At 60.1% G+C, this 57,671-nt stretch carries 50 protein-coding genes and 1 pseudogene (1 of these 51 only partly in view); 26 read left to right on the forward strand and 25 right to left on the reverse strand.

Going from position 1 to position 57,671, the window contains the following annotated elements:
* The first annotated feature begins 315 nt into the window (after nt 1-315).
* The 3 genes from IPJ76_10235 (at nt 316) to IPJ76_10245 (ending at nt 4,698) form a co-directional block, all read left to right on the forward strand.
* Entirely contained in the window at nt 316-1,320 is a 1,005-nt protein-coding gene (locus tag IPJ76_10235; protein QQR84999.1) for an IS110 family transposase, read from the forward strand.
* A gap of 341 nt (nt 1,321-1,661) precedes the next feature.
* On the forward strand, nt 1,662-2,936 hold the full coding sequence (locus IPJ76_10240; GenBank protein QQR85000.1) for a WG repeat-containing protein: 1,275 nt from the start codon (nt 1,662-1,664) through the stop codon (nt 2,934-2,936).
* 112 nt (nt 2,937-3,048) lie between these two features.
* The gene (locus tag IPJ76_10245; protein ID QQR85001.1) at nt 3,049-4,698 is read left to right on the forward strand and encodes a T9SS type A sorting domain-containing protein; all 1,650 of its coding nucleotides are present in this window, start codon (nt 3,049-3,051) and stop codon (nt 4,696-4,698) included.
* A 339-nt stretch (nt 4,699-5,037) separates the two neighbouring features.
* Here the strand turns inward: IPJ76_10245 and IPJ76_10250 are convergent, their stop codons facing one another.
* The 6 genes from IPJ76_10250 to IPJ76_10275 form a co-directional block, all read right to left on the reverse strand.
* A complete protein-coding gene (locus tag IPJ76_10250) occupies nt 5,038-5,934 on the reverse strand; it encodes an IS3 family transposase (protein QQR85002.1) in 897 nt (298 codons plus the stop codon).
* Between the two features lie 23 nt (nt 5,935-5,957).
* The gene (locus IPJ76_10255; protein ID QQR85003.1) at nt 5,958-6,224 is read right to left on the reverse strand and encodes a transposase; all 267 of its coding nucleotides are present in this window, start codon (nt 6,222-6,224) and stop codon (nt 5,958-5,960) included.
* Between the two features lie 42 nt (nt 6,225-6,266).
* Entirely contained in the window at nt 6,267-6,374 is a 108-nt protein-coding gene (locus tag IPJ76_10260) for a type II toxin-antitoxin system HicA family toxin (GenBank protein ID QQR85004.1), read from the reverse strand.
* Nucleotides 6,371-6,577 (reverse strand): 2-oxoisovalerate dehydrogenase, encoded by a 207-nt coding sequence (locus IPJ76_10265; GenBank protein QQR85005.1) that lies wholly within the window; start codon nt 6,575-6,577, stop codon nt 6,371-6,373. Before IPJ76_10265 ends, IPJ76_10260 begins: the two co-directional genes overlap by 4 nt.
* Before the next feature lie 4 nt (nt 6,578-6,581).
* Nucleotides 6,582-6,785 carry a DUF433 domain-containing protein gene (locus tag IPJ76_10270; GenBank protein ID QQR85006.1) on the reverse strand — a complete coding sequence of 68 codons (204 nt, stop codon included), beginning with the start codon at nt 6,783-6,785 and terminating at the stop codon, nt 6,582-6,584.
* Nucleotides 6,786-7,365: 580 nt separating this feature from the next.
* A complete protein-coding gene (locus tag IPJ76_10275) occupies nt 7,366-8,211 on the reverse strand; it encodes an SUMF1/EgtB/PvdO family nonheme iron enzyme (protein QQR85007.1) in 846 nt (281 codons plus the stop codon).
* 206 nt (nt 8,212-8,417) lie between these two features.
* On the opposite strand from IPJ76_10275, the gene IPJ76_10280 reads away from it, so the two are divergent.
* The 3 genes from IPJ76_10280 to IPJ76_10290 all read left to right on the forward strand — a co-directional run bounded on the left by IPJ76_10280 (nt 8,418) and on the right by IPJ76_10290 (nt 9,858).
* Nucleotides 8,418-8,780, forward strand: a complete 363-nt coding sequence (locus tag IPJ76_10280) for a DUF2200 domain-containing protein (GenBank protein QQR85008.1) — start codon at nt 8,418-8,420, stop codon at nt 8,778-8,780.
* A complete protein-coding gene (locus IPJ76_10285) occupies nt 8,777-9,274 on the forward strand; it encodes a hypothetical protein (protein QQR85009.1) in 498 nt (165 codons plus the stop codon). Before IPJ76_10280 ends, IPJ76_10285 begins: the two co-directional genes overlap by 4 nt.
* Nucleotides 9,275-9,345: 71 nt before the next feature.
* Nucleotides 9,346-9,858, forward strand: a complete 513-nt coding sequence (locus tag IPJ76_10290; GenBank protein QQR85010.1) for a hypothetical protein — start codon at nt 9,346-9,348, stop codon at nt 9,856-9,858.
* A 2-nt stretch (nt 9,859-9,860) separates the two neighbouring features.
* Here IPJ76_10290 and IPJ76_10295 read toward each other — a convergent pair whose 3' ends face one another.
* The 4 genes from IPJ76_10295 to IPJ76_10310 all read right to left on the reverse strand — a co-directional run bounded on the left by IPJ76_10295 (nt 9,861) and on the right by IPJ76_10310 (nt 11,671).
* On the reverse strand, nt 9,861-10,418 hold the full coding sequence (locus tag IPJ76_10295; protein ID QQR85011.1) for a dihydrofolate reductase family protein: 558 nt from the start codon (nt 10,416-10,418) through the stop codon (nt 9,861-9,863).
* An 11-nt stretch (nt 10,419-10,429) separates the two neighbouring features.
* A complete protein-coding gene (locus IPJ76_10300) occupies nt 10,430-10,684 on the reverse strand; it encodes a hypothetical protein (protein QQR85012.1) in 255 nt (84 codons plus the stop codon).
* Between the two features lie 214 nt (nt 10,685-10,898).
* Nucleotides 10,899-11,306 (reverse strand): hypothetical protein, encoded by a 408-nt coding sequence (locus tag IPJ76_10305; GenBank protein QQR85013.1) that lies wholly within the window; start codon nt 11,304-11,306, stop codon nt 10,899-10,901.
* Nucleotides 11,307-11,314: 8 nt separating this feature from the next.
* The gene (locus IPJ76_10310; GenBank protein ID QQR85014.1) at nt 11,315-11,671 is read right to left on the reverse strand and encodes a VOC family protein; all 357 of its coding nucleotides are present in this window, start codon (nt 11,669-11,671) and stop codon (nt 11,315-11,317) included.
* A gap of 69 nt (nt 11,672-11,740) precedes the next feature.
* Here IPJ76_10310 and IPJ76_10315 point away from each other — a divergent pair.
* Nucleotides 11,741-12,166, forward strand: a pseudogene (locus IPJ76_10315) (VOC family protein).
* Nucleotides 12,167-12,178: 12 nt separating this feature from the next.
* On the opposite strand, the gene IPJ76_10320 reads toward IPJ76_10315, so the two are convergent.
* Nucleotides 12,179-14,329 (reverse strand): T9SS type A sorting domain-containing protein, encoded by a 2,151-nt coding sequence (locus IPJ76_10320; GenBank protein QQR85015.1) that lies wholly within the window; start codon nt 14,327-14,329, stop codon nt 12,179-12,181.
* Between the two features lie 154 nt (nt 14,330-14,483).
* Here IPJ76_10320 and IPJ76_10325 point away from each other — a divergent pair, with 154 nt between their 5' ends.
* From IPJ76_10325 to IPJ76_10345, 5 genes are all read left to right on the forward strand, one after another.
* Nucleotides 14,484-14,885: a ribonuclease P protein component gene (locus tag IPJ76_10325; GenBank protein ID QQR85016.1), complete on the forward strand. Its 402-nt coding sequence runs from the start codon at nt 14,484-14,486 to the stop codon at nt 14,883-14,885.
* Complete coding sequence (gene yidD, locus IPJ76_10330; GenBank protein ID QQR85017.1) at nt 14,878-15,129, forward strand: membrane protein insertion efficiency factor YidD; 252 nt, start codon at nt 14,878-14,880, stop codon at nt 15,127-15,129. The genes IPJ76_10325 and yidD overlap by 8 nt, the downstream gene beginning before the upstream one ends.
* Nucleotides 15,126-16,775, forward strand: coding sequence for a S41 family peptidase (locus tag IPJ76_10335; protein QQR85018.1), 1,650 nt, complete (start codon nt 15,126-15,128; stop codon nt 16,773-16,775). Before yidD ends, IPJ76_10335 begins: the two co-directional genes overlap by 4 nt.
* 6 nt (nt 16,776-16,781) lie before the next feature.
* Nucleotides 16,782-18,362 (forward strand): O-antigen ligase family protein, encoded by a 1,581-nt coding sequence (locus tag IPJ76_10340; GenBank protein ID QQR85019.1) that lies wholly within the window; start codon nt 16,782-16,784, stop codon nt 18,360-18,362.
* A gap of 96 nt (nt 18,363-18,458) precedes the next feature.
* Nucleotides 18,459-19,229 (forward strand): hypothetical protein, encoded by a 771-nt coding sequence (locus IPJ76_10345; GenBank protein ID QQR85020.1) that lies wholly within the window; start codon nt 18,459-18,461, stop codon nt 19,227-19,229.
* 65 nt (nt 19,230-19,294) lie between these two features.
* Here the strand turns inward: IPJ76_10345 and IPJ76_10350 are convergent, their stop codons facing one another.
* Together IPJ76_10350 and IPJ76_10355 are read right to left on the reverse strand one after the other, a co-directional pair.
* Nucleotides 19,295-20,062: a sulfite exporter TauE/SafE family protein gene (locus IPJ76_10350; protein ID QQR85021.1), complete on the reverse strand. Its 768-nt coding sequence runs from the start codon at nt 20,060-20,062 to the stop codon at nt 19,295-19,297.
* Nucleotides 20,063-20,080: 18 nt separating this feature from the next.
* Complete coding sequence (locus IPJ76_10355; GenBank protein ID QQR85022.1) at nt 20,081-20,599, reverse strand: hypothetical protein; 519 nt, start codon at nt 20,597-20,599, stop codon at nt 20,081-20,083.
* A gap of 34 nt (nt 20,600-20,633) precedes the next feature.
* On the opposite strand from IPJ76_10355, the gene IPJ76_10360 reads away from it, so the two are divergent.
* Nucleotides 20,634-21,635: an acyl transferase gene (locus IPJ76_10360; protein QQR85023.1), complete on the forward strand. Its 1,002-nt coding sequence runs from the start codon at nt 20,634-20,636 to the stop codon at nt 21,633-21,635.
* On the opposite strand, the gene IPJ76_10365 is transcribed toward IPJ76_10360, so the two are convergent.
* On the reverse strand, nt 21,632-22,966 hold the full coding sequence (locus IPJ76_10365) for a tyrosine--tRNA ligase (protein QQR85024.1): 1,335 nt from the start codon (nt 22,964-22,966) through the stop codon (nt 21,632-21,634). The two genes, IPJ76_10360 and IPJ76_10365, sit on opposite strands and share 4 nt — an antisense overlap.
* A 143-nt stretch (nt 22,967-23,109) precedes the next feature.
* Between IPJ76_10365 and IPJ76_10370 the strand changes: the two genes are divergently transcribed.
* A complete protein-coding gene (locus IPJ76_10370) occupies nt 23,110-24,114 on the forward strand; it encodes an NAD-dependent epimerase/dehydratase family protein (GenBank protein ID QQR85025.1) in 1,005 nt (334 codons plus the stop codon).
* A gap of 19 nt (nt 24,115-24,133) precedes the next feature.
* On the opposite strand, the gene IPJ76_10375 is transcribed toward IPJ76_10370, so the two are convergent.
* On the reverse strand, nt 24,134-25,810 hold the full coding sequence (locus IPJ76_10375; GenBank protein ID QQR85026.1) for a choice-of-anchor L domain-containing protein: 1,677 nt from the start codon (nt 25,808-25,810) through the stop codon (nt 24,134-24,136).
* A 9-nt stretch (nt 25,811-25,819) separates the two neighbouring features.
* On the reverse strand, nt 25,820-28,501 hold the full coding sequence (locus IPJ76_10380; GenBank protein ID QQR85027.1) for a choice-of-anchor L domain-containing protein: 2,682 nt from the start codon (nt 28,499-28,501) through the stop codon (nt 25,820-25,822).
* Nucleotides 28,502-28,648: 147 nt separating this feature from the next.
* Between IPJ76_10380 and IPJ76_10385 the strand changes: the two genes are divergently transcribed.
* Nucleotides 28,649-30,019, forward strand: a complete 1,371-nt coding sequence (locus IPJ76_10385; GenBank protein ID QQR85028.1) for a dipeptidase — start codon at nt 28,649-28,651, stop codon at nt 30,017-30,019.
* A gap of 210 nt (nt 30,020-30,229) precedes the next feature.
* Entirely contained in the window at nt 30,230-30,601 is a 372-nt protein-coding gene (locus IPJ76_10390) for an LEA type 2 family protein (protein QQR85029.1), read from the forward strand.
* Here IPJ76_10390 and IPJ76_10395 read toward each other — a convergent pair whose 3' ends face one another.
* Complete coding sequence (locus IPJ76_10395; GenBank protein QQR85030.1) at nt 30,602-31,162, reverse strand: hypothetical protein; 561 nt, start codon at nt 31,160-31,162, stop codon at nt 30,602-30,604. It lies immediately after the preceding gene.
* A 94-nt stretch (nt 31,163-31,256) separates the two neighbouring features.
* Between IPJ76_10395 and IPJ76_10400 the strand changes: the two genes are divergently transcribed.
* From IPJ76_10400 to IPJ76_10410, 3 genes are read left to right on the forward strand one after another with little or no spacing between them, the layout of a single operon-like run.
* Nucleotides 31,257-33,272: a thioredoxin domain-containing protein gene (locus IPJ76_10400; GenBank protein QQR88440.1), complete on the forward strand. Its 2,016-nt coding sequence runs from the start codon at nt 31,257-31,259 to the stop codon at nt 33,270-33,272.
* A 2-nt stretch (nt 33,273-33,274) separates the two neighbouring features.
* Nucleotides 33,275-34,177 carry a hypothetical protein gene (locus IPJ76_10405; GenBank protein QQR85031.1) on the forward strand — a complete coding sequence of 301 codons (903 nt, stop codon included), beginning with the start codon at nt 33,275-33,277 and terminating at the stop codon, nt 34,175-34,177.
* A 19-nt stretch (nt 34,178-34,196) separates the two neighbouring features.
* The gene (locus IPJ76_10410) at nt 34,197-34,703 is read left to right on the forward strand and encodes a hypothetical protein (GenBank protein QQR85032.1); all 507 of its coding nucleotides are present in this window, start codon (nt 34,197-34,199) and stop codon (nt 34,701-34,703) included.
* Here the strand turns inward: IPJ76_10410 and tsaB are convergent, their stop codons facing one another.
* From tsaB to IPJ76_10440, 6 genes are all read right to left on the reverse strand, one after another.
* Complete coding sequence (tsaB, locus tag IPJ76_10415) at nt 34,704-35,378, reverse strand: tRNA (adenosine(37)-N6)-threonylcarbamoyltransferase complex dimerization subunit type 1 TsaB (protein ID QQR85033.1); 675 nt, start codon at nt 35,376-35,378, stop codon at nt 34,704-34,706.
* A gap of 688 nt (nt 35,379-36,066) precedes the next feature.
* Nucleotides 36,067-37,482: a TolC family protein gene (locus IPJ76_10420; GenBank protein ID QQR85034.1), complete on the reverse strand. Its 1,416-nt coding sequence runs from the start codon at nt 37,480-37,482 to the stop codon at nt 36,067-36,069.
* A gap of 113 nt (nt 37,483-37,595) precedes the next feature.
* A complete protein-coding gene (locus tag IPJ76_10425; protein QQR85035.1) occupies nt 37,596-38,816 on the reverse strand; it encodes an OmpA family protein in 1,221 nt (406 codons plus the stop codon).
* Between the two features lie 22 nt (nt 38,817-38,838).
* Nucleotides 38,839-41,658: a methionine synthase gene (gene metH, locus IPJ76_10430; protein QQR85036.1), complete on the reverse strand. Its 2,820-nt coding sequence runs from the start codon at nt 41,656-41,658 to the stop codon at nt 38,839-38,841.
* A gap of 193 nt (nt 41,659-41,851) precedes the next feature.
* Complete coding sequence (locus tag IPJ76_10435; protein ID QQR85037.1) at nt 41,852-42,244, reverse strand: GxxExxY protein; 393 nt, start codon at nt 42,242-42,244, stop codon at nt 41,852-41,854.
* 43 nt (nt 42,245-42,287) lie between these two features.
* The gene (locus IPJ76_10440; protein QQR85038.1) at nt 42,288-43,289 is read right to left on the reverse strand and encodes a homocysteine S-methyltransferase family protein; all 1,002 of its coding nucleotides are present in this window, start codon (nt 43,287-43,289) and stop codon (nt 42,288-42,290) included.
* Nucleotides 43,290-43,616: 327 nt separating this feature from the next.
* Here IPJ76_10440 and IPJ76_10445 point away from each other — a divergent pair, with 327 nt between their 5' ends.
* From IPJ76_10445 to IPJ76_10455, 3 genes are all read left to right on the forward strand, one after another.
* Nucleotides 43,617-45,089 (forward strand): DUF559 domain-containing protein, encoded by a 1,473-nt coding sequence (locus IPJ76_10445; GenBank protein QQR85039.1) that lies wholly within the window; start codon nt 43,617-43,619, stop codon nt 45,087-45,089.
* 17 nt (nt 45,090-45,106) lie between these two features.
* The gene (gene gmd / locus IPJ76_10450) at nt 45,107-46,255 is read left to right on the forward strand and encodes a GDP-mannose 4,6-dehydratase (protein ID QQR85040.1); all 1,149 of its coding nucleotides are present in this window, start codon (nt 45,107-45,109) and stop codon (nt 46,253-46,255) included.
* A gap of 64 nt (nt 46,256-46,319) precedes the next feature.
* Complete coding sequence (locus IPJ76_10455; GenBank protein QQR85041.1) at nt 46,320-47,258, forward strand: GDP-L-fucose synthase; 939 nt, start codon at nt 46,320-46,322, stop codon at nt 47,256-47,258.
* A gap of 100 nt (nt 47,259-47,358) precedes the next feature.
* Here IPJ76_10455 and IPJ76_10460 read toward each other — a convergent pair whose 3' ends face one another.
* Complete coding sequence (locus IPJ76_10460) at nt 47,359-51,135, reverse strand: T9SS type A sorting domain-containing protein (protein ID QQR85042.1); 3,777 nt, start codon at nt 51,133-51,135, stop codon at nt 47,359-47,361.
* Nucleotides 51,136-51,394: 259 nt separating this feature from the next.
* Here IPJ76_10460 and IPJ76_10465 point away from each other — a divergent pair, with 259 nt between their 5' ends.
* From IPJ76_10465 to IPJ76_10480, 4 genes are all read left to right on the forward strand, one after another.
* Nucleotides 51,395-53,068: an aryl-sulfate sulfotransferase gene (locus IPJ76_10465; protein ID QQR85043.1), complete on the forward strand. Its 1,674-nt coding sequence runs from the start codon at nt 51,395-51,397 to the stop codon at nt 53,066-53,068.
* A 67-nt stretch (nt 53,069-53,135) separates the two neighbouring features.
* On the forward strand, nt 53,136-54,722 hold the full coding sequence (locus IPJ76_10470; GenBank protein QQR85044.1) for a hypothetical protein: 1,587 nt from the start codon (nt 53,136-53,138) through the stop codon (nt 54,720-54,722).
* Between the two features lie 2 nt (nt 54,723-54,724).
* Nucleotides 54,725-55,837 (forward strand): undecaprenyl/decaprenyl-phosphate alpha-N-acetylglucosaminyl 1-phosphate transferase, encoded by a 1,113-nt coding sequence (locus tag IPJ76_10475; protein ID QQR85045.1) that lies wholly within the window; start codon nt 54,725-54,727, stop codon nt 55,835-55,837.
* Between the two features lie 104 nt (nt 55,838-55,941).
* On the forward strand, nt 55,942-57,543 hold the full coding sequence (locus tag IPJ76_10480; GenBank protein QQR85046.1) for a hypothetical protein: 1,602 nt from the start codon (nt 55,942-55,944) through the stop codon (nt 57,541-57,543).
* Nucleotides 57,544-57,558: 15 nt separating this feature from the next.
* Here the strand turns inward: IPJ76_10480 and IPJ76_10485 are convergent, their stop codons facing one another.
* A protein-coding gene (locus IPJ76_10485; GenBank protein QQR85047.1) for a polyphosphate kinase 2 family protein crosses the window boundary here: on the reverse strand, nt 57,559-57,671 show its 3' portion. 772 nt of this gene lie beyond the right edge of the window; only the last 113 of its 885 coding nucleotides appear in the window; its start codon lies off the right edge, out of view; the stop codon is at nt 57,559-57,561.

A 57,671-nucleotide genomic window follows, 5' to 3' on the forward strand; every position in this document is an offset into this window, starting at 1 on the left:
TGCGATGAAGGTTTGGGCGTGCCCCGGCTCAAATGCAGCCGGGTCGCGCTTTCCGCTTCAACTCTAGACTTGCCCGCCTCGAAGATGGAGATCTTCGGGGAGCGAACGATCACTGAAGGAAACTGAGCAGGATCGCGGGTGAACCATTCCGCTGCATAGGCGCAAGGGCCTAAAGGACTTATTGGCACCCGTGATCCACTCGGGTCTGAGGCTCGGATAGAATTCCAGGCGTAGTGGCCTAGTAGAGTTGTCGAGCACAGGGCCCATTGCTCAGTCCCTCCAGCGATCACTTGTCTAACCCAAAGGTACACGGACATGAGACACTGGATCGGCATTGATGTGAGCAAGGCGACCTTGGATGTGGCCTTGCTGGACGAACAAGGCAAGGTCACCGCCGAAGAGAAGGTGGCCAACACGGAGAAGGGACTACGCAGCATGTGGAAGCGCTGGACCAAGATGTACGGGCTGAAGAAGGACCAATGCCTGGTGTGCCTGGAGCCCACCGGCCATTACTCGCATCTTCCGCTGGAGACACTCGTGCGGTTGGAGGTTCCCACCTGGCTTGCGCACCCCACGGACATCATCAAGAGCATCGGCACCACGCGTGGCAAGAACGACCGCATCGATGCACTTCGGATCGCGGATTACGCACGCCGCTTCCACGACAAGGCCAGGCTTGTAACCGCCGATCACCTGCGCACCAACAAGCTCAAGCAACTGCTCGCCCGGCGTGAGAATCTGGTGCGTCGCAAGACCATGCACCACACCCAGATCCGCAACCTGGACCATTGCGTGGACCAGTCGTTGCGCGCGGCCTTCACACGCATCGACAAGGCGCAGATCACCGCGCTCGACAAGTCGATCAAGCAGATCGAGACCATGATCAAAGAGGTGATCGCGGCTGAGCCAGAGCACCAGCGCATCTACGATCTGCTCTTGTCCATCGATGGCGTTGGCCCCGTGTTGGCAGCGCATCTGCTGGCACTCACCGAGGGCTTCCTGCGCTTCAAGACCGCGCGCGAGCTGGCCTGCCACGCCGGGGTGGCACCCTTCGAGTACAGCTCCGGCTCCAGCATCCGAGGCAAAACGCGCGTCTCCAAACAAGCGCAGCCCACTTTGAAGTACCTGCTGCACATGGCGGCTGTGGGATGCACGGCACGCAAAGGCGAATTGCAGGACTACTGGAAGCGCAAGGTGGCCGAAGGCAAGCACAAGATGAGCGTGCTCAACGCCATCCGCAACAAGCTCATCCACCGCATCTGCGCCGTGATCGAACGGGGTACGCCATTCGTGCGCAGAACGGAACCGGCCGCTGCGTAGACTTGTGCGTCGGGCCGAAACGGAAGCAGGCTCTGCTGAGGAGCAACCTGCCAGGGATAGGTCCGATGTACGACAGGCATAACATGGGTCGAGGGCATCAAAAGCTCTTGACCCATGCCTGGAGTTCCTCATGCCTGAAAAAAAACCTGCCCATTGGCTTGCTCAGGTCATAGAATAAGTCCGCACTCGTCGTCCCTCCTCGCTTGCGGGCTTTCCGCTGCAATCGCTCACGCGAAAGGCACGAAGACCATGTGCTGTATGAAGCACTTGGAGCCATTCAGAAAATGGAATGATTGTTGGCGGCGCCAAAGGGAAGCCCACCCACCAGATAACCACCAAGCATGAAAGCGAACGCCTACACCTATGCTCTGTTTATGTCTTGTTCAGCTCTCACACTAACTGCCCAAACCGCCCCAGGAACGGTTGCGGCCAATGCAGTGACGATCGCAATGGAACAAGGGGGGAGCCTTTTTCCCTTCAAGGACGGTGTGGCCGTCGTGGAGCGTGGTGACGCCGTGGGTTTGATCAACCCCAAAGGGGAATTCATCGTGCCATACAAGAAGTACAGGGAGATCATCCCCATCGGCGATGGCTATTCGGTGGTCCAGAACGATGCGGGTAAGCACGGCCTGATCGACGCTAAAGGTGTTGAACTGGTGCCTTGTGAGTTTAACCGTCCAGATGGTGAGACCGGAATCGGTCCATACCTGGGCTCGGGCCATGTGCTGCTTTCGCGAAAGACAAATAGTCCATGCGAGATCAAGGACCTGATCACTGGTAGATTTGCAGTCGGCCCGGCCAGAAAGCAGATTGTCTTTGCTGTCGGTGATGGCGCAGGGCCCGTGTACAATGTGAACTATCCGTCGGAGTTAACGGCCAATGGACTCGTGCCGGCAAGGGAGCGTATTGACTCTGACGTGCCATACACCTCGCCGATTGGATTCATTGACTTCTCGGGTGTGTGGGTGATAAAGCCCAAGTACCTCCGCGTGCATCCTTTCAGCGAAGGTCTGGCGGCTGTCATGATCGCTGATGAGTTCGGGGAGAAGAAGTGGGGCTACATTGACCGGACGGGCAATTGGATTGTCACCCCTCGTTTCACCAAAGAACCTGGTGACTTCCATCACGGCCTCGCTTATGTAGAACCCAAAGACATGAGCGACTTCCGTCTCGGATTCATCAACAGGAACGGTGACGTTGTTGTGAAGTGCTTTGCTACAGCTTCTGATGGATTCGCTAACGGTGTGTTGGTTGCTGAACTCCAGAACGGACAACCACATATGCTCGTAGATACTACGGGCACGGCACGTCCCTTCCCGAAGAATGGTACGGCTTATGGGCAGGATTACGCCCTTTTCATCGATAGGTCCGGATGCCCTGTTGGGTGGACCATAGACCGGCAGGGAGGGTTTGTAGTTCGGCACCAGAGGTGGGGCCTGGTTGATCTCCAAGGGACTTTGATAATTCCGCCTGTGTTCAATACAGATCTCAGCTTCGATCCTGTTAGCGGCTTATGCCTTACCTCGTTCACAGGAGGCGATGGCAAAAAGGTGGAGGGATACATAGATCGCACCGGAAGTTTCGTACTCGTTAAGGGCGCTGAATCGAAGTGGTGAGGTCTATGCGGTTGTGGTCATGCAACCTAGTCTCACCTATCAAAACGGTCGGTATGGAAAGTGCTAAACGCAATGCCGCACCCATGATGAACCATGTTCACGTTTCGTAGCCATGAGCAGAATTGCATTCTTGATTTTGTTGGGTTTCACGTCCTCGAGCTGCTTACCACAGATTGCGTTTGGCGGGCAGTGGGACGCTCGGTTTGGTGGGTACTGGATGGAGGTGTTGACCTGTGCTGAAGAGACGAATGACGGAGGGTATGTGCTTGGCGGGTATACTTATCTTTCCGACACCACTGGTGATATCACCGAACCAGACCGAGGGTTAGAGGACTACTGGGTTGTGAAAGTGGATTCGCTTGGGATCAAGCAATGGGATAAACGCTACGGAGGGATACATCACGACTATCTAACGGTCGTCAGACAAACCCGCGATGGAGGATACATCGTTGGCGGATTTTCCAATTCTGGTGCTACAGGCGACAAAAGCCAGCCAAGTTTCGGGAACTACGACTACTGGTTGTTGAAGACAGACTCACTCGGTAGCATTCAGTGGGATCGGGTGTATGGCGGAAGCATCGGGGACGAGCTATACGGCCTGCGCCAGACATCGGATGGGGGCTACATAATCGGGGGCTTCTCGGATTCTGGTGTAAGTGGCAGCAAAACAGCGGTATCGTATGGGGCCGCCGACTTCTGGGTGGTCAAGGTCGACGAGAGTGGCACTCAACAATGGGATAGGTCATATGGAGGGGACGATCGCGACAGGATTCAAGCGTTGGATCTGACGAAGGACGGCGGGTTTGTTTTCGGTGGGTACACGCGCTCAGACAGTGGCGGTACCAAGACTCAGGATACCTATGGAGCTTATGACTATTGGGTAGTGAAAACAGACTCGACTGGCAATCAGCAGTGGGATACCGATGTAGGTGGCACTGATGACGAGGAGTTGCATTCCTTGATAACGACCACTGACGATGGATTCATGTTGTTTGGTCTATCTGCCTCTGGCATCGGTGGCATCAAGACGGAAGCATCACAGGGTGAACTGGACTATTGGATGGTCAAACTCGATGCCCAAGGCCTGGTACAATGGGATAGAACTTTTGGTGGGTTGGATAACGATGGTGCCTTGGGTGATAACTGGCAGTTTGGGAGTATGGTGGGCCAAACAAATGATGGAGGCTACCTTTTGGTCAGTACCTCGGAGTCTCTAATTGGAGGGGACAAGTCAGAAGAAAACCTTGGGAGCAGGGACCCTTGGCTTGTCTGCACAGATTCACTGGGGAATCTCATTTGGGACAAGACGATTTTCACAATGGGGAACAGTCACGGAGCCTTTGCTTGGCAGAAAGCCTCCGGGTGTTACATGGTTGCCGCGCAACTGAACGGCGGAGTAGGTGGATACGTGACGCAACCTACGCGAGGGAAGACTGACTTCTGGCACACCCTTCTCTGCGATTCTGCGTTGGTCGCGGCATCGGGACCTTCTGCATTTGCCCGTGCCGAACCACTCTCAGTATTCCCGAACCCTACGGAATCACAAGTGGTGGTCTCAATCGCTGACCATGTGCTTGACGTGGTTGAAGTCTCGGCGAGGAATTCTCTGGGCCAAACATTGAGTCGGTTTTCAATCAGTAACAGACCGGTTCGTTCGGTGAGCATTGACCTGAGTCAATATCCAGACGGCTTGTACTTCATCGCTGTCGATTGCGGTGGAAGTCGGACATGGAATAAGGTCATCAAGCAGTCCGCCAACTGAATCCAGTATCTGGTTTGAGTACCATCACCACCATGCCCCGCCTCATCGTGCACGGTCGTGATCTCGCTCGCCGGCTACGGCGCCGGCCTGCCTGCCGCAGGCAGGTCCGCAACAATCATTGGAGGCTCCGCTCGGCATCGGCGGTGAGGCCTTGCACGAACGGATGCTACGCTCAGAACAACAAGGCAAGCAACTCCTCGCGCGTTATCTGGTGATGCGCCGCGACATCGCCGAGGATCCCTGCCAACGTGCCGACCTTGATCGGCCGATGGTCCGGAATGGTGATGTGATGGGTTCCATGCCTTGAGGAGGTCAGCCGGATGTGTAAGCACCCCCATTTTAGGCGCAGCGGTTTGTAAAGGTACTTTTGAGTGTGGTGGTGTTGTGGATGTCCTGTTGAACTGTGGGGAAGTCCGCGCGTGAGCCTGTGTAGTGGGCAGGGAGTTGTCCACATTTCAACAGGAACGCACGGGGCGATAAGCGCAGCAACGACCTGTGCGGGCGCTGGTTGTTATAGCGCCACATCCACTCTTGCGTGATGGTGCGTACTTGGTCCAGGCGTTCGAAGATCCACGCATTGAGCACTTCGGTCCGGTACGTTTTGTTGAAGCGCTCGACCAAGCCGTTCTGCATGGGCATGCCCGGCTGGATGTAGGTGAAGGCGATCCCATTGGATGCGGCCCATTCCTGCATGGCGTGTGCGATGAACTCCGGGCCATTGTCCATGCGAAGGCGTTCGGGCTTACCACGCCAGGCGATCAGCTGGTCCAGCTCACGGATCACGCGTGCAGCAGGCAGAGAGGTGTCGACCGCTATGCACAAGGCTTCCCGGTTGAAGTCATCGATCACGTTGAAAGTGCGGTACTTGCGACCGGTCACCAGCGCATCGCTCATGAAGTCCATGCTCCAAGTGATGTTCGGGCCGATGGGCAGAACGATCGGGTCCTTCACCCGCTCGGGCACCCGGCGCTTCGTACGCCTGCGCAAGTGCAGGTCCGCCTCCTTGTAGAGCCTGTGCACCCGCTTGTGGTTGGCCCCGGTCCCCTCAGTGACCATCTGGTCGAAGGTCAGACCGAACCCCCATGTGGGGTTCTGATCCACCACTCGCATCATGTGCTCGATCACTTCCGCATCGTTCTTCTCCTTGGGCGCATAGCGATACACGCTCGCACTCAAGTTCAACAGCTTGCAGGCCCGGCGTTCGCTGTACTGGCGCTGTTCGACCAGTCGGCGCACGACCTCTCGTTTGTCGTCCGGGCCTACAACTTTCCCTCGATGATCTCCTTGAGCACCTGGCGGTCCATCTGGGCCTCGGTGTACATCTTCTCAAGGCGCGCATACTTGGCCTTCAGCTCCTTGAACTCCTTGAGCTGGTTGGCGTCCAGGCCGCTGTACTTGGCCTTCCACTGATAGAACGTCGGCTGGCTCACGCCATGCTCCCGGCACACGTCCGAAACCTTCTTGCCTGCCTCATGCTCGCGCAGCATCGCAATGATCTGCGTCTCGGTGAATCTGCTCTTTCTCATCCTGATCAAGTTTAGGTGGTTCTACTTCCACCTGCACCTGTTTCAGGGGGTGCTTACAGATGGGCTGCCGCTCTGTCTCGTCACTTCGTATCCCAGCTTGCCCCGGGCCTTGATCAGTTCCTTGCCCGTGAGGTCGCGCGGGATCCTCATGCAGCGATCACGATCTCCTTCACCATGTGCAGGCGGATCACCTTGGGCATTTGATCGGCCTCGAAGTGGGTGGCCACGGCGTCCTTCACGTTGGCCTTCAACTGCTCCCGGTCATCGCCATCGGTGAAGATCGAATGGTCGAGAGCGCGAGCTTCGAAGCCACCTTCGGGCGACTCGTCAACGATGAAGATGATCTCCTTCATGGGTTCAACCGTTGTTCGTTCTGGTCCATTCACGCACGGCTTGAATGTGTTCAGCCTTCAAAGTCGGGAAGCTCTCAAGCAACATTTCATTGCTCCAGCCATCGGCCAAGCGGCCTTGGATGTGCTCCACAGCCAAGCGCGTACCCTTGATGACGAGCTTACCGCCAAGGATGGCCTTGTCACTGGTGATGTGCTGCTGCCAGTTCATGCCCCGAAGTTAGGATGATCGCTCCGTGATCGCTGATGGCCAACTTTGCAATACAACGACCCCTCCATGCCACGCCTCATCGTCAACGGTTTCACCATTTCGCTCGACGGCTACGGTGCCGGTCAGCAGTGATCACTGGAAGCCCCTTAGTCTAGGAACCTCAGGCGTGAGCCTACCGGCACATCTGGCTTGTGCAGGCTAGGGAGCAAGTACACCTCCTGCTCGACCGGTGTGCGTTGTCGCCGATGCAAGAACTGCTTGAAGGCTTCTGTCTTGAGCACAGTGCCATTCGGTGTGACGACTTCAGCGTTGTGAGTCACTCTTACATTCCGTTCCGTGGTCTCGGCTATGACTGCTACCACGCCACGACCTGTTATCTCGAACACCTCAATGATGTCGTACTCTGTTGCCATGGCGATGCAATCTAATCTTGATCCGTCCCAACTTTGATCCACAACAATCCACCATGCCCCGCCTCATCGTCCACGGTTCCACCATCTCGCTCGCCTAAGCGCTCCTCTATCCAGGTCACGCTTCGTCAGAATTTCTGTCGCTGTGCGAGGAACTCGGGGACGGTCGCTCACTTCTTCCGAACTCGCGCCACACAACGGAATCCCAGCCACGCTTCCGGTTTGTGGTAGTGCTGCACACTATTAGGTGAGGCCTCACTCGCTGGATGCGCGTAAGAGCCACCTTTGGCAATGCCAGGGGTCGAAGTCATCTCGGCGGCGTTACCCCGCATGTTGTACAGATTCATGGTGTCAGGCAGGTAACCTTGGACCGGCGTGAGTTCGGAGCCGGGTCGAAGGAACGCTCGTTTCCCGTTGAGCTGCTTGTGACATGGCTGGCAATTGTAGTTGAACACAGCACAGCGGCCATTCGTACTGTCACGGATGCCCAGAAGCCGTTCATACTCCTCCGGTGTAGGGAGCTGGAACTCCACTTCTCCCTCCACGCGCTGATATTCGCCATGGTTCTTTGTTCTCCATGCGCAATAGGCCATGGCTTGCTCATAAGTGATTCCGGCGATCGGATAGTCCATGAACCGCCTTGCGCGAATGCGTTGCGCCTTGGTCGTCACGCTATCGCTCGGTACGGTGGCAGAGATCGACCTGTACATTCTTGTCAAGCCTTTGACAGTGCTCATGCTTCCCGTCCGGTCCCCATAGAAGAGCAAGCCATACGGCAGGTCGCGGATCACGGTCGGATCGGGCATGGCCATGTCGGGGTGCTCCTTGGCAAAGGAGATCATTTCTCCAACCGACATTTCCTCGCAGTCGATGAACGTGCTGTCGTTGATGCGCTCCATGGCATACAGGCCGAAGTCGCGGGCGCTCTGGGCCATCGCGCTTGGTAGGAGGTAGAAGGCCAGCATGACGGATGTCAGCCATCCCTTCATCAGATCAAATGGTTCCACGGTTACCATGCCTGTTGATCAAACTTAGGAAGGACGGAAAGGACGCGAAGTCGTTGTGCGCAAGAGCATGGCTTACAGCATCGTTTGAAATGCAGTAACGACGATCGACCGTGAAGAGTATCAACTTTGGTCTGCAAGACCAGCGCACCGTGCCCCGCCTCAGCGTCCACGGATTCACCATCTCGCTCGAGCGGCGTGCTCATCTTTGAAAGGCCATGAAACCCGGAGCCAACAACGAACGCGTCTTCCGCATGGCCTTCGCCAGCGTGTACCCGCACTACGTGACCAAAGTCGAGAAGAAGGGCCGCACGGTGGAAGAACTACACACCGTCATCCACTGGCTTACGGGCTACGATGAGAAGGCACTGAAGAAGGTGATCGAGAACAAGACCGACTTCAGGACCTTTTTCGCCGAAGCCCCGCGCCTGAACCCCAACGTGAGCATGATCACCGGCGTGATCTGTGGCTACCGCGTGGAGGACATCGAGGATCCGCTGATGCAAAGGCTCCGCTACCTGGACAAGCTGGTGGATGAACTGGCCAAGGGTAGGGCGATGGAGAAGATCCTGAGGAAGTGAGCAAGATCATAGACATACCGGAAGGCCGAACGAACGACTACCTCATTCATGGTGTCTTCGTCGTCATCGCTGCTGGCATTTTGATGCTGGCACATTGGTCGGTTGCGATCCTCACGGCGGCTCTGGCCGTAGCTCTTTTCCTGGCCAGTTCCGGTGTCGAGATAGATGTGAAAGGAAGGCGGGCCAGGATCTACAAGGCCTTGGGTAGGCTGCGTTCCGGGCAGTGGGTCAGCACGGAGCGGTACACGGGCATCGCGATCCATCACACCCGCGAATCGCAGGTGATGACCAGTCGGGCTTCCCAGACCACCGTGCGTGTGCGGACCTATGACGTCCGCTTGACCACAGCCGGAGGTGAGGCTGTGCTGTTCCACGATTTCACCGACTATGCGAAGGCCCGCAAGTGTGCAGTGGCCATGGCCGAAGGTTGGAAGCTGGAACTGACGGATGAAGTGCAGGAGCGGCGGCAAAGGGCGCAAGGCAGAATACGATGACACCAGCGGAAAGTCGATGGTGAAGATCCCGAGGAAATGAGCAAGACCACCAACATCATCGCGCTAGGTGCATGCCTGCTGGGCAACACCATTGCCGCTCAACAGATCTTTCCGTCCCGGAGTTCGGAGCGCCCGGAGAAGGGTGGCCCGCCGAGGTGGAGGAGCACTACCAACCGATCACCACGGACACCACCTTGCTCTTCCATAAGCCGTGGTTGGTTTGGCAATGCACATGTGGTTGGCCCATCGACTATGAGTTCTACTACGACATCGACTTCCGTACCGCGCGCCAATGCTGGGGCCGCAAGGAGGTCTTCGATCGTGTGGAGGTGAACGGTCAATACGGTTTCATGCAGCGCGGGCTCGGTGAACTCCATGCCACTCTGGAACCGATCGGCAATGGGTTCCTCTACACCGAGGTGCGCGTCGATAGCCTCGGTGATGAGTTGCCCTTGCGCACCGTGCAACTTGTCTGGGACACAGACAGCGTGCTGCATACGGATACGGCCGCCGTGGGTGCGTGGGGGTATGAAGGCTTGGTGACGCGGATCACGCGCTACGTGGAGCTGAGGTCGTTGCGATAACCCTACCGCTTCACCTCATACTTCAACGCCACCGCGCCAGACCCGAACTCCTCCCGGCCCAACAGGTTCAAATCCACCATCTTGGAAAGTCCCGCGAACAAGGTGGGCCCACGACCAACGATCCGGGGATGCACCACGATCTGGTACTCATCAATGAGGCCCATCTCGGTGAGGGCCATGGCGAGTTGCACGCCGCCCACACCGATGCCTTTGCCCGGCTGCTGCTTGAGTTGTTCAACGAATGTGCGCAGATCACCACGCACCATTTCGGTGTTCCACTCGGCGGTATCCACGGTGCTTGATACGAGGTACTTCTTCGCCGCGTCCATCGTCTTCGCGAAGGGTTGCATCCATTCCGGCATCCAGTCGGGCCAGACGCCATTCGGTGGCAAACGCCACGCGCTCTCCATCAGCTCATAGGTGTTCCGCCCCAGGAGCATGGCATCGGTCCCTGCGATGTACGCTTCCGCGTTGCGGTGCAGGTCCGCGTCCGGGATCCCCACCGTGTGGTCGTAGCAGCCGTCGAGGGTGACGTTGATGGAGAAACGGAGGGGGCGCATGATGCTCTGAGCTAGGCGTTCTCTTCTTCGTACTGGTTGAACCGGATAACGTCCTGGTGCACGCCGTAAACCATTTGAGCACGATCGGTGGGGTTGAACCAGTAGTGCATCCACCCGTTGTCCATTCGGCGTTCCCAGTTCTCCAGTGGGCCGTACCGGTTCAAGTGGGCCTCTACCTTTTGCACCCGTCCGGCTTCCGATCCCCGCCCTACCGGATCGTCATACCACACCGAACCCACAACGTCGCCTTTGGGATAGACGGCCATTTGGAACGACGCTGTTTCGATCAGGTAGCATGGCTCTTCATCGGAGGTGTCAAGAAGCGGTTCCCCAAATCGCTCAAGAGCCATCAACGCCTCGTTCAAGGGCGAACCAAGTGGAATGTGTGGAGTCTCCAGCTCTATCATGAATGCGCTACTCGTTCAATCGCCGCCTTGATCACGCCGTCCAGTGCGATGTGATCGATCATTCGGATCGCCCTCATGTATGTGCCTCCACTTTTGCCGATGTGCTGTCGTGAAGATTGGTGACCACTAAACGCCGACCATCAGCAAACGTGAGTGTGAATTCAACGGACGCACCATCCTCGTGAAGTGACATGTCCGTTACTGGGATGCCTACAAGACCGAAGTCGTCGCCGACAGCGCGATGTGGATAGGACCAGCCTTCTTCAGGAACTGACCAGGGCTTGGGTTCGTGCGATTGGATCTTCCAGTGAACGGTGCCAGCGTCAAGAACAAGGCGGTGCCACTGTCCCGCGCACTTGAGGAACACCGCGTTCGCATCGCATACAAGTTGACCAGAAAAAACGAACGACTCCGCCACGATCGCCTCGAGAGCCTGTCCGACAAGATCAGGCTGGGTACCGAAGACATTGAGGCTGGGCATTGCGATTACTACTTCGGCTCCCACAGCTCGATCTTGTTCCCCTCCGGATCGTACACCCACGCGAAGCGGCCGTAGTCCTCGTCCTGGCGCTTGGGGTCGATGCGCACACCCTCGGCCTCGAGTTTCTTCAGCAGACCATCGATGTCCTGCACGCGCAGGTTCAGCATGAACTGCTGCTTGTCGTTGCCGAAGTAGTCGCTGTCGCGCTTGAAGGGCGAGAACACCGTGGGCCCGGCATCCTGCTGCCAGATCCAGCCGTGCTGCTCATCGTTGATGCCGAAGTGGTGGTTGTACCAAGCGGCCAGCGCCTTGTGGTCGTCCGCGCGGAAGAAGAATCCGCCGATGCCGGTGACGTGTCGGGACATGGGATGGGGTTCAGTACGACCAAGGTACGCGGGGGTAGCTTTGGGCACCCGCTCAACCGGATTTAACCCATGCAACCCCGCCTCTCCTTCATCACACTCGGCGTCGTCGATCTCTAACGTTCGAAGCACTTCTACAACGATGTGTTGGGTTGGACACCCTTCCAAGACAGCGGCGGCATCGTCATGTACAAGCTCAACGGCATGGTGCTTTCGCTTTACCCGCAGCACGAGCTGATGGAAGATGCCACGGGCGCCGATGACGCAAAAGGCTCTCGCTTCACCCTTGCGCAGTGCATGCGTTCTGCGGAAGAAGTGGATACGTGTTTCGCGGACTTGAAGAAGCACGGCGCCACCATCACCAAGATGCCCGAGAAGGTGTTCTGGGGTGGCTACAGCGGCTACTTCGCCGATCCCGATGGGCACCTGTGGGAGATCGCGCACAACCCCGTCCTGGAGATGGATGCCGCGGGCAATGTGGTGGGGAAGAAAGCCTGACCCGTCCCACCTTTAGTTCACTACCAGCTTCCGCACGGCGGTGCCTTTGGCGGTGGCTACCTCAACATGGTAAACCCCGGCGCCCAAACCGGTGAGATCGAACGCTTCGGTATGGCCGGGATCCTGCCAGCGCCGCGCTTCACGACCGCTCTGATCGAGCAAGCGCACGCGAAGCAGCGTGGCGTCCGCGGAGATCATGAACTGATCGTGCGCAGGCACCGGCCACACGCGCACGTCCAGTGGTGCTGGTGCTGGACCGGTGCTGGTGGTGGCATCCTGCAGCCCGATCACGGACATCTTGTTGCTGTCCATGTTCAACGCGAACACGAAGCGGCCGTTCGGGTGGCGTGCCAGGCCGAAGGCATACTCCGCTTGCGTGCCCACGGTGGTGAGCGTTGAGCGGATGTAAGGGATCTCCAACGGGATGGAGTCCGGCGCAACCCATTGCTCGAAGTCCGGCATGGCGATCACGGTCACATTGCCCTTGTTCACCTCGGCGCTGCAGCACGCATCCCATGTTGGTGCGAAGCAGCACGTCATGCCCCAGTTCGACGCGTAGAGGTACTGGCCATCGGCGCCGATGGTAAGGATGTCCTCGGTGCCGGCTCCGGTCTGCAGGCGTGCGATCACTTCATGGTCCGCGGTGCGGATCACCGAGATATGGTCGTAGCTGAAGTCGAAACCGAAGTTGGCGCACAGGATGTACTTGCCATCGGGCGTGGGGAAGATGGCTTGCGGCCAGTAGTCCACCGGCACAGTATCCACCACTTGGTAGGTCGCCAGGTCCACAACGCTCACCGTTGCGCTGCTCCAGTCGGACACGTACAGCAGACTGTCGTTCACGGAGGTGCAGATGTTGCGCGGATGCTGGCCCACAGGCACCGTTGCAAGCACCTGCCACGTGTTGGCATCAATGACCGAAACCGCATTCCCGTTCTGGCACGAGACGAACACGCGCTGGCCATTGTGAGCGGTCCACATCTTCAACGGGCCTATGGAAACGGGTATCGTTTGCACCACCGTATTGCTGGCCACTTCGATCACTTGCACGGCGTTCAGGGTGAAGTTGGCCACGAAGACGTGCAGGTTGTCTGCAGAGGGCGAACAGCTGTAGGCCAGACCACCCACGTTGATGATGGTGGTGCTCCAGGTGCCGGCGTCGAGCCCTTGCAGGTCAACCACGGTAACGGTGGCACCCGAACCGATGAACGCCTTTGACCCATCAGGCAATACGCACATGCCGCGCGGTGTGGAGCCGGTGGTTATGTTGAAGAGCAGGCTGTCGGGGTAGGCACCGTTGTGCAAGTGCGACAGTGGGTCGGGGTCGAGGCCGCCCGGGCAATCATTGGTGCCGATCCAATGGTCGGGTATGCAGTGGCCCATGCAATCGGTGGTGCCGGGGGGGCATGTGCCGTACTGGCACGAACCATCGTCCACGGTAGCGTGCTCGTAGTAGTTCAACGCGGCGGGGTCCATGCAGCCCTCCACCACGCAATCGCCACCGTCGTAGTTGTACGCGGGGCAGTCGAGCAGTAGGTCGCCCACTTCCCAGCTACCTGCCGTCCACAGGCCGTTGTTGCAGTGCCAGTCGTTCACGTAGCTCATCACCTCCAGCGAATCGAGGCACGCGCCGGTGCAGTCGGCCAGCTGCCCGGGAGGGCAGGGGCCGAAGTAGCAACTGCCGTCATCCACCGTGGCCACCGGATTGTAGTTGGTAGCTGTGCTGTCCATACAACCGGGACCAACGCAATCGCCACCATCGTAGTTGAACTGCGCGCACAGGAAATCGCTGGGGAAGTCCCATCCGTTGTCGCAGATACCGTCGCCCACCCACGTGGCGGGGAAGCAGTTGCCGTTGCAGTCGGGGATCTCGCCGGGCGGGCAGGGATCATAGATGCAGCTGCCATCATCGACGGTCGCCGTGGGATTGTAGTTCACCGCCGTGGTGTCCATGCAGCCCGGGCCTATGCAGTCGCCGCCGTCCCAATTGAACTGGGCACAGAGGAAATTGCCTGGGCTAGCCCAGCCATCGTCGCATACGCCGTCGCCCACCCAGTTGGCGGGTTGGCAAGCGCCATCGCAATCGGGGATCTGACCGAAGGGGCATTGCCCTGCTACAGGTGCCAGGTACAAGCACAGGATCAGAGTGAACGGGTTCCGCATGATGATCGAATGTAACCGACGGATCGGGTCCTGGCGGCCTGCCCCAATCCAACATCCTTGGTTTGACAACGATCGTTGTGGGCAGGGGCGAAGGCTTGCCTGGGCTCCATCTTTACACCGAACCGACCGTCCCACGAACAGCGGTCCATCGCACGTGAGCAACGCCACAACTGCACCTCGCCTTACTTTCAGCAAGCAGGAGCGCCTATGCGGCAAGCTCCGCATCGAAAGCGTGGTGAAGCAGGGCAAGGCCATCAATGAACCGCCGTTCAGGCTCATCGGCCTGCCCATGGAGATGCCCAAGGGCGTGCAGGCGCAGATCACCTTCGCCGTGCCCAAGCGCAACGTGCCCTTGGCCGTGGACCGCAACCGCACCAAACGCCGCATGCGCGAGGCCTATCGGCTGGAGAAGCCTGTCCTTTTCAGCACGTTGAAAGAGCGCAACCTGAACCTTGCGTGGCTCATCGTGTACCAAGGTCGCGCCGTGCCAACATGGGATAACACGCGCAGCAAAATATCCCGGTGCATCCACCGTTGGCTCGAAGTGCATGGCTAATCCCGTGGCATACCTGATGATCGGCCTGGTGAGGGTTTACCAGTACACCCTCAGCCCCTTGCTGCCCGGCGAATGCCGGTACGCACCCAGCTGTTCGCATTACGGTGTTGAGGCCTTGAAAAAACACGGTGCACTGAAGGGCGGCTGGCTCACCCTGAAACGTTTTCTTTCCTGTCATCCTTGGGGCGGCCACGGCTACGACCCCGTTCCACAACCACGTAACCAACGCGCAAAACCAACATGAAGCGCACCATCAAACGCACCCTCGTCATCGGCTCCATCGCCATCGTCGGCGGCCTCGGCATCGCTGCCGGCGACAACTACTTCGAGATCAGCAAGAACATCGAGGTCTTCACCGAGGTGTACAAGGAGCTGAACATCTACTACGTGGACGAAGTGAACCCGGGTGAGATCATGAAGACGGGCATCGACGCGATGCTCACCTCGCTCGACCCCTACACGGACTACATCCCGGAAAGCGACATCGAGGAGTACCGCTTCCAGACCACCGGCCAGTACGGTGGCATCGGTGCGTTGATCAAAACGCAGGGCGAGAAGGTGCTCGTCAGCGAACCCTACGAGACGTTCCCAGCGGCCAACGCCGGGTTCCGCGCCGGTGACGAGATCATCAGCGTGGACGGCAGGAAGGTGAGCGGCATGGACACCGAGGGCGCCAGCAAGCTCCTGAAAGGCCAGGCGGGCACTCAAGTGAAGATCGTGACCCGTCGCGCCGGCGTGGAAACGGAGCACTCGCTCACGCGCATGGAGATCAAGATCCCCGACGTGCCCTACAAGGGCTTCGTGGACGAAGCGAACAAGGTGGGCTACGTGAAGCTGAACGGGTTCACGGCCACGGCTGGCCTCGATGTGCGCAACGCCATGAAGGAGCTGAAGGAACAGGGCATGCAGAAGATGGTGCTCGACCTGCGCGGCAACGGCGGTGGCCTGTTGCGCGAGGCGGTCAACATCGTGAACCTCTTCGTGCCGAAGGGCGAGAAGGTGGTGGAAACGAAAGGCAAGATCGCCGAGTGGGACAAGAGCTACAGCACCCTGAGCGATGCACTGGACGCAACCGTGCCCTTGGTAGTGATCGTGGACGAGGGCAGCGCCAGCGCCAGCGAGATCGTTGCAGGAGCCTTGCAGGACCTGGACCGTGCGGTGATCCTCGGCGACCGTACCTATGGCAAGGGCTTGGTGCAGCAAACGCGAGACATCGTGTACAACAACAAGGTGAAGGTGACGGTGGCCAAGTACTACATCCCCAGCGGCCGCTGCATCCAGAAGATCGACTACGCGCACCGCGACAGCTCGGGCAGGGCCATCAACGTGGCCGACAGTGCCATCAAGGCGTTCAAGACGAAGAACGGCAGGCCCGTGTTCGACGGTCGCGGCATCGCTCCGGATGTGGCCATGGACGAGCCCGAGATGGCCAAGGTGGTCGGTGGTCTCGCTTCGAAGGACCTCTTCTTCGAGTACGCGAACAAGTACCGTGCGGAGCACGACACCATTCCGGCGCCGGAGCAGTTCATCATCACCGATGCCATCTACAACGACTTCCTCGCCTTCGTGAAGAACAAGGATTTCTCCTACGAGACGGAGAGCAACGACGCGTTGGACGAACTGGTGGAGGCCGCTAAACGTGAACGCTACTACGAACATTCGGAGAAGGCCATCGAAGCGTTGAAGGCCGAGCTGAAGCCGAACAAGGAAGAGGAACTGCGCCGCTTCCGCGATGACGTGGCCGAAGTGCTGCGCGGCGAGATCGTGAGCCGTTATGGCCTGCAGACCGCACGTTACCGAGCAGCGTTGGCCGGTGACCCGTACTTGAAGCGCGCGCTTGAAGTGCTCAATACAGGCGGCACCACGGACATCCTCAGCGGCAAGAAGTAGGACCTGATGACGGACGAGCGGACGGGCACCGCGCCGCGCGACCTGTTCCGGTGGCTCTACCTCGGTGGGCTCGCCATCACGGGCATCGGCATGCCGTGGGGCGAGTTCCTCATGAGCATCGGACAGATCATCGCGCTCGGTGGTTGGCTGATCGAGGGTATCGTCCGTAAGTCGCTCGGTGCACGCGTGAAGCACGCATTCTCCCAGCGCGCGGTGCTGGTCTTCCTGTCGTTCTACGCGCTGCATGTTCTTGGCCTGTTGTGGACCTCCGACATGGCGTGGGGCATGGACGTTTGCAGGATCCTGTTGCCCTTGCTCATCCTGCCGCCCATTGTCGCTTCTTCCCCACGATTGCGGCACGACGAGCTGCGCGCGCTCCTCCTCCTGTTCGCCGCGAGCACCATCGCAAGCACGTTCGCCTGCCTCGCGCTGAACACCACGCCGGATGACCACCGCGCGTTGTCGCACTTCATCAGCCACATCCGGTTGTCGCTGATGGTGTGCATGGCGGCGTTCGTGCTGGTCCGCTACTGGCCGAAGCGCTGGCTCCTGCGCGCAGTGCACCTGCTGGCCATCGGCTGGTGCGTTTACTTCCTGCAGCTCTTGGGAAGCATCGCCGGCCTGGTGGTCCTGTTGGTCGTTGCGGGGTGGTGGCTGTGGCGGCGGTCGCGCTACCTCGGAACGACCATGCGCTGGACCTTGCGCCTTGGTATGGTCGCGTTGCCTGTTCTGCTGGGCGCTTATGTGTGGGGGGTCGTTACCGATGCACATCGCATTGATCCGTTGGAACGGGCTCCATTGGTCATGACTTCCCCCGGCGGTGAACGCTATGCCCACGACACCACGAACCTGCAACTGGAGAACGGCCGCTATGTCTGGCGCAACATCGCATGGGCCGAGGTGCACCGGTCGTGGCAGCGCATCAGCAATATCCCCTTGGACAGCACTGACGCACGGGGCCATGTCTTTTACGGAACGCTCTTCCGCTACTTGACCAGTAAAGGCTTGAACAAGGACTCCGTGGGTATGGCCGCGCTCACACAGGATGACCTGTCGCGCATCATGCGCGGCGAATGGAGCGTGCAACAGCGGGATCCACTGGAGTTGCGCATCCGTGAACTGGTGTTCGAGGAACAGCGGTACCGCAACACCGGTGATGCCAGCGGGTATTCATCCGTCATGCGATGGGAGTTCTGGAAGGCTGGCTGGCACATCATAGAACAGCATCCGGTGGTAGGCGTCGGTACGGGCGATACGAAACCAGCGTTCGCAGCGACCTATGACGAATTGCGCAGTCCACTTGACGCTCGCTGGCGACTACGTGCGCACAACCAGTTCCTCACATGGACGATCAGTTTCGGTTTCGTTGGGCTGGTGCTGTGCGTGCTGGCGTGGCTGGTCCCGGTCCGGCTGATCGGCGCCTGGCGCGAACCGCTGTTCGTGGCCTGGGCCTTCGCCTTCGTCCTTTCATGCCTCACGGAGGACACGCTGGAAACGCAGGCCGGGGCTACGTTCGCAGCGTGGTTCTACGTGCTGCTGGTGTTCGGGGTGGACCATGATGGAAAGGTTGCCGCGAAGGTCGTCTGACCAGGATACGGTGATCCCCGTAGCCCGCTACGGTGCCGCCCGGAAGAAACAGAGGGTGCGCATGCGGAAACATTTGCTCCGCACAAATCACCACACATGCGCTACACCAACACGTTCAACGCGATGCCCGCACTGGCCATCGCCGCTCTCACGGTACTTGCCCTGGCCACCACAGGCTGCGGCAAGGAGGACGATGCCGCTCCGGCCACTACCAACACTGGCGGCAGCAATAACAACACCGGTGCGAACACCACCCCATCCATCGTCGGTGCCGACGGTGCGCTCTTCGCCGTAAAGACGATCACCACGCAAACCCTCCCGTTCGTCGGCACGTTCCAAGTGGAGGTGAACACCGGTGTAGGCGTGTTCTATGATGATGCAGGGGCGCAGGTGAACGCAGGCCAAGTGGAATGCAATGACAGCCTCTTCAACTTCACCAACAATGCCTACGTCTACCAGCCCACGGGATCCAACATCACCGGGATCGACTTCTCATCGGGCGTCACCTGGGATGTCACCGGCGGCAATGGCATCCCGGCGTTCACCCGCAATGTGACTTCCATCGCGTTCCCGTCCGTCGATACCGTCAGCACGGCCACCACGTTCCCGCGCAATGTGGATTACACCCTGGCCACCAATTCCGTCAGCGGTGCCGATAGCGTGTACTTCAGCATCGGCGGCATCCTGAAGCGCTTGGGCGGCAATGCCACGAGCTGCACCTTCACCGCGGCTGAGCTCGGCACGCTGCCAGCCGGGACGAGCATGGCACAGATCGCCGCGTGGACGGTGACCAACGAGAACATCAGCGGCAAGGACATCTACTTCGGCAAGGAGACCGTGGTGACGCGCATGATCACGTTGCAGTGAGCCATGCCCTGTCATTGTTCCGGGGCCCCATCTCAACGGTGGGGCCTCGGCGCATGCGGTGCCACCTACAACGCGCCGACCGCCAAGCCCACAGCGATCACCACCATGAAGGCTGCCACCAGCAACTGCACGCCACGGAGCGTCACTTTCGGGATGAGCCGCTTGCCCCAATACGCACCTGCGAACGCGGCCACGGTGCTCAAAGCCAGCAAAGGCCACTGCACGGCGATGCTGTCGCGCAACGGTGAAGCCGTATAAACAGGGATACGTGTGAGGTCGACAAGGCAGGCAATGGCCACGCCGGTGGCAATTAGCGCCTCCTTGCCCAAACCCGAACGCAACAAGAACATGGTGCGCAATGCACCCTGATGTCCGCTGAACCCACCGAAAAACCCGCTGATAAGCCCTCCCGGAAGCAGGTACTTCGGGTGGAAGGAGAAACTGGCAACGGAAGGCAGCAATTCCGTTAGCGCGAACAGCACCATGAGGATCGCGATCCCGACGCGCACAGCGTCCACGGGCATGCGCACGCCTTCGTAAAGCGGCTCCAGCGCGCCGAGCCGATCGAGCAGCCATGCACCGCCGAACGCGCCCACTATGCCCGGTGCACCGAACAGCAATACCGTCCGACGATCGATGGATTTCCACAACAGCCCGAGCTTGAACAAGTTGTTGAGCAGGTGCACCACCGCAGTGAGCAGCACCGATAGATCGAGCGGGAAGAAGAGCGCGAAGACCGGGAGCAGAAGGGTGCCCAGGCCGAAGCCGCTGATGATGGTGACCAACGACGCCGAAAGCGCCGCAGCCGGTACGACGATGCAGGACGGATCCATGAAAGGGGGAGGGGACGGCTATTCCAGCACGATGTTGCCCGAGCTTACCTTGTTGCTCACGTTGAGCGCGCGGTCGATGATGAGGCAGTCGAAGCGGACGGTGTCGCCTTCATCGGCGTCCGTCAGGTTGCTGTACCATGGTGATTCGAACCCCGGGATCTGCACGGTTTCGAACCGTCGCGCGATCTCGCCCTCCAGCGCCTTGTTCTGGCCCGTGGGCGTTATGACCGGGATGCGATGCCCGATGGTGTCCTTCAGTACCCACGTTCCGGTCTCTTTCAGGAAGTACTCGAGGTAGTAGTTATAGTAGTAGTACGATGAGGTGTCGTACGGGGCATCCGTCTGGTCCTGGCCCAGCCCGATGTCGCCATCGCCGTCGGTGAAGCTGAGGGTGATGACGGCGCTATCAGCGAACTGCTCGAAGCTTTTGAACGCGATGGACGGCTGCGGCGGGAACTCCTCGGTCTTCAGGCATGAAGTGAGACCCAGCGTGCCGACCACGGCAACGAACCATCCGTACTTGCTTACCCGCTTCATCGTGCGTCCGAAATTAGCGCCCCTTCCGCATCCCATGACGGCCACCATTGATCCCGCGCTGCTCGAACGGCCGTTCCGGATCGCCGGGCCCGCCGACTTCAACGCGCTGGCGCTCGACTTATTCCGCCTGCATGCCGCCCACAACCCTGTTTACCGGGGATTCCTGAACGGCCTGGGCCACCGTGCCACGAAAGTCGAGCACTGGGAGGATATTCCGTGCCTTCCGATCTCCTTTTTCAAGCAAACGGATGTGTTGCTGGAGGGCTCTTCACCCCGCCTGACCTTCACCAGCAGCGGCACAACTGGTGTGGAAGCGAGCAAGCACCATGTGCCGTGGCCAGCCCATTACGAGCGGTCGTTCATGGAAGGCTTCCAGCGTGTGTTCGGGCATGTGCGCGACTGGCGGATCATCGCGTTGCTGCCGAGCTACCTGGAGCGCAGTGGCAGTTCGCTGGTGTACATGGCCGAAGCGCTCACCCGTGCCAGCGGCGACCCATTGAGCGGCACGTACCTCTACCAGTACGAGACCGTGCGCGAACTGCTTCAGCGTTCGGAGGCCGAAGGCAAACGCACGATGCTCCTGGGTGTCACCTTCGCATTGCTCGACCTGGCCGAGCAATGCCCACAACCGCTAAAGCACACCTTGGTAGTGGAAACCGGAGGCATGAAGGGGCGGCGCAAAGAGGTCGTGCGTGAAGAGCTGCACGCAACACTGAAGCAAGCGTTCGGCCTCAACGCCGTGCACAGCGAGTACGGCATGACTGAACTGTTCTCACAGGCCTGGAGCACCGGCGACGGTATCTACCAGTGTCCGCCGTGGATGCAGGTGCACTTGCGCGATGTGAACGACCCGTTCGCTTCCGTGCCCAACGGCCGCACCGGCGGCATCAATGTGTTCGACCTGTGCAACGTCGGCTCCTGCCCGTTCATCGCCACGCAGGACCTGGGCCGCATGCACACGGACGGCACCTTTGAAGTGCTCGGACGTTTCGACAACAGCGATGTGCGCGGGTGCAGTTTGATGGTGGAGGCCTAGTCCACCACCTTCACCAGGAAGTAGTTCTTCTTGCCGCGCTGCAGCAGCATAAAGCGCTTGTGAATCAGGTAGTCTGAAGTTGTGCCGGCATCCTCGCCAGAGATCTTCACCTTGTTCACAGAGACTGAGCCTTCCTTAAGCGCGCGCTTGGCGTCCCCGCTTGAACCAGTGCAACCCGACCACCAAAGAAGCTTGCTCATCGGTATGCCGTCCCCAATTTGCTTCAAGCTCACACCAGCAATGCCGAACTCCGGGTGTGGTTTGTTTTCCACCTTCTCAGGGTTCGGCAAAGTGTCGTAGAGATCTTCCCACACGCTTTCAGGCAAGCTTGCAAGTGCTTCTGGGGAGTTGCCAAAGACGGCTTCTGATGTCTTGAGCGCCTTCTGCAGTTCAGCTTCTCCGTGCGTGCGCCGCGTGATGTCCGCCGCAAAGAGCTTTTGCAAGGTGCCGGGCTTGGCGGCATGTTCCGCCTCGCGTGCCTCGATCTCATCGTGCTCCCAGGTGGTGAAGATCCGCGCGTACTTCACCACATCCGCGTCGCTGGCGTTTAGCCAGAACTGGTAGTACTTGTACGGCGATGTGCGTGCGGCATCGAGCCACACGTTGCCGCTCTCGCTCTTACCGAATTTGCTGCCGTCGGCTTTGGTGAGCAGGGGAGTGGTAACGGCGAACGCGGGCCGCTGCTCGGCTTCGCCACCGCCCATGCGCCGGATCAGTTCCGTGCCCGTGGTGATGTTGCCCCACTGATCACTACCGCCCATCTGCACCCGGCAATCCATGTTCTTCCACAGCCAGTGGAAGTCGTAGCCCTGCACCAGCTGGTAGCTGAACTCGGTGAAGCTGAGCCCGGTCTCCAAGCGGTTCTTCACGCTGTCCTTGGCCATCATGTAGTTCACCGTGATGTGCTTGCCCACCTCGCGGATGAACCGCAGGAAGCCCATGTCCTTGAACCAATCGTAGTTGTTGACCAGTCGTGCCGGGTTCTCCGGCGCGTTGAAGTCGAGGAAGCGTTCCAATTGCGCTTGGATGCACTTCTGATTGTGCCGGAGCGCCTCCTCGTCGAGCAGGTTGCGTTCGGCGTTCTTGCCGCTGGGGTCGCCCACCATGCCCGTTGCCCCGCCCACCAGTGCGACGGGTTTGTGCCCGCAGCGTTGGAAGTGCGTGAGGATCATGATCTGCACCAGGTTGCCCACGTGCAGGCTGTCGGCCGTGGGGTCGAAACCGATGTAACCGCTCACCGGACCGGTGTTCAGGTGTTCCTGCGTGCCAGGCATACTGTCGTGCAGCAGACCGCGCCAACGCAGCTCTTCGATGAAATCCTTCACTGGCATGGGGCGAAGATCGTTGACGGGAATACATGGCACGCAGAGGCGCAGAGAACGCAGAGACCAAAGCCCGGGCAAGAGTATTCTCTGCGTTCTCTGCGCCTCTGCGTGAGACCTCCCCCTTCTCTCGGCTTCTACCTTGCGCACCAATGGACGTCGTGACCGGTATCAGCGGCTTGGTGGGCTCGCACGTGGCGTTGGAACTGCTGGTCCAAGGCCGACCGGTGCGGGGCATTGTCCGTGCAGGTTCCGACCGGAGCATCATCCGCGCTGTCTTCAACCATTACCGCCGGGATGGCAATGCGCTCTTCGACCGGATCGAATGGACGGAAACGGACCTGCTGGACGTGGTGGGCCTGCGCGAGGCTTTTACCTGCGCTGAGCGGGTGTTCCATTGCGCAGCGTTGGTCTCCATGGACGCTCGTGATTCCAGGCAGCTCTTCGCCGTGAACATCGGCGGTACGGCCAACGTGGTGAACGCCGCGCTGGAATGCGGGGTGCAGCGGCTGGTGCACGTGAGCAGCATTGCCGCTACCGGACGAACGCCCGATGGATCCGCCGTGAACGAGGATAGTCCTTGGGTGCGCGACAAACACACCTCGGCTTATGCCATCAGCAAGTACGACGCGGAACTGGAGGTGCAGCGTGGCGTGGCCGAGGGATTGAGCGCGGTGATGGTGAACCCTGGTGTGGTTTATGGGCCGGGACAAAAGGGCCGCAGTAGCCTTGCAGTGATCGACCGCGTTTGCAAAGGCACGGCGTTCTACCCAACGGGCAGCAACGGGATCGTGGATGTGCGCGATGTGGCCCAAGCCATGCTGGAGCTGGCTGAGGTGGGCGGCGATGGCGAGCGCTACATCCTCAGCACACCACCGGTACCGTACAAGGACCTGTTCGGCATGATCGCGAAAGCCGCCGGAAGGCGTGCTCCCGACCGGGCATTGCCTCTCTGGACCTTGGAAGTGGCTTGGCGTTTCGAGGCGGTGCGTACCGGTTTGTTCGGAGGTCGCTCGCTCGTGACACGCAACGCCGTGCGCAGCGCAACCAGCCACTATAGTTATGACACGTCGAAGGTCCGCGCTTTGGGTATCACGTTCCGCCCTCCGGAGGAGACCATCCTGAACGCGGTCGCGTTCGCAAGGCGTTCAGCGTGACCGCCCGGTTCGGCTGTGCTCAGCGCTTGTTGTTCAGGATGGTGAGGTGGCCCGTGAAGGGCTTCTCCGCGCCTTCCACCGTCACCTCGTAGTAATAGGTGCCGTCGCTCACGCCATCGGCATCCCACTGGTTGCGGTAGTTGCTCGCCTCGTACACCTTCTGCCCCCAGCGGTTGAATATGGTGACGGTGTTGGTGGTCCCGAGGATCCCTTCGATGATGAACTTGTCGTTCTCGCCATCGTTGTTGGGGCTGAACACGTTGGGGATCACGATGTCGCAGCCGCTCTCCACCACCACGGTGGAAGCGACCGTCTTGTTGCACTCATCGGTAACGGTGATCGTGTACTCTCCGTCCTCCAGGCCGGGCACCCAGTTCACCAGGCCGGTCACACCGTCCTCCCAAACCGGGCTCAGGTCGCCGAATCCGCCTGAGACCGCGGCCGTAACCAGCACGCTGTCGTCCTCGCACTCCAACAGCAGGTTGGTGGTGCTCAGGATCATGGGCACGTACTCGACGATGGGCACGGTGGCGGTGCTGACACTCGTATCGCCGCACGCGTTGATGAACGTGGCGGTGAGCACGATCTCTTCTTGTCCTTCGGCCACATTGTCCTCGAACGCTTCGATGGGGAAGCTCACGCTGTTCTGCCCGTCGGGGATGGTGATGACCGTGGGGATGCTCGTGTAGTCCGTGCCGTTCGTTGCCGTGCCGCCCACCACAACGCTCACGTCGATGTCGCTGTCAGAGCCGGGCCGCGTGATGGTGAAGGTGGCATCGGTGCATCCCTCCGTCAATGTGCCGTCGGCGCTGGCGGTCACGATCTCCAGGTCGATGTTGTTCGGGCTGGTGAAACTGCCGCCTTCCAGGAACACACCACTGTCCCAAACCGTGTCGCCGACGTCCGCAAGGGCCAGCTTGATATGGTATTGCTGCCCGCACTGGACGATCACGCTCGCCGTTAGGACCACGGTGAATCCGTCGTAGCCAACTGTGGGGCTGCCTGCGGGGTTCTGCACATAATAAACGGAGTTTGCCGTCCAGTTCGGGTCCAGGTTGGCGCACTGAGTGGGATCACCCCCAGTGGTGCTGCCGGGCACGCCAAGGTTCACCGTGTTGATGGAAATGGGCACATTGGTGTTCGGCACAAGGGCGATGTTCACCGCGTTGTTCGAGTAAGGACCGTTCAGACCGGGCCCACTGACGAAGAACCCGAACACATCGGTCACGGTCCCGCACACGAACTCGTCGTATTCGTCGCTGCCGAAAACGAAATTGAAGCTCAGGGAATCGCCGGTCGGAACGAAATCGAATTCGAGGACCGCCTTGTCGTTGGTTCCCAGGCCACCAACAAGAAGTTCCAGGTCCGCATCGTTCGCCCCGAAGTTGCCACCACCGGAGGAATAGCTGTCCGAGTTGTTCGGGCCGGGCCCACTGGTGAGGTCACCCGTGGCCAGCATGAGGCCATTGGCCAAGCCGATGTTGCTGTTGCTTCCATCGAAACTCCCGATCTGCTCATTGATGGTCGTCCCGGGCAGCCCATTGAACGTCACGTTGCTTACCGTTACACCACCGCCCAATAGCACCTGTTGCACCAACTGCTCCGGGGTAAGGGTATTGCTGGTCGTCAACTGCCCCGATGCCGCAACGGCCAGGACGTTCGACGCCAGTACCACCATCCACTTCCTTGCTTCCATGTTCCTTGTTTATCTGATCAACGTCACGTTGCCCACATACTCAACGGGGCCGAACCTACGACCGCTCGTCTTGAGTTTCCAGACGTACACGTCCTGTTTCGGCGCCGCGCCGCCCACCTTGCCGTCCCATGCGGTGGAGGGGTTGTTGCTGGCGAAGATGAGCTCACCCCACCGGTCGAACACACTGAACTCGAAATCGCTCAGGTCGTGGCCGATCGGCCCGAACATGTCGTTCACGCCATCGCCATCGGGGGTGAAGCTGTTCGGCACATAAACATGGGCAGGTGGTTGCACCACCAGCATGACGCTGTCCACACAACCGATGGGGTTCCACACGGTCAACCAAACTTCGTGATCGTCACTATCAAGATAGCGGTGAGCGGTGTACTGGGCACTGTCGGTCGTCCCATCGCCGAGGTCCCAGTACCACTGTGTGGTGTTGTTGCTGCTCAGGTTGTCGAACGTGACGTCGAACTCGCCGATGTAGTTCACCGTGAAGAGCGCCGTTACGTCCTGCACGTCCATGAACACGTCTTCGGAAAGGACATAACCGCAGGCATCGGTGACCGTGACCGTATAAGTGCCCGGGGCGGTGGGCGCAATGGTCGTATCGGCCCTGGAACCGTTGATCGGAGACCACACGTAGGAATAACCGCCTGCACCCCCGGAGGCCAAAGCGCTGAGGAAGCCCTCATCACCGAGGCAGATCGCGGTGTCGGGCACGGCCCACAGCATGAATGGGTCCCACACGGGCAACTGCACCGTAACGTCGTCACTGCCCACGTTGCCACATTCATCCAGCACCGTAATGAAGTACGTGTAAGTGCCGATCACCGGCACCCCCGGAACTGTATCGGTGGTGCTCAGCACGCTGAAACCGTCGGTCCACTCCCACGTGTACACACCGCTTCCACCTGTGAGCGACGCGATGTACAGGTCCACGGCATCACCCGGGCAGAGCACCGTGGTATCGTTGTTCGTTTGCACCACCACCGGCGGTAGCGGCAACGGCGACACAACGATGGTGTCCGCATCGCCCATGCCACAGCCCGCTTCAACGGTGATGTAGTACGTGGCCAGCGGGCCGCTGTTGATGGGCAGCGATGTCGTGGTGCTCAGAACGTTGCCCTGATCATCGGTCCACTCGTAGGTGTAATTGCCGTCACCACCTGTTGTGCTGATCACTTGAAGCACCGCGGCTTGCGGACAGCCCAAGGCGGTGTCATTGGTCACTGTCATGTCCACCGGTGGATAGACAGGAACATCAATAGTGATGGTCCCGGTCTGTGGTGCCTGCCCACAGGTGTCCGTCACTGTCACCGTGTACGTGGTGGTGACAGGTGGCGAAACGGTAAGGGTCGCTGTTGTGTCGCCAGTGTTCCAGGTGTATTGATAGTTGCCGTAACCCTGGAAGACGTTCGGGCCGATCGTCACCGTTTCGTCGCAAGCGATCGCGGTGTCGGCCACCGTGATGTACATGGGCTGCGCCTCATTGATGTAGAACGTGAAGTTGGTGACCACCAATTGACCACTGCATTGGGCGACGTTGCTGATGGTGATCTCCACGGTTTCCAGACCATCAGGGTCCAACGGTGCGGTAAGGATGAACTGCACCGTGGTATCTCCGGGCAGAAAGACGACCTCATTGGGCAACACGGGCAAATAGTCGGTTCCGCCGATGGCCGTGCCGCCAACCACCAGTTGGACCGTATCGGTGGTGGCAAAACCCGCGTAGCGTTCGAACTCCAGGACTGCGGTGGCGCATCCTTCGTACAGCGTACTGTCCACCAACCCTACGGCCGTGCTGAGTGATGCAGTAACCGCGGCATTGCTCGTGAAGCTGCCTGCCTTCAGGAACACGGCGCTATCGAACGCCGTGTCACTGGCATCACCGATCGCGATCTTGATGTGGTATTGCAGGCCACAGGTCACCAACGCGAATGCAGTGAGGACGGTGGTCATACCATCGTACTGCAGGTATTGGGGGTCTACGTTGTAGGGGGCGTTGGTGCCGTTGCCGTTGTCCACGTAATACAGGGCCTGCTGGTTCCATTGCGCGCTCGATGCGACGCAGTTGGCCAAAATGCCGTTGGCCCCGACCGTGCCATTGTTGACCGTGTTGATCGAGATGGGGATGGTCGTGCCCGGGACCAGGGCAATGTTCTCGGCGTTGTTGGAGAAGGGACCATTGAAGCCCGGTCCGCTGATGAAGAACCCGAACACATCGTTCACGCCACAGACGTATTCCGGGTACTCATCACTGGCGAAAATGAAATCGAACTTCAACGTATCCCCGTTGGGTATGAAGTCGAACTCCAGCACGGCGGCGTCGTTGACCAACTGTGGACTGGCCAGGATCTCCAGGTCCGGGTCGGTCTGGCCGAAATTCCCACCACCCAAGCTGTTGCTGCCAAGGTTGTTCGGGCCCATGGCATTGTCGATATCGCCCGTGGCCATGATCACGCCCAAGGCCATTGCCAATTGGGCGTTCGTCGCATCGAACTCCCCCATCTGCTCGGTAATGGTGTTGCCCGGCAGGCCGTTGAAGGTGATGTTCGTGACCGATACCCCACTGCCCAACAACACTTGCTGCACCAATTGCTCGGGTGTCAACGTGTTCTGGAGCACGATCTGGCCATGCACCGGAAGTTGGGCTACCAAGGCGACTATGGTGTAGAACAGTTTCCGCATGGCGAAGGACGCAGGGTAAGGGCTGGTAAAGTACCGGCCTATCGACGCCGAACGCCTGATGCCCGTTGCCCAGCGTTGACCGGTCGGGCGCTACATTCGGCGACTTCCGGGGAAAGCCACCCGTAAGCCCTCCGGACCCTGCTTAACATGAACCAGCTGGATACCTACATCGAGTCCAATAAGGACCGTTTCCTGAACGAACTCCTCGACCTGCTGCGCATTCCTAGCGTGAGCGCCGACCCCAAGTACAAAGGCGACGTGGCCCGTTGCGCCGACGCCGTGAAGCAGCGGATGCTCGAAGCCGGGCTGGAGAAGGTGGAAGTGTGCCCCACGAAAGGCCACCCCATCGTGTACGGCGAGAAGATGGTGGACCCCGCCAAGCCCACCGTGCTGGTCTATGGCCACTATGATGTGCAACCGCCAGACCCCCTTGACCTCTGGCACAGCGGCCCGTTCGATCCCGTCATCAAGGACGGCATGATCTACGCCCGGGGCAGTGCCGACGACAAGGGCCAGTTCTACATGCACTTCAAGGCCATCGAGGCCATGATGAAGACCGGAGGCCTGCCCTGCAACGTGAAGGTGATGATCGAGGGTGAAGAGGAAGTGGGCAGCGACAACTTGGGCACCTTCGTCACCAACAACAAAGAGCGCCTGAAGGCCGATGTGGTGCTGATCAGCGACACGGCCATGATCGCCAACGATGTCCCCAGCATCAATACAGGGCTGCGCGGACTGAGCTATGTGGAGGTGGAGGTGGCGGGCCCCAACCGCGACCTGCACAGCGGGGTGTACGGTGGTGCGGTAACCAATCCCATCAACGCGCTGTGCGAGATGATCGCGAGCATGCACGATGCCGACCGCCGCGTGACCATCCCCGGTTTCTACGATGCGGTGATGGAACTGAGCGCTGCGGAACGCAAGGCCCTCGCCGAGGCCCCGTTCAACGAGGCTGAATACATGAAAGAGCTGGGTGTGGACGCCGTGCGTGGTGAGAAAGGCTACACCAGCGAGGAGCGTTGCAGCATACGGCCCACATTGGACGTGAACGGCATCTGGGGCGGCTACATCGGCGAAGGCGCGAAGACCGTGCTTCCCGCCAAGGCCTTCGCCAAACTGAGCATGCGCTTGGTGCCCAACCAGAAGAGCGATGCCATCACCAAGTTGTTCCAAGCGCACTTCGAGAAGATCGCGCCGCCCGGGGTGAAGGTGGTGGTGAAGCCGCACCACGGCGGCGAAGCTGCTGTTACACCCATTGACAGCGCAGCATACCTGGCCGCCAGCAAGGCCATGGAAGAGACCTTCGGCAAGAAGCCCATCCCTACGCGCGGCGGTGGCAGCATCCCCATCGTGGCGCTCTTCGAGAAGGAACTCGGCCTCAAGACGGTGCTCTTCGGTTTCGGTCTGGACAGCGACAACATCCATAGCCCGAACGAGAAGTACGGCGTGTTCAACTACTTCATGGGCATCCGCACCATCCCGCGTTTCTTCCACAACTACGCGGCGGCGGACAAGTGAGCACCGGTGCTCCGGCAGTGCGGGTGGTACAACGCGGGCGCGCTCTTTGCGTTGGTTATTGAAACCATGTTCATGACCCGTACCCCGTCACCGCGATCGCTCTCGTCACTTCGATGTTTATCACTTCGAACGCGGGCGAGAAGCCTCCTCCTGCTCCTGCCCCTTCTTCTCTCCGCCTGCATCAACTACCAGAACGTCACCTTCCACGGCGTGAAGAACGTGCAGGTGATCCCTGCCGAAGGCAGCGTGCTCGCCTTCCGCATCGATGCCGAAGTGGAGAACCCGAACGGCTACCGCATCCGCTTGAAAAAGCCCGACGTGGACCTCTGGTACAACGGGCAGCACATCGGCAAAGGCCGCCTGGACACCACCGTTGTGCTGGACAAACGCTGCAGTAAGGTCTACCCCGTTTACGTGAGCGCCGACACCCAAGGCAAGCTCGGCCCCATGCTGCTGGGCGGCTTGGGCACCTTGTTCTCCGGCAAGGTGGAAGTGGAAGCGAAGGGCACGGTGCTCGGACAGGTCGGCATTTTCAGCAAGCGGTTCCCCTTCCATGTGAAGGAGGACCTGAACGAGCACTGATCACTCCTCCCTCCCCGGCCACGTCCGCACCTCCCAACCAAGGCATCCCTCGGCCACACCTGTGAGGCGTTGGCTGCCGGAGAATCCGCCAGTGCCGAACGCTCCGCTCAAGGCTTCCTCCATGCTCACCTCCGTCATGCGCGGTCGTTGGTCATGCTCCCGCCAGTACTGCACGGGGTCGAGTCCGCGCACGGGCAGTACATAAACGCGCTCCGGGCCGTGCACCGTCAGGTTCAACACCAGCATGCCCCCCCATAGGAACGGCCCAACGGCGAGCAGGTTGAACATGAACCACTCGAAGCGCTCCATGCCCAGACTGAGGCCGCTCTTGACGTACGGCAGCAGATTGCCCGCGAAGGCGAAAAGCGCGAACCACTGCATGAGTGCCACAGCGCCCACATACACCGTGCTAATGGCCAGCCAAAGCGTCACCAGGAAAACGATGACCCCGAAGGCCATCAGCGTGCCCGGCCAATGCTGGTCCTTCACAACGCCGCGTTCATCAGCGGCAGGCCTACGGGCAGCCCACCGTGCGAGTTCACCGTTCCTTTGGTCCATCATGCCCCACGCTACCACGAACGCCATCGTTGCCGGTGCCGCAGTTTTCTGCACCATGGCTTCGTGCCAGCCGCAAGGAACGAACGGCACCGACGACATGCAACACGACCACACCAATCGCCTGGTGCACGAGACCAGTCCCTACCTCCTGCAGCATGCGCACAACCCGGTGGACTGGTGGCCCTGGAGCGCTGAAGCGTTCGACAGTGCGAAGGCCCAGAACAAGCTGGTGCTGGTGAGCATCGGCTACAGTAGCTGCCATTGGTGCCATGTGATGGAGCGCGAGAGCTTCGAGAACGACAGCATTGCGCAACTGATGAACGAGAAGTTCATCTGCATCAAGGTTGACCGCGAGGAGCGGCCCGATGTGGACCAGGTGTACATGACCGCCGTGCAGCTCATGACCGGCCGTGGTGGTTGGCCGCTCAACTGCTTTGCACTACCGGACGGTCGGCCGGTGTACGGCGGCACCTACTTCGCCCCCGCGCAATGGAAACAAGTGCTGAACGACCTTCATGCCACCTGGCAGATGCAACCCGACCGTGTGATGGCACAAGCCGAACAGCTGCGGGCCGGTGTGGCAGAGAGCGACCTGGTGACACTGAACACGGCACCACCGCTTTTCACCAAGGACTTCCTGGCCCGTTACGTGAGCGTTTGGGACAGCACCTTCGACCACATCGAGGGCGGGCCCGATCGCGCACCGAAATTCCCGATGCCGAACAATTACCGCTTCCTGCTGCGGCAAGCGTTCCTCACCAACGACAAGGCGCTGAAGGACCACGTAGCCCTCACTTTGGACAAGATGGCCATGGGCGGCATCTACGATCAAGCAGGTGGTGGTTGGGCGCGTTACAGCACCGATGTGCTTTGGAAAGTCCCGCACTTCGAGAAGATGCTGTACGATAACGCACAGCTGATCTCGCTTTACAGCCAGGGTTACCAAGCCTTCAAGGATCAGCAGTACGAGGATGCGGTGCGTAGTACGATCGATTGGCTGAAGCGCGAGATGACGAGCGAAGAAGGTGCCTTTTACAGCGCGCTCGATGCGGACAGCGAAGGCGAAGAGGGCAAGTTCTACGTCTGGAAGGAGGATGAGATGAAATCCGTTCTCGGTAACGACTTCGCGCTGGCGAAGGACTACTACAACATCGGTGGTGCAGCGCTGTGGGAGCATGGGAACAACATCCTGCTGCGACGCACCGAAGACGAAGCGTTCGCCAAGCAGAAGGGGATCTCCGTTGGGGAACTGCGGACCTCGGTGGCACGCATCAATGCGGCCCTCTTGGCCGCTCGTGAGAAACGCGTACGGCCAGGACTGGACGACAAAACCCTGGTGAGCTGGAACGCAATGATGGTGACCGGCCTGTGCGATGCCTACGAAGTGTTCGGTGAGGAAGCATGGCTGCGGATGGCCGAAAAGAACATGGCGCTCGTCCTCGGCAAGTGCAAGCGGGACGACGGTGGCCTGATGCACTCCTACAAGGCGGGGAAAGCATCCATCAACGGTTTTCTGGAGGACTACGCCTTCACCGCAGAAGCCCTGTGCGCATTGTACTCCGTCACCTTCAACGAGCGTTACCTGGAGGAGGCCAAGGCACTGACCAACTATGCCATCGCCCACTTCCACGACAAGCCGAGCGGCATGTTCCACTTCACCAGCGACCTCGACGCGGCGCTCATCGCCCGCAAGATGGAGACCGCCGACAATGTGATCCCGGCGAGCAACAGCACCATGGCCAACGTGCTCTTCACGTTGGGGCACTTGTACGATGACCAAGGATGGATCGGCATGAGCACCACCATGCTGAACAACATGCAGGACAACATGCAAGGCTACCCGAGCGGCTACAGCAATTGGGCGCAGCTCATGCTGGCCCATGTTCATCCGTGGCACGAGATCGCCATCACCGGCCCCGATGCGCTGAAGCTCCGCAAGGGTTTTGCACCGCACTACATCCCCAACCGTTTCTTCATGGGCGGGGCGCGACCGAGCAAGTTGCCGCTGCTCGAAGACAAATTGCTGGAAGGCACCACCGTTTTCGTGTGCCAGGAGAAAGTCTGCCAGATGCCGGTGAGCACGGTTGATGATGCGCTCAAGCAGTTGAAGTGAGGATGAGGACCATCGTACTGCTAACGACCCTGCCGTACGTGTTGTCCGCGGCATTGTCGGCCCAAACGCTCCTCGTTCCCGCGACCGGTTCGCCGCAGCAGCCCCACTTCAACCCGGCGTTCATGGCCCGCAACGGTGTGGACGAGATCAAGGGACAATTGCATGTGAAGCGCGAGAACGAGCCGATGAAGCCGCGCAATGAGCACTTCCTGTACCGGTTCGGCAACGACGGTCGTGTGCTCTACAGCAACAACTCCTTCGGCATGCCCGGTAGCGGGCGCGACACGGCCAGTGTGCAATACCGCTACAACGAGCAGGGCCACATCGTGCAGCGCACACGCCTTGACCTGAGCGGGCACTACACCGAAGAGGTCACGACCGACAGTGCCGGACGCCCGCTGCGCGAAACGCACGTGCGCATCGAGAACCTGGGCACCGACCGGTACGATCTAGTGCCAGGCGCGCGCACCGAAGTGAGCGACGAGCGGTACACCCACGACCGGCTCAACGACACGACCACGCGCACGGTGACGCTCAACAGCTTGGGGCTTCCGTACAAAGAGCGCCTTTATATCAGCGACCGGCACGGCTACCTGCTGCGCATCGAAGACCGGTACATCGTCACGGGCCGTATGGGACGCACCGCCTTCACCTACAACGAGAAAGGCTTGCTCGCGTCACGCACCGAACAGAGCGACTTGTCCGACCCGCGCACCCTGCGCTACACCTACACCTATGACGCCGGGAACGACCTCCTGAGCATGGAAACTTGGCACAGCAACGAACTGGTGACCAAGGAGGAGTACGTGTACGCCGAGGGCAGCCACCATCTGAAGGCCAAGCTCACCAAGGACATGGCCACCGGCACAATCCGTGTTGTGCGGTACGAGGTTGCGATGCGCTGACGACTTCTACTTTCGTCGCATGTCCACACGTCAAGTCGTCCTCGGCGGTTTCTTGTTGTGCACCATGGTGGCCACCGCCCAAGCCGTTGTGGTGCGCTGGGCTTACGGACCGTTCGGCACCCCCGGCGATGCAGCCTTCATTGTTGAGGGCGACCGTATCTATCAAGCAGCCGGGCCGTTCGGAACGAAAGGCCCGTGCATCCTGGTGATGGAGGAGGACCAGGTGTTCCACACGGCCGACGCCTTCGGACGCCGCGGTTATGGCGCCTATGTATTCGATGCCGATAAGCTCTACCGATGCACCGGTGCGCTATGCCAACAGACCGGCTGTGCGCTGATCCTGGACCGCAACAAAGTGTTCCGTGGTGATGGCCCGTTCTGCAACAAGGCAGAAGGCGCGTTCGTCATTGATGGCAACACCATCTACCTGGCCGAGGGTCCTTTCGGCATGAAGGGCGACGCGATCCTGCAATTGGATGCCGACCTGCCCGTGCTGCCTCTACTGGCCATCCTGGCCGGCTTGTGATCAGCCCTTCTTGGTCATCGTCACCCCGGCCTCCTTGCCGTACAGTGGAGTGAGGTAAGCCAGGTCATCGAACACCCTTTCCCGGAAACGCGTTTCGGCCAAGCCTCCCATTGCACCTGCCACCGGCACCACATCCTTCAGGTGGTGCGCATGTGCAGCACCTGCGAACAAGGCGCCTGCTTTGTCTGCGCCTTCACCGAACATGGCGTGTTTCCGCGACTTGTCCAAAGCAGCCATCCACTCTTCTGATAGCACCACAGCGGCTACCCCGTCGCCTTCCGGTGTCCGGGTGAAGACCTCCATGCGGCGCGCATCCACCATGGGCCAGAGCCGCATGCCGTCCAGACCGGCCTTCAGCCGCGCAGCTTCGCACAATGTATCAAGCGTGCCGATCCCCATGATGGGTATTCCGAGCGGATAGCAGAGCCCCTTGGCTGCGCTCAACCCGATGCGCAGGCCGGTGAACGAGCCCGGACCTATGCCCACGGCCACCGCATCCAGTTCAGGCATGGCAACACCGGCCTCCTTCATCACTTCGTCAACGAAGACGTTCAGCTTCTCGGCATGCGTGTAGCCCGTGCTCAGGAGATCGCGCGAAGCGATGACCGCTCCATCGCGGCACAGTGCTACACTGCACAAATGCGTTGCGGTCTCCAGGCAGAGGATGAGCGCCATGCGGCAAAGGTGAGGCTACTGAACGCAGGATTAGATGGTGAAGGATTGGACCAGCTTGGTCAGCTAATGATCAGAACAATCGCGCAAGTATCGAACATCAAATTGGAGGGTCCCATCTTGAACGAATGTCCATGTGTATCTCAGTTGTCCATTTGGGCATCGCATCTCCAATTGGGATGCCGACGGTGCCTCGGCTGGCTCGTATCGGCATCGGGGCGCGGACCACCTCTTGAGGAAGCCCTTCTTCCTTATTCGATACGTAACGAACCCGCCCGTCCACCGCTCGACCAAGAGGATGTCGCCGAGGTCGAGATCACTTTGGCGGGTGGAGCAACCCACGAGGCGATAATGGCCGTAGCCGGGGCAATCGAAGCTGATAGTATCCTTCCCGAACAGATTGATACGGAACACCCCGCTAGAATCCGTGTGTTCCTCGCGACTGGTTCCGTGAACCGACACCCTGATTGGGACTGGTGTTCGTGAGACACTGTCCAAGACGCGTCCCGTTGCCACCTGTCCAAGGCTGCTTAGGCTCACCGCGAGCGCGAAAAGGAAAACAAGCACTCGCATAAGAGGCGACCAGCTTCTTGCCAGAGTCGGAAGGAACGCGGAAAAACCTGCCCCAGTGTTTCCTCGCAACCGGAATAGCCAGGGCATACGAGCGATAGGACCGTGGTAGTCAGACTTTTCAGAAGCTCAACGGCAGTCCTTGCAGGATCTCCAGGTACTTGGCCGCCATCACATAGGTGTACTTCGCCGTGATGGTGTCGGCCGTGGCACGGTCCACGTTGGTGCGTGCGGTGTTGAGGTCCAAGCTGGTGGCCGCGCCCGCAGTGAAACGCTCCTGCGCAAGCCGGAACGACTCGTTGGCGGCTTCCAGCGAGCGTTGGGCCGCTTCGTACTGGCGATAGGCCCCGCGTTGCGCGGTGATGGCCTGCTGCACTTCGCGCTCCAACGATTGGCGCTCGGCCTCCACGGCGTTCTTCGCCTGCTCGTGGCGGATGCGTGCCTGGCTCACCGCGATCCGGTTGCTCTGGTTGTTGAAGAGCGGGATGGCCAGGCTCAACGTCACCGATTCGTTGAGGTTATCGTCCAACTGGGATCCGAAAGCGCGGGTGCGCGTTTCCTGGCTGAACGTGGGCGTGTACACCTCCTCACCACCTTGGGTGAACCCGATCAATTGCGGGGTGCCAAGAACAGGTTCGCCGACGGCCTCCAGGTTGCGGCCGCTATAACCGGTGCCCATCGCACCTTCCAGGCGCAACGAAGGCATCATGCCGGCCCGCGAAATGGACACGCCCTTCTCCGCACTGGTCGCCTGCAATTCCCGCTGTTGATAGCCGGGATTGGCGGCAAGTACGGCGCGCAGCACGTCCTGTGGGTCCTGCGCTGGCTCGCTGATGGCCATGGCGCTGATCGCAGGCGATACGATGTCGAAGCCGCGCTGCTCTTCCGGCGAAAGCTGGAGCTGCTGCATCAGGTCGAGGATGCGGCGATCGTGCTGGTTGCGCAGATCAACGAGGTTGTACTCCTGCTGTGCCAGTTGGCTGCGCTGGTCGAGCACCTCGCTTCGTGCAAGCCGACCGCCGTCCACAAGCGCTTGTGTGATGGTGATCTGTTCGCTGATGTTCGCCACTTGCTTCCCGGTGGCTGCTATGCGCTCGCGCAAGCTCAGCACATCGATGAAGGCCTGCACCGTTGAAAGTCGGACATCATTGCGCCGGTCTTCCAAACCCTTCGCGCTGCTCTCAGCGTCGATCCTCGCCTGGCCCAGTTGGTTCTGCTTGCTGAAGCCTTCGAAAAGTGACACCTGGCTGCTGAGGTAGAAGTTGTTGGTGCGCACCCTGTCCGTGGCGAAGGTGTTCGTGAACCGGTCGATGGCCTTGCCCCAGTTGTAGCCGTGCGTGCCGAATGCGTTCAGGTTGGGCAACAAGTTGTAGGCTGACTGGCGCTTGGCTTGGTCGGCCAGTTCGGCGTCCAGCGCAGCGTTGCGCACGTTGAGGTTCTTCTCCTCCGCGCGGCGAACGCATTGGTCGAGGGTCCAGGCTTGCTGTGCCGTAGCGAGGCATGGCACCAGCAGTGAGAGCACGATGGAAAAGCGCATGATCGAAGAGGTGCTTCCACCGGAAAGTCCGATGGTCGGCCAAAACTATCCGGCACCGTTGGGCACACCGGCCGCCTTGGATGAACGGGATGTTCTTGGGGTGAACGGTGCGATCACAGCACCTTGACCTCCACACGCCGGTTGGCCTCGCTCTGCTCCTTGCTCTTGGGTTCGGGGAACAGCATTTCGCTGTTGCCATAGCCCTTGTAGGAGATCCGCGCTGGATCGACGTCGTTGACCATGAGGAAATCGTAAACGGTCTTGGCCCTCCCCGTGCTCAGCTCAATGAACTCCTTGGTGTTCTTGTAGGTGGGTCCGTTCACATGGCCTCCCACTTCGATGCGCGTACCGGGGTTCTGCTCCATGAAGCGCAGCAGTTGCAGGAGGCTGCCCTGGCTGTTCTTCATCACCTGCACATCATTGCCCACGAAGCGGATGTCCGCGAGCACCACGTGCGCGCCCGGCTGGATGGGGTCCAGTTTGATATCAACGGTCACCACGCTATCGGTGCTGCCTTTCACCTTGGTGTTGTAGAACATGTACCCCTTCTGCACGCAGCCGATCTTCAGTGCACGGTACTGGTCCATGGTGTACGTGTAGGAGCTCTGGCCCTTCGCTTCCACCACCTTGTCGAAGACCATCCCATCGATGGTGAGGGTGCCGTTCACTGGTTTGCCCGACTTCGCATCGGTGACGTTGATGACGAGTTTCTGCTGTGGCACTTCAGGTTTCTCGGGCGCAGGCGGTGGCGGCGGCGGATCATAGTGGAACCTGATCGTGTAGCCGTCCAGCGGGCGATCCTGGTAGTCCACCACGAGGTAGTACAAGTCGCCCTCCTTCACCTCGATGGCACGGCTGAACGACGAGCCCACCCCTGAACGCACGAAATCATCCGTAGCATCCTTGCGCAAGCCGCAGATGCTGCTGTTGCTCTTGTCGTTGCGGCTGATGTTGGCGCGGATCGGCGCTACCTGCTTCTGCTGGATCTTGTCGCAAATGCCCGGGATGGCGCCCTCGAAGACCAGGAAGTCGATGTCGTCCTCGATGTTCTTCGGGATGATGTCGAACGTGAGGATGGTGGTGACGGGCGCACGGAACTTGTACCATGTGGTGTGGTGCTCACGCTCGAACCACTGTTTGTCCTCGCTGGGGTTCTCCTTGATCTCAAGCACGTTCCCGAAACCGCGCACCGCCTGGTCCTGCACGTACACGCTGTCCGCTATGGGCAACGCACCGGTGCAGTCACCGTTGTCCTGCGTCAGGCGCTGCGCTGACAGCCGCAGGGTGCCTACGAGAACCAACGCAAGAAGGAATGCCGAGCGGGGGAGCTGCATTTCCAAAGTGGCGGTTCAACGCTCACTGCGGGCTTCCGGTTTCGTACGCCAGATTGCTCCCCAGCCAGCGCTCAACTTCCGCAATGGTAAGGGCCTTTCGCCGTGACAAGTCCAGCACCTGGTCGCGACTTATCCGGCCTACCCCGAAATACTTGCTCTGCGGGTGGGCGAAGTAGAAGCCGCTGACCGCCGCCGCCGGGCTCATGGCCAAACTCTCGGTGAGGGTGATGCCCGTGTGCTTCGTGGCGTCGAGCAGGCGGAAGAGCTCGGGCTTCTCGGTGTGGTCGGGGCATGCGGGGTAACCTGGCGCCGGACGGATGCCCTGGTACTCCTCTTTGATCAATTGCTCGTTGGTGAAGGGTGAAGCCTCGTAGCCCCACAATTCCTCGCGGACGATCTCGTGCAGCTTTTCCGCGAAGGCCTCGGCGAGACGATCAGCAAGGGCCTTCAGGAGGATGGCGCTGTAATCATCCTGTGCCGCTTCGAAGCGTTTCACGCGTTCATCCACACCATGGCCTGCACTTACCGCGAAGCCGCCGATGAAGTCGGGAGTGCCGGCCGGGGCGATGAAGTCTGCGAGGGCGATGTAGGGAACGCCGGGTGCCTTCTTGCTTTGCTGGCGCAGTGTGTGGAAGCGGCCGATGACCTTGGTGCGTGCGGCATCGGCGTACAGTTCGATGTCGTCGTGAGCTGAAGGTGCAACAGGCGTCCCACCTGTTGTTGGCGGATCAACAGGCTGGAAGCCTGTTGGACTCTCTGTTGGACGATTCGCCGGCCAGATGCCTGAGACACCGTGCGCCTGGATCCATTGCTCCTTGACGATGCGGTCGAGCATTTTCTGCGCATCGGCATAGAGCTGCGTGGCCTGCTTGCCCACCACCTCGTCCTCCAGGATGCGCGGGAACTTGCCGGCCAGCTCCCATGCCATGAAGAAGGGCGTCCAGTCGATGTAGGGCACCAACTCGGCCAGCGGGTAGTTGCGGTAGCAGAAAATGCCGGTGCTCTTCGGTGCCACGGGCGGCTCGGCCTGCCAGTCGATCGCGAACTTCTTTTCGCGTGCTTCGGCCAGCGGCACATACTCCTTCTCGCGCTGATTGCCTTCGTATTGCGAGCGCACCTTGGCGTACTCGTCCTTCACCTCCAATTCGAAACGCGCGCGTTCGTTGTCGCTGAGCAAGTTGCTTACCACGGGTACACTGCGGCTGGCGTCTATCACATGCACCACGGGCTTGCTGTAGTGCGGCGCGATCTTCACGGCGGTGTGTACACGACTGGTGGTGGCCCCTCCGATCAAGAGCGGGGTCTCAAAACCTTCGCGCTCCATCTCCTTGGCCACGTGCACCATTTCGTCGAGTGAAGGCGTGATCAATCCGCTGAGGCCGATGATGTCCACCTTCATCTCGCGGGCGGTCTTCAGGATGGTGGCGCTCTGCACCATCACGCCCAGGTCGATCACCTGCCAGCCGTTACAGGCGAGGATCACACCCACGATGTTCTTGCCGATGTCGTGTACGTCGCCCTTCACGGTGGCGAGCAGCACCTTCTTCGCGCCCTCTTGCCTTGTTCCCAATGTTTCTGGCGTGGTGAGCTCCTCCCCTCTCCTTGGGAGAGGGGCAGGGGGTGAGGCCGCATTTTTCTTCTCCTGCAGGAAGGGTTCGAGGTAGGCCACGGCGCGCTTCATCACGCGGGCGCTCTTCACCACCTGGGGCAGGAACATCTTACCACTTCCGAAGAGATCGCCCACCACGCTCATGCCGGCCATCAGCGGGCTTTCGATCACGAGCACGGGGTCCACGTATTTCACCCGGGCTTCTTCGGTGTCCTGCTCGATGAACTCGGTGACGCCATGCACCAGGGCGTGCTTCAGGCGTTCCTCCACGGATCCTTCACGCCAGGCGGCCTGCGCGGCCACGGCCTCTGCGGAAGGCGCGCCCTTGAACTGCTCGGCGAAGGCCACCATGCGCTCGGTGGCATCGGGGCGACGCGCCAGCAGCACATCCTCCACGTGCTCCAAGAGATCTTTCGGGATGTCGTCGTACACACCGATCTGCCCGGCGTTGACGATGCCCATGTCGAGCCCGGCCTTGATGGCGTGGTAGAGGAAGGCGGTGTGGATGGCCTCGCGCACGGGCTCGTTGCCGCGGAAGCTGAAGCTCACGTTGCTCACGCCGCCGCTGGTGAGCGCACCGGGCAGGTTCTGCTTGATCCAGCGCACGGCCTCGATGAAGTCGATGGCATAGCGATCGTGCTCGGCCATGCCGGTGGCCACGGTGAGGATGTTCGCGTCGATGATGATGTCGTGCGGCGCGAAACCGGCCTTCTTGGTCAGCAGATCATAGCTCCGTCGCGCAATGGCGATGCGGCGCTCAAAATTGTCGGCCTGACCTTGCTCGTCGAAGCACATCACCACGGTGGCGGCGCCGAGACGGCGGATGATCTTCGCCTGCCGCAGGAACTCGGCCTCGCCTTCCTTCAGGCTGATGCTGTTGGCGATGCCCTTGCCCTGCAGGCACTTCAGACCCGCCTCGATCACGCTGAACTTGCTGCTGTCCACCATCACCGGTACGCGCGCGATGTCGGGCTCGGCGGCGATGAGGTTGAGGAACTTGCGCATGGCCTCCACGCCATCGATCATGCCCTCATCGAGGTTCACGTCGATCACCTGCGCGCCGTTCTCCACCTGCTGGCGGGCCACGCTCACGGCCTCGTCGTACTGGCCGTTCTTGATCAGCTTGCGGAAGGCCGCACTGCCCGTGACGTTCGTGCGCTCGCCGATATTGACGAAGTTGCTGCCGGGGAAGATGCGGAGGGGCTCGAGGCCGGAGTAGGTGGGGATGCTCATTGGAAATGCGGGTTCACCACAGAGGCACAGAGGGCACGGAGGAATGCGAAGATTGGCGCGGTGGGTTCACCACAGAGGCACAGAGAGCACGGAGAAATGCGATGGGGGGAAATGGAAACGGGCATGTGGAGCCGGCGGATATCGCATTCCTGTTTCTCTGTGTTCTCTGTGCCTCTGTGGTGAAGCATTCATGCTATTCTCCTTCATCCAGATATCCGTTCATGACACGCTCAAGCCCTTCTATGAGCTTGGTCGTATTGAAGTTGATGAGCAAACCAAGCTTCTTGTTGGTCAGCTTCAAGTAGGTCAGTAACTGCGCAGTATGGATGGGATGAAGCTCTTCAACAGCCTTGATCTCGACGATGACCCGGTCTTCAACCAGTAGATCGATGCGCAAGTCATTCGCCAACCGCTCCCCGCGATAGACAATGGGCACGGCGACCTGCTCCTCTACACGCAGTCCCATACTCTTCAGTTCGGCCAACAAGCAGACCTGATAAACGCTTTCAAGGAGACCCGGCCCCAAAGCGCGATGCACGGCGATGGCCGCCTTGATGACAAGGCTCGATACTTCGTTATGCGTCATCCTCAATCCGCTCTGTGCCCTCTGTGCCTCTGTGGTGAAGTATTCATACCAGCACTGGTGTTGCGCGCGGTTCGTGCTTCGCCGCCTCCTTCGCCAGCGCTGCGATATGCTCCGGCGTGGTTCCACAACACCCGCCCACCACGTTCACCCAGCCGTTGGCCATGAATTCCCCCACGAGCCGGGCGGTGACCTCGGGCGTTTCGCGGTACTCGCCCATCTGGTCGGGCAGGCCGGCGTTGGGATAGATGCTCACGCGGCAGGGGCTCTGCTCGGCGATCACCTCCAGGTAGGGCCGCATCTGGGCCGCGCCCAGCGCGCAGTTGAGGCCCATGCAAAAAAGAGGAACGTGTGCGATGCTGATGAGGAAGGCCTCGATGGTCTGGCCGCTAAGGGTGCGCCCGCTGGCATCGGTGATGGTGACGCTGCACATGAGCGGCACTCTGGTGTTGCGCGCCTCAAAGACCTCGTCGATGGCGTAGAAGGCGGCCTTGGCGTTGAGCGTGTCGAAGATGGTCTCCACCAGGAGGATGTCCACGCCGCCGTCGAGCAGGGCTTCCACTTGTTCTTTGTAGGCGGCCACGAGTTGATCGAAGGTGACGGCGCGGAAGCCAGGATCGTTCACATCGGGACTGAGCGATGCGGTCTTGTTCATGGGCCCGATGGCTCCGGCCACGAAACGCGGTTTGCTCGGATCCATCGCGGTGTACTTCGCGCAGGCCGCCTTGGCCAGTCGCACGGAGGCGAGGTTCATCTCGCGCGCGAGGTGGCTGCATTCATGTTCCGCTTGCGCGATGCTGGTGGCGGAGAAGGTGTTGGTCTCCACGATGTCGGCGCCGGCCTCCAAGTATTGTTCGTGGATGGTGCGGATGGCCTCGGGACGCGAGAGCGAGAGCAGTTCGTTGTTGCCCTTGAGCAGGATCTTGTGGTCCTCCATGCCTTTCGGATGGAAGTCCGCCTCGGTGAGGCCGAGCTTCTGGATCATGGTGCCCATGGCCCCGTCGAGGACGAGGATGCGCTGTTGGGCGATGCGTTCGAGAGTCTTCATGGCTTTCCGTTCGATCGGTCCTTCCTGCGCGCTTACCGAGCAGGATAAGGATGGGCCTGAACCCCTTGGGCTCTGGCGCGACCTGATCACAGCTCATCGGTCCGGCTATCTGCTTCTCGCGTCTCGACCCCTCGGTCGCTGTGCGACCTGCGGTCTGCTCCTCCGGAGCTGCTCGACGTGAAAAGTGCGGATAGCACTGGATGGAATTGGCACCTGTTCCCGTGCCCCGGTTCGTTGACCGGGACAACAAGAGTGGTTGTCAAGGCTTCATAGGGCCATTACCCTCAGCCTTTCTTGATAAGCGTTGCCGGAAAGAACGTGCGCCAAATGTATGCGCGCATTGCGGACGCCGGCTGCAAAGGTCGTAGCGTTGAAAACCGTCCTAGGCCCGGTAAAGACCCGCTCGGGGCGCGGATACCTTCGGCCTCCCGACTTATCGGGACCAAGGCTGTGCAGAGCGAACTTCTTCCCTTACTGGACGCTGCTATCCGCGCTTCGTTCGCCGCCGGCGAGCAGATCCTCGCGGTCTACGGCACTGATTTCACCGCAGAACAGAAGGCCGACAAGAGCCCGTTGACCGAGGCTGACAAGCGCGCGCACACGGTGATCGCACAAGAGCTTGCCGTGACAGCTCTGCCCCTGGTGAGCGAAGAAGGCAAGACCATGGCCCCGGCCGAGCGCCAGGCGTGGCAGCGCTACTGGCTGGTGGATCCGTTGGACGGCACAAAGGAGTTCATCAAGCGCAACGGCGAATTCACTGTGAACATCGCGCTTATGGACCCCATCCCCGGCCCTTCCCCGGTGGGGAAGGGGGAAATGCACAATAGAGCTGAAGAAGGATACCGAGGCGATGGCCGGTACACTGTGGCAGACCCGAAGGCCTATTCCCGGCTCCGTGGTTTTGCCAGGGATATGCGCAAAGAACCCACACCTGCTGAGGAAGCACTGTGGCGAATGCTGCGGCACGACAATTTGGGTGTGCGTTTCCGTCGACAACATGTCATCGACGAACACATCACTGACTTTGCGTGCTTGACAAAGCGATTGGTGATCGAGGTTGATGGGGCGGCACACCTTGGACTGGAGGAAGTCGACTTGAACCGGACAGAAAGGCTCAAGACATTCGGATTCGAGGTTTTGCGGTTCACGAACGATGAGGTCTTGACCGGCGGCCAACACGTCTTCGAAACGATCAAGCGCGTGGTGGAAACCCGACCGGACCATACCGCTGACCTGCCCTATGCGGAAACACCCGGGCCACTGCAGGAGCTCGGTGCGGAAGGCTCCCTTCCCCACCGGGGAAGGGCCGGGGATGGGGTCACTGGCCACCACTGGCCCATCGGGGGAATCCTCTACGTCCCCGTGAAAGACACGCTGTATTTCGCCTGGCACGGCGGCGGGGCCTATCGTCTTCAGCAAGCACGAAACTTCATGGGCAAGCCGGCGTATGAACTCGCCGCCCTAGCGGAACGACTGCCCGTGCAAAACCATCGCGACACCTTCACCATTGTGGCCAGCCGCAGCCACAGCACCCCGGAAACGGAGGCGTTCATCAAGGAAAAGGAAGCCGCGCACGGGGCCGTGCAGTTGGCCAGCATCGGGAGCGCTCTGAAGATCTGCCTGGTGGCCGAGGGCGCCGCCGACGTGTATCCGCGTTACGCACCGACCATGGAGTGGGACACGGCCGCCGGGCATGCCATCGCCTTGGAAGCGGGTCGCGATATCACCGACCTCCGCACCGGTACGAGCATGCGCTACAACAAGAACGAACTGGTGAACAATTGGTTCATCGTCCAATAAGCTGAACAAGCAATAACATGGCGAAGAAGACTTCAGAGTCCCGCAAGAACGGGAACGGATCATCGAAGAAGGGAGGCAAGCGGAAAGTCGCACTGATCACCGGTGTTACCGGGCAGGACGGCGCGTACTTGAGCGAACTGCTGCTCAACAAAGGCTACGAGGTGCACGGCGTGAAGCGGCGCAGCTCGCTGTTCAACACGGACCGCATCGACCACCTCTACCACGACATGCACGAGAAGGGCCGCCCCTTCCACTTGCACTACGGTGACCTCACCGACAGTGTCAACTGCCTCCGTCTGGTGAAGGAGATCCAGCCGGACGAGATATACAACCTCGCTGCCATGAGCCATGTGGCCGTGAGCTTCGAAATGCCGGAATACACGGCCAACGCCGACGGTATCGGCACGCTCCGTTTCCTGGAAGCCATACGCATCCTGGGCATGGAGAAGAAGACCCGCTTTTACCAGGCATCCACCAGCGAACTGTATGGTGGTGTACTGCCGCGTGCACAGAACGAAGAGACGCCCTTCTACCCGAAGAGCCCTTATGGCGTGGCCAAGCTCTACGGCTTCTGGATCACCAAGAACTACCGCGAGAGCTACAACATCTTTGCTTGCAACGGCATCCTCTTCAACCACGAAAGCCCGCTGCGCGGCGAGACGTTCGTGACGCGCAAGATCACCCGCGCCGTGGCCAAGATCAAACTGGGCCTGCAGCAGACCCTCTACCTCGGGAACCTCGATGCCAAGCGCGACTGGGGCCACGCCAAGGACTATGTGGAAGGCATGTGGTTGATGCTGCAGGCCAAGAAACCCGACGACTTCGTGCTGGCCACCGGCAAGACGTACACCGTGCGCCACTTCATCGACCTGGCCTTCGCCGAGGTGGGCATCAAGCTGGAATGGAAGGGCAAGGGCGATAAGGAAAAGGGCATCGACAAGAAGACCGGCAAGACCCTGGTGGCCATCGATAAGCGCTACTACCGCCCAGCGGAAGTGGACCACTTGGAAGGCGACCCGCGGAAGGCGCAACGCGTGCTCGGCTGGAAGCACAAGTACGATCTGAAGGCCCTGGTGAACGAGATGGTGCAGAGCGACCTGGATCTCTTCAAGCGCGACGTGTACCTGAAGAAAGGCGGGCACAAGATCCTGCACGAACAAGAATGATCTCCGATCATTCCTGTTCCATGTAGCGTCGACCCACTGGGTCGACACATTGACGAACGAGAAGATGAACAAGACAGACAAGATCTATGTGGCAGGCCACCGGGGCATGGTGGGATCCGCAATTGTGCGTCGCCTGCAGAAGGACGGCTTCAACAACATCGTCACGCGCAGCAGCAAGGAGCTGGACCTGCGGGAGCAGCAACCCGTCCGGGATTTCTTCAGCAGTGAGAAACCCGACGTGGTGGTGCTCGCAGCGGCGAAGGTGGGCGGCATACACGCCAACAACGTGTACCGCGCGCAGTTCCTGCACGAGAACCTGATGATCCAGAACAACGTGATCGACAGCGCCTACCGCAACGGCGTGAAGAAGCTGTTGTTCCTCGGTTCATCGTGCATCTACCCGAAGATGGCCCCGCAGCCGCTGAAGGAGGAAAGCCTGCTCACCGGCCTGCTGGAGCAGACCAATGAGCCTTACGCCATCGCCAAGATCGCAGGCATCAAGATGGCCGAGAGCTACCGCCGCCAGTACGGCGTGAACTACATCAGCGCCATGCCCACCAACCTCTACGGGCCCAACGACAATTACGACCTGAACAACAGCCATGTGCTGCCTGCGCTCATCCGCAAGTTCCACACGGCGAAAGTCTCCGGCGCGCCGAGCGTTGAAGTGTGGGGCACCGGCTCGCCCATGCGCGAGTTCCTGCACGTTGACGACCTCGCCGATGCCTGCTTCTTCCTGCTACAGAACTACGACGAGGAGATGTTCGTGAACATCGGCACCGGTGAGGACCTCACCATCAAGGCGCTGGCCGAGATGATCAAGGAGATCGTCGGTTACACCGGCGAGCTGAAGTGGAACACGGAGAAGCCGGATGGCACGCCCCGCAAGCTCATGGACGTGAGCCGCCTGCACAACATGGGTTGGAAGCACCGCATCGGGCTGCGCGATGGCATCGCTGCGGTTTATGCTGAGTTCGCCAAGAGCGACCTGGCCAAGGCCTGAGCGGCTCATCGTGGGCCGCTGAGCTGTCATTTCCGGAAGCATCAGCAACGAAAAAGCCCCGGCCATCGGCCGGGGCTTTTTCGTTCAGTTCTTCAGCGAGTTACTTGATCACCAAGCGGTCGGTGAACTGTTTGTTGCCGCTGGTCACGTGCACCATGTACATGCCCGTTGCCAGGTTGTCCAAGGTCATCACCGTGTTCATCTCCGTGGCACCGTCGGTGCTGATGGCCTGGGTGGCCACGCGCTTGCCGAAGAGGTCGAAGATCTCCACGTTGGCGGTCAGTGCATCAGCGCTGAGCCCGTTCAGTTCGATGGTCACACGACCGTCGCCCGTGGGGTTCGGCCACATGCTAATGCCTTCTTCAGTAGCGCTCATCGCGTTCAGACCACCGCCTTGGAACGCGCCGACCGGCGTGCAGTTGTTCGGTGGGTTGTTGGTGATCTCCACCGTGCACACAGGTCCGTAAGCGCACCAGTTGGTACCGCCGTCGAAGCTCACGCGAACGCGAACGTCGTAGGTGTACGTGCCGCACAGCAGCGGGTTGGTGGCCCAGTTCGCGAGGGTAAGCGCGTAGCTGCCCGTTGCGGTGGCAATGGTGCGGGCATATGCTTCACCGACCTGCACGAACTCGTACTGGTACTTGTTGGCACCGGCCACGATGTTCGGATAGAGCTTGCCAGCGTAGCCCGAAGCGCCCACCACTTTACCCGTGGCACCGCAGCTGTAGGTAGTAGCGGCGTTCAGCACGTTGTTGTCGAGCTGCGTGGTCGGGCAAGCCGGAGGTGCGCTCAGCACCATCACGCGGCAGGCGGGACCGAACTCACCGTACACACCGGCCACACGCGGACGTACGCGCATGTTCAGGAGAAGGTCCGTAGGCACGTTCGGCAGCACGCTGTTCAAGCAGCTGAACTTCATGTGCGCTGCACGGGTCGCACCAGCAGGCGTACCAACACAAGTACCGCTGGCGTGGCTGCGGAACAGACGACGGCTGTAGCTGCCATCGGGGTCGAAGAGCCAGAACTGGTAACCGCTCGTGGCATTCGTAACACCGAACTGGGCGCTCACGGCAGGGTCGATGCCGCTCACCACCACGTCGTTGATCAGGAAGTCCTCCTTGTCGCACGTGGCGATCGTCAACTGCGTAGCGCCGATCGGCACGCAGAAGCCATTGGCCACCGAGCTCACGCTGGTGAATTCCCCATCGTCCACATTGTCGATGATGCGTTTGCCATTGCTGGTGCTCAGCTTATAGCCGCCCACACCATTGGTGCAGCACATGCCGTCGCCGAAGTCGTCGAAGAAGCTCAGGATGTAGCAACCGTCCATCAGGCAGCAATCGATGCTGATGTCCGAATTGTTGTTGTAACCACTACCGCTGCAAACAGGGATGCTGTTGCCAACGGGATAGATGGCCCAGCTGGTTTCGCTGCCGAAATTGTCGGTAGTGAGATCCACCACCACCCCGTTGTCGGCGCACGGCGGAACATCGTTCCCAGTGCAGGTGAGCTCCAGCGTGAAGTTGCCGGTGTTCGTGTTGAAGCCGGTCACCAAGACATGGTAGGTCGTGCCGTTCGTGGTAAGGAAGCTCAATGAGCTGTGCAGATTGTTCGAGCACACGTTCGCACCGTTCGTGCCGTTGTCATCGTCGTTGCCCTCCACACAGGTGAACGTCGTGCAGTCGGGGGTGGTGAACACACCCATTTGCGTGTCGTAGGTGCTGCCGCACAAGGCCAGGGTGGCCGTGCCGCCGTTGCCCACGAACGTGTACCACACGCCACCAGCCGTGTTCAGGGCCGTCGTGCAGGTGCCCACTGCGTCGATGGCAGAACCGGTCGTGGAGCCTGTCGTAACGCTATTGCAGGTGAGGGCGATCGCATTCGCGCAATCGTCGTTGACGGGCGGGCACGTAAGGCTAACCGACGACAAAGCGAGGTTGCAAATGCCACCGTTATCGTGAACCAAGGTGACCACAACGCTGGTGCCGCTCGGGTAAGGACCGATCTGCGTAACACCCAATCCAACACCAGTGGGCTCCGTATCGCCCACGAAATCCGTGGTGATGTCCAGGTCCGTGCTGGTGCCGAGGTCGGTCACGTTCACATCGATATAGAACTCCTGGGTTGCGCAAGCGGCAACGGCCGTGCGTGTGCCGGCGGGCTGGCAGGGCTGGGTCACTTGGATGTCGAACGTGCCCTCCGAACCGGCATCGGTCTCTACGCGCAGGTAGTAGGTGTTGCTACCGGTAAGACCAGTGTGCGTGTTGGGGCTTCCGCTGGTCACCGTGGCCACACAGGCTACTTGCGTACCACCGCATGCGTCGTAAAGAGCGTAACCCATGTTGGTTGCGCTGTTCTGGGTGATGGTCACCAAGTTGGTGCCGCCAGCGCTGGCAACGAAGCTGTAATACACATCAGGCAGGGTCGCGAAGCCGCTCTCGCAGGTTGGATTACCGATGGTGGCAGCTGCGCAGGTGTTGCTGCCAGAGATGGCCGGAGCATCGACCGTAATGGCCGTGGCACCAGCACAGAGGTCGTTCCCGGGGATGGGCAGGCAAAGCGGGCTGCAGTTGAGCGTCAGGCGGAAGTTGCCGGTCGCGCTCAGGCCAACGCCCGATTGGAAGCCGTGCACGAACACATAGTACGTGGTGCCGCTGAATGCATTGAAGGTCACCGAGCTACGGAAGCTGGCACCGGGGCATGCTGGCGACATGTCGTCGTTGCCTGCCACACAGGTGAATGCACCGCATGACCCTTCGTACACCGTGAGACGGGTATCATAAGTGGTAAGAGCGGTGGTCGCACACGTTGTGATGGTCACTTGATTGTCATCGCCAGCGTAGGTGTACCACACACCACGTTCGGTCGTGTTGGAGCCGCCAGCACCGCAGTTGCTGTATTCCGCATCCACGGTCGAACCCGTGGTGGTCCCATCCACGATCTGCGTGCCGCCCGTGCAGCTCGGCAGTGCATAAGGTGTCGCACAGGCGTCGTTGCAGAGCACACCGGCACCACTAAAGGAACCAAGGTTGGCATTGCACAAGGGATCCAAGTTGTGGACCAAGGTGATGGTCTGGTTCACACCGATGGCGCTCGATGGGGTTGGGCCCCACGCACCCGGAGCGGCCAAGGTGGCGATCGTGCCGTGCACACTGCTCACAACGTCCACAGAAGTAGCATCGCCCATGGTCGCGAGCGTACCACTGACGGTATAGCTGGTCGTGCCGCAGTCAACTGTTTGGGACGCCGTACCGGTCGGTTGTGTGCAACCAAGGACCGCATAGTTGAAACGGATCTGAGGGCGCACGGTATTCGTCGTGTTAGTGTTCACCGCACACTGGCTTCCGCACGCATCACACCGGATCCGACGGGAGCCATTGGTAAGAGTGGCCCCACGAACGCCACCATAAGGTGTAGCATAGGGCATTGAACTGGAACCCGTGCAAATGTCCACCAGGATATTGTCCGTTCCGTTCCAGGTGAAATTGCTACTGAACGTGATCATATCATGAGAACCTGCCACGGTGGTGACAGCGTCGTAACTCGCCGGGCCGAACACCGTCGTCAGTGCGGCAGCGTTATGCGATGCGCTGTTGGTGGCTGTGGTGTGGGCCATCCGGATCGTATACGTGGGAAACGCAGGACCATTGTCTTCGATCACTGAGAAGCCCAGACCCGAGATCTGTGCGCCGCCGGGCATGCCCGCACCCGATAACTCGGCCGCAGTGTACACGACCTGATATCGGGCGAAGTTGAAGAAGTCATCGATGGGGTCACTTGCGCTTCCAGCGGTGGAAGCAGCATCGGTACCGATGATGACGAACTGCGCATTGAGGCTTGTGGCCGCCAATGCAGCAACACAGCCGAACGTGGCCATGCGCTTCAGCCAAGAACGCTTTGGTCGCGCACTTGACAAAGGGTTAAGACTGTACATGCGATTCAGGTTGGGTTTGTGATCTTTCCGTTAGGTGAACGTGGGGGCAATTTAGACGAATGGGCATAACCCACGATGGCAAGTTGAAAAAAGAACGATGAGCGGTTACCGAGGGACGATCCAAACACCCCGAGGTTGCCCCCTGATCGGCTGATCCCACCAAACGCCTCCCAGTACATTCAGCCCCCCAAACCTGAACCCGATGGTGCACTTCTCTGCTAACTGCCTTGTATCCCTCGCCCTGGTTCTGCTGGCAGGACGAATGACCGGCCAGAACACCATTGGCTTGGTCGAATTCGCGAACGATCACGCTGACGGCTATGTGCTCATATATCCTGACCAGCAAGGCACGATGTACCTACTGAACTCGTGCGGAGAATTGGTACATACCTGGCCTGATACGACCTCTGTGCCCGGCAACGGATCGCGGCTGATCGCGAACGGAAGTGTGCTTCGTACCTATGTGGACGAGGCTGGCGGCAATCCGTTCTTCACTGCTGGAGGCAATGGACAGCATGTGCAGATCAAGGACTGGGACAACACCATCCTTTGGGACTACACGGTGAGTTCCGCCACTGAATGCATGCATCACGATGCCGAGATGCTCCCGAACGGCAACGTGCTGCTCATTGTTTGGGAACTGAAAACGGTACAGGAAGCGTACGATGCAGGCCGCGATACCACGGGCTTCGGGTTCAACACCCTATGGCCGGAGAAGGTGGTCGAAGTACAACCGTTGGCCCCGGATTCCGGGATCATCGTATGGGAATGGCATGTTTGGGACCACTTGATCCAGGACAACGACCCGCTGGCCCAGAATTTCGGTGTCGTGTCGGACCATCCGGAACTGGTCGATATCAACAAGGTGTACTCCCAGAACAACAATCCGGATTGGCTCCACATCAACTCCATCGACTATAACCCGGCGTTGGACCAGATCATGTTGAGCGTGCCGTTCCTCAACGAAATATGGATCATTGACCACAGCACAACAGCAGCCGAAGCAGCCGGGCATGCGGGTGGCAATTCCGGTAAGGGTGGCGATCTTTTGTACCGGTGGGGCAACCCAGCGATCTATGATCGGGGACTGCCTTCGGACCAGCAACTGTTCTTCAATCACGCTGCGATCTGGACAGGTCCCGGATTGGTCCCCGGAGATCCGGACAGTGGTAAGATCATGGTCTTCAATAACAGGGTACAGCCTGGTGTTAGCGCAATCGACCTAATTGCCCCTCCGTTGGACAGTACGGGCAATTACGTGTTACAGGCGGGTGCGGCTTTCGGCCCGTCAGCGCGCGAAAAACGCTTTGCCCTGCAAAACCCAACAGACTTCACTTCTCCGGGACAGGGAAGCGGACAGTTGTTACCGAACGGGTATGTATTGGGCACCTCCGGGCGGCAAGGATGGGTGGTCTCCATTCGTCCTGACAGCACGGTCGCTTGGTCTTATGTGACCCCGATGATCGATGGAGTGCCGGTTGCGCAAGGGACGGATATCGTGGATCGTACGATCCTGTTCCAGGCAGAATGGATCCATCCTGATGATGACCGCTTGGATGGCAGGGCGCTGGATGGCATCGGCTATTTGGAACTCGATCCAGACACCCTGTTCTGCACTTTCCCGATGACTTCGCACATTGTACACGGGTCCAGCGCAGATTGGGTCTCTGTGGTCGATGACCGGCTGCTCTTGGGGCCAGATCTCCGTATTGAGCGCAATTACAGGGTGATCGACATTGCAGGGAAGATCATCAAGCTGGAAAAGGACACCGACCTACAGCAGGGCATTGGCTTGGCAGGCATGCCCCCAGGTCTCTACCTGATACAGTTCGGCAATGGCACCGAACCACGGAAGTTCGTCGTGTCAAGGCGGTGAACCGGCACATCATGTCTTCGGCTGGTCTCTGCCGGACGCCCCTTCTACCTTCGGCCGCCTTTTCCTGATGCGGTCCCTCGTCCTGCTTTTCGTGTGGTGCGCCACGGCCAAGATGGCCGTGTCCCTGGCCCAGCACAACGATGTGCCGCTGAACCGGGACATCTACCTGGACCTGGACCGCAACCACGCCTGCCGGACAAGTCCCGTGCATACCGGGTTGCGCCCGCAGATCGAAAGCCGGGTGGACCTGACCAACGTGCTGGGCCACCGGCCGGACAGCACCCGGCACTACTACATCCTTACCAAGGTACTCTTCAAGACGCACCTCATCGATGTGAATAAGAAGGGCTTCCGCGTGGTGGCCGATGGCGTTTGGAACTTCGAACTGGGCCAGGACTTCCGCGACCCGAGCGAGTTCGCTGACACCACGCGTTTCTACGTGAACGCGCGCGGCTACCGTATCGCCGCCGACATCGGCGCGCGCGTGTCGTTCAGCACCACCTTCTATGAGACACAGGCCATCTACCCGCAATACCTCTACCAGTACGTGAACATTGGCGGCGTGGTGCCGGGGCAGGGCCGCATCAAGACCACCGACCAACGCGGGTTCGACTTCAGTTGGGCCGGTGGCAACGTGAGCTGGAGCCCGCGGCGCTGGGTGAACGTGCAGTTCGGCCATGGCAAGCACTTCGTGGGCAATGGCTACCGCAGCGTGCTGCTCAGCGACAACGCCTTCAACTACCCCTACCTGAAGCATAGCTGGCTCCTGTTCAAGGACCGCGTGCAGTACAGCAGCATCATGAGCAAGCTGCAGATGGTGGGCGAAGCGAACCGCTTGCCGACCGGAGAGAGCAGCGAGAGCATCTTCTACTGGAAGCGCGCCACCTTCAACCACTTGAGCGTGAACGTTGGTCCGGCGCAGATAGGGCTGTTCGAGGCCACGCATTGGCGCACTGTGCAGCAAGGCGGCAGCAGTGCCTTCAATGGCATGCAGCTGAACCCGGTCATCGGTATCAACACCCTTGCTTATGGTTTCAGCAGCGAGGGCGTGAACAACATGCTTGGGCTTGATGTGAAGGTGAAGCTGACCGACAAGCTCTTCGCTTACGGGCAGTTCGCTACCGACGACCCTGGCCGTGAGCGGTTCGCATGGCAGGCCGGGCTGCGGATGTTCGACATCTTCAAACAGGACCTGCACCTGCTGCTGGAGTACAACAGCGCCAGTGCGTTCACCTATGGCAGCGCCACGCGCAACCTGGGCATGGTGCACTACAATCAACCGATGGCGCACCCCTTGGGCGCCAACTTCACCGAGGCCGTGGGCATCCTCGACTACCGCAAGAAGCGCTGGTTCTTCACCGGCAAGGTGAACGTGGCGCAGATCATCTTGCAGGACACCTTGGGCACCGACTTCGGCAACAACCCGCTGGTGCAGCAGTTGGGCGTTCTGGGCGCCGCGGATGTGCCCGAAGTGCACCGCCAACTGGTGCATCTGGACCTGAGCGCGGGCTGGATCATGAACCAGAACAACAACGCGCGCATCGTGGTGGGGTGGACCGGTAGGGACCTGGGCCTTGCGGCCGACCACCTCAACAGCAGCTACCTGTACGTGGCGTTGCGCACAGGCTTGTTCAACCGGTACTACGACATTTGAACGTGGGCCACGCGTACACCATCCTCCTCGGCTTCCTCACGGCATTGGTGGTGGTGCTCTTCACCATGCCCAGCCTCATCAAGGTGGCGCGCATGAAGCACCTGGTGGACGAGCCCGGCGATGCGCGGAAGCTGCACCGGCGCAGCGTGCCCACCATCGGGGGCATCATCATTTTCGCAGCGGTGCTGTTCTCTTTCGCGTTGTGGTTCCCCGGCTCTGGGCAGTTGAAGCTGCCCGATCTCGGATACAAACCGATGTACGGTGCCATGGGGCTCTATTACAAGCAGTTCAAGTACATCATCGCCGCCATGGTGCTGCTGTTCTTCATCGGCGTGAAGGACGACATCATCGGCTTCAGCCCGGTGAAGAAGCTGGTGGGCCACATGATCGTGGGCTACATCCTGGTGATGATGGCCGACATCCGCATCACCAGTATGCACGGCATCTTCAACGTGTACGACCTGCCGCGCCCGTTCAGCATTGCCTTCAGCTTCTTCGTGTACGTGGTGCTGGTGAACGCCATCAACCTCATCGACGGTGTGGACGGTCTGGCGGCGGGCATCGGTACCATCTGCGCGTCGGCCTTCGGCTGCTGGTTCTTCCTGGCCGGCGATGTGCCGCTGGCCTTGCTGAGCGCGGTGCTTGCCGGGGCACTGCTCGGCTTCCTCGTCTTCAACTACAACCCCGCCCGCATCTTCATGGGCGACAGCGGTTCGCTCATCATCGGTGCCATACTGGCGGTGCTGGCCATGAACCTCGTGGATCACGATATCACGCGGCTTCCGCCGTGGCTGCGCCGCGTGCCCACGCCGCTCTTCGTCATGGGCGTGCTGGCCTATCCGCTGGTGGACACGTTCCGCGTGTTCGTGAGCCGCGCTGCGCGGGGCATCAGTCCGTTCGCGGCCGATAAGAACCACATCCACCACCGCCTGATGGCTCACGGGCTGGGGCACCGCGGCACCACGCTGGTGCTCTATTGCTATGCCGTCTTCATCGCCCTGGTCAGCCTGCTCACACGCGACATTGCCCCCACCAAGGGGCTGCTGCTGCTGGGCAGCACGGCGTTCTTCGTGGCCATGCTGCCGTTCTTCATACCGGTGAGGGAGAAAACGTGATGATGAAGCGAGGACCTCACCCCCGGCCCCTCTCCAAAGCAGAGGGGAGGAATGCGCCGCGCATTGGACCAATGGACCTGAGGTGCATTTCTCTGCGTCTCTGCGTGATCATCGCTTCACTCTCCGCGCTGCGTGCCATCGCCCAGCCCGCCACATTGCCGTTGAGCCGCGTTGTGGAAGCGCCCTTCGCGGCGGCCGCGCACGAGCGCAACAGTGGCCTGCACACGGCGGTGCGGCCTTATATGATCAGCGACCTGCGCGCGTTGCCCGGTGGCGACACGTTGCTGATGGCGCCTGCGCTGAAGATGCGCGGGCTCTGGGGCAGGGGTCTCTTCGATACCACGGCAACCGGATGGCGTTGGCGCGGTGGCCCTTTAGTGGACGCAACCGCCGGTGCCGACTTCGGCAGCAATGAACCCCTGACCTGGCGAGGCGGCGCAGGCGGATGGCTGGAAGCCGACCCCGCCAAGCGTTGGAGCCTGCACTTGGATGGACAAGGGTGGGTAGAGAACTGGAGCGATTACCTGGACGGCCTGGTGGACGCGCAACAGGTGAGCCCCGGCGAGGGCTACGCATACGGCGATGGCACCGCCAAACTGCACTACGACTGGAACGGCTGGGTGAACTACACCCCGGACGACGCCTTCACGCTTTCGCTTGGCCGCGGCAAGAACTTCTTCGGCGAAGGGCACCGCTCGCTCTTCCTCAGCGACAATGCGGGCAGCTATCCCTTCTTCCGCATCAATACCGCCTTCTGGAAGGTGAAGTACACCAACCTCTTCACCATGCTGGACGACATACGCGGCTCCGACGGCGACCCGGCGAGCTACACCCGCAAGTTCGCCAGCTTCCACTATCTCAGTTGGAACGCGCTCAAATGGCTCAACATCGGCTTCTTCGAAGGTGTGGTATGGCAGGGCGCTGACAAGAAATTCCCGCGGGGCTTCGATATCAACTACCTGAACCCGGTGGTGTTCTACCGCCCGGTGGAATACAGCCAGGGCAGCGGGGACAACGCGTTGCTCGGCTTCGCCATCAACATCAGGCCCGGCAAGCGCAGTCTGGTGTACACTCAAGTGACGCTCGACGAATTCCTGATGGACAACGTGCGCGCTGGCAACGGCTGGTTCGGCAACAAGCAGGCGTTCCAGCTCGGCATTGTGGCCTACGAAGCGTTCGGCGCGAAGACCTTGACGGTGCGCACCGAGTTCAATTACGTGCGGCCCTTCGTTTACACGCACAGCGATAGCCGACAGAACTATGCGCATGCCGGACAGGCACTGGCGCATCCTTACGGCAGCAACTTCCGGGAAGCCCTGGCCCGTGTGGAATGGCGCAAGCACCGCTGGAGCGCGCACCTGCACGCCAGCATGGCCACCATGGGGCAGGATACCGGTCTTTACAGTTGGGGCAACAACATCTTCCGCCCGGAGAGCGACCGCCCCGTGCGCGATGCCGATGGGCGCCTGGAGAACTTCGGGTTCTACCTGGCCGACCCCGTTGAAACCACGGTGCTATTCGCCGAGCTGGGCGGTTCGTGGGAAGTGGACCCGCGCAGCGGCCTGCGCGTGGAAGCCGTGTACACATTTCGCAGTTGGCAGCCCACAGGCCTCAGCAACCAGGTGACCAATTGGGTGCGCATCGGCATCAGCACCAATCTTCGGCAGCGGTATTACGACCAGGCGGTGCGCTACGTGCTTCCCTGACCGGTTCTGCTTGGTTCATTCCGCCCCCAGCAGCTTACGCGCTTCCTCCAGCCCGGCCCTAGCTTTGGCGCTGAGCACCGGTGTGCGCAGGTCCATGGCCTCCAATTGTTCGCGCACGAGTTGCGCCA

This window comes from Flavobacteriales bacterium (assembly GCA_016699575.1).
Lineage (GTDB): Bacteria > Bacteroidota > Bacteroidia > Flavobacteriales_F > PHOS-HE28 > PHOS-HE28.

Excerpts from the sequence above, each read along its gene's own strand:
- IPJ76_10235 (QQR84999.1), top strand. The coding sequence starts at position 316 with ATGAGACACTGGATCGGCATTGATGTGAGCAAGGCGACCTTGGATGTG.
- IPJ76_10240 (QQR85000.1), top strand. The coding sequence starts at position 1,662 with ATGAAAGCGAACGCCTACACCTATGCTCTGTTTATGTCTTGTTCAGCT.
- IPJ76_10245 (QQR85001.1), top strand. The coding sequence starts at position 3,049 with ATGAGCAGAATTGCATTCTTGATTTTGTTGGGTTTCACGTCCTCGAGC.
- IPJ76_10255 (QQR85003.1), bottom strand. The coding sequence starts at position 6,224 with ATGAGAAAGAGCAGATTCACCGAGACGCAGATCATTGCGATGCTGCGC.
- IPJ76_10260 (QQR85004.1), bottom strand. The coding sequence starts at position 6,374 with ATGAGGATCCCGCGCGACCTCACGGGCAAGGAACTGATCAAGGCCCGG.
- IPJ76_10265 (QQR85005.1), bottom strand. The coding sequence starts at position 6,577 with ATGAAGGAGATCATCTTCATCGTTGACGAGTCGCCCGAAGGTGGCTTC.
- IPJ76_10270 (QQR85006.1), bottom strand. The coding sequence starts at position 6,785 with ATGAACTGGCAGCAGCACATCACCAGTGACAAGGCCATCCTTGGCGGT.
- IPJ76_10275 (QQR85007.1), bottom strand. The coding sequence starts at position 8,211 with ATGGTAACCGTGGAACCATTTGATCTGATGAAGGGATGGCTGACATCC.
- IPJ76_10280 (QQR85008.1), top strand. The coding sequence starts at position 8,418 with ATGAAACCCGGAGCCAACAACGAACGCGTCTTCCGCATGGCCTTCGCC.
- IPJ76_10290 (QQR85010.1), top strand. The coding sequence starts at position 9,346 with ATGCCTGCTGGGCAACACCATTGCCGCTCAACAGATCTTTCCGTCCCG.
- IPJ76_10295 (QQR85011.1), bottom strand. The coding sequence starts at position 10,418 with ATGCGCCCCCTCCGTTTCTCCATCAACGTCACCCTCGACGGCTGCTAC.
- IPJ76_10300 (QQR85012.1), bottom strand. The coding sequence starts at position 10,684 with ATGGCCGTCTATCCCAAAGGCGACGTTGTGGGTTCGGTGTGGTATGAC.
- IPJ76_10305 (QQR85013.1), bottom strand. The coding sequence starts at position 11,306 with ATGCCCAGCCTCAATGTCTTCGGTACCCAGCCTGATCTTGTCGGACAG.
- IPJ76_10310 (QQR85014.1), bottom strand. The coding sequence starts at position 11,671 with ATGTCCCGACACGTCACCGGCATCGGCGGATTCTTCTTCCGCGCGGAC.
- IPJ76_10320 (QQR85015.1), bottom strand. The coding sequence starts at position 14,329 with ATGCGGAACCCGTTCACTCTGATCCTGTGCTTGTACCTGGCACCTGTA.
- yidD (QQR85017.1), top strand. The coding sequence starts at position 14,878 with ATGGCTAATCCCGTGGCATACCTGATGATCGGCCTGGTGAGGGTTTAC.
- IPJ76_10335 (QQR85018.1), top strand. The coding sequence starts at position 15,126 with ATGAAGCGCACCATCAAACGCACCCTCGTCATCGGCTCCATCGCCATC.
- IPJ76_10340 (QQR85019.1), top strand. The coding sequence starts at position 16,782 with ATGACGGACGAGCGGACGGGCACCGCGCCGCGCGACCTGTTCCGGTGG.
- IPJ76_10345 (QQR85020.1), top strand. The coding sequence starts at position 18,459 with ATGCGCTACACCAACACGTTCAACGCGATGCCCGCACTGGCCATCGCC.
- IPJ76_10350 (QQR85021.1), bottom strand. The coding sequence starts at position 20,062 with ATGGATCCGTCCTGCATCGTCGTACCGGCTGCGGCGCTTTCGGCGTCG.
- IPJ76_10355 (QQR85022.1), bottom strand. The coding sequence starts at position 20,599 with ATGAAGCGGGTAAGCAAGTACGGATGGTTCGTTGCCGTGGTCGGCACG.
- IPJ76_10360 (QQR85023.1), top strand. The coding sequence starts at position 20,634 with ATGACGGCCACCATTGATCCCGCGCTGCTCGAACGGCCGTTCCGGATC.
- IPJ76_10365 (QQR85024.1), bottom strand. The coding sequence starts at position 22,966 with ATGCCAGTGAAGGATTTCATCGAAGAGCTGCGTTGGCGCGGTCTGCTG.
- IPJ76_10370 (QQR85025.1), top strand. The coding sequence starts at position 23,110 with ATGGACGTCGTGACCGGTATCAGCGGCTTGGTGGGCTCGCACGTGGCG.
- IPJ76_10375 (QQR85026.1), bottom strand. The coding sequence starts at position 25,810 with ATGGAAGCAAGGAAGTGGATGGTGGTACTGGCGTCGAACGTCCTGGCC.
- IPJ76_10380 (QQR85027.1), bottom strand. The coding sequence starts at position 28,501 with ATGCGGAAACTGTTCTACACCATAGTCGCCTTGGTAGCCCAACTTCCG.
- IPJ76_10385 (QQR85028.1), top strand. The coding sequence starts at position 28,649 with ATGAACCAGCTGGATACCTACATCGAGTCCAATAAGGACCGTTTCCTG.
- IPJ76_10395 (QQR85030.1), bottom strand. The coding sequence starts at position 31,162 with ATGATGGACCAAAGGAACGGTGAACTCGCACGGTGGGCTGCCCGTAGG.
- IPJ76_10400 (QQR88440.1), top strand. The coding sequence starts at position 31,257 with ATGCAACACGACCACACCAATCGCCTGGTGCACGAGACCAGTCCCTAC.
- IPJ76_10405 (QQR85031.1), top strand. The coding sequence starts at position 33,275 with ATGAGGACCATCGTACTGCTAACGACCCTGCCGTACGTGTTGTCCGCG.
- IPJ76_10410 (QQR85032.1), top strand. The coding sequence starts at position 34,197 with ATGTCCACACGTCAAGTCGTCCTCGGCGGTTTCTTGTTGTGCACCATG.
- tsaB (QQR85033.1), bottom strand. The coding sequence starts at position 35,378 with ATGGCGCTCATCCTCTGCCTGGAGACCGCAACGCATTTGTGCAGTGTA.
- IPJ76_10420 (QQR85034.1), bottom strand. The coding sequence starts at position 37,482 with ATGCGCTTTTCCATCGTGCTCTCACTGCTGGTGCCATGCCTCGCTACG.
- IPJ76_10425 (QQR85035.1), bottom strand. The coding sequence starts at position 38,816 with ATGCAGCTCCCCCGCTCGGCATTCCTTCTTGCGTTGGTTCTCGTAGGC.
- metH (QQR85036.1), bottom strand. The coding sequence starts at position 41,658 with ATGAGCATCCCCACCTACTCCGGCCTCGAGCCCCTCCGCATCTTCCCC.
- IPJ76_10435 (QQR85037.1), bottom strand. The coding sequence starts at position 42,244 with ATGACGCATAACGAAGTATCGAGCCTTGTCATCAAGGCGGCCATCGCC.
- IPJ76_10440 (QQR85038.1), bottom strand. The coding sequence starts at position 43,289 with ATGAAGACTCTCGAACGCATCGCCCAACAGCGCATCCTCGTCCTCGAC.
- IPJ76_10445 (QQR85039.1), top strand. The coding sequence starts at position 43,617 with ATGTATGCGCGCATTGCGGACGCCGGCTGCAAAGGTCGTAGCGTTGAA.
- gmd (QQR85040.1), top strand. The coding sequence starts at position 45,107 with ATGGCGAAGAAGACTTCAGAGTCCCGCAAGAACGGGAACGGATCATCG.
- IPJ76_10455 (QQR85041.1), top strand. The coding sequence starts at position 46,320 with ATGAACAAGACAGACAAGATCTATGTGGCAGGCCACCGGGGCATGGTG.
- IPJ76_10460 (QQR85042.1), bottom strand. The coding sequence starts at position 51,135 with ATGGCCACGTTCGGCTGTGTTGCTGCATTGGCGGCCACAAGCCTCAAT.
- IPJ76_10465 (QQR85043.1), top strand. The coding sequence starts at position 51,395 with ATGGTGCACTTCTCTGCTAACTGCCTTGTATCCCTCGCCCTGGTTCTG.
- IPJ76_10470 (QQR85044.1), top strand. The coding sequence starts at position 53,136 with ATGCGGTCCCTCGTCCTGCTTTTCGTGTGGTGCGCCACGGCCAAGATG.